The sequence below is a fragment of the Vibrio hibernica genome, assembly GCF_015223435.1.
GTDB classification, from domain to species: domain Bacteria; phylum Pseudomonadota; class Gammaproteobacteria; order Enterobacterales; family Vibrionaceae; genus Vibrio; species Vibrio hibernica.
Genome location: NZ_VHKO01000022.1, coordinates 1 through 43,544 on the forward strand (window position 1 = coordinate 1; position 43,544 = coordinate 43,544).

The following is a 43,544-nucleotide window of genomic DNA, read 5'->3' on the forward strand; positions in this document are numbered from 1 at the left end:
TATAAATAGGTATTAAGTTTTTCTTGATGTTTCTTTGTATAAAAAAAGACTCCCAATAATCGAGATTGTTGGGAGTCTTTTTATTTATAAGCAATTAAAAATTACTGATTTTCTTGCTGGCTTGCTTGGATAGCCGTTAGTGCTACGGTGTAAACGATATCGTCTACTAGTGCACCACGAGATAAATCATTAACAGGCTTACGCATACCTTGCAGCATTGGCCCAATAGAAACCAATTCAGCAGAGCGCTGTACCGCTTTGTATGTTGTGTTACCCGTGTTTAGGTCTGGGAATACAAATACCGTTGCTTTACCGGCAACCGGTGAATTAGGCGCTTTAGACGCTGCAACATTCTCCATGATTGCGGCATCGTATTGTAGAGGTCCATCGATCACTAGATCTGGACGTTTTTCTTGAGCGATGCGAGTGGCTTCGCGCACTTTATCAACGTCAGCGCCTTTACCAGAAGTACCGGTCGAGTAAGAGATCATTGCTACGCGAGGATCAATACCGAATGCTTTCGCTGAATCTGCTGATTGAATTGCGATTTCAGCCAGTTGTTCTGCATTTGGATCTGGGTTGATTGCACAGTCACCGTAAACCAAGACTTGGTCAGGTAATAGCATGAAGAAAACAGAAGATACAATTGATGCACCTGGCGCTGTTTTGATGATCTGGAATGGAGGAACGATAGTGTTCGCTGTAGTGTGAACTGCGCCAGATACAAGACCATCAACTTCACCACTTTCAAGCATCATCGTGCCTAAGAATACTGAATCTTCTAGTTTTTCTCGTGCGACAACTTCAGTCATACCTTTCGCGCCACGAAGCTCGACTAAACGTGCTACGTAGTTTTTACGGACTTTCTCAGGATCGATGATTTCAACACCGGCGCCAAGTTCAACACCTTGCTGAGCTGCTACACGGCGGATTTCTGCTGGGTTACCAAGCAGCACACAAGTCGCAATACCGCGCTCTGCACAAATAGCCGCTGCTTTAACGGTACGTGGCTCATCACCTTCAGGAAGAACAATACGTTTACCGGCACGGCGAGCAAATTCTGTTAACTGGTAACGGAAGGCTGGCGGGCTTAAACGACGAATACCTTCAGTACCTTCAGATAACGAATCAATCCACGGACCATCAATGTGGCTTGCGACATGATCGTTGATGAACTCAATACGTTCTTTATCATCTTGTGGTACTTCAAGGTTAAAGCTTTGTAGGTTTAGCGAAGTCTGCCAAGTATTTCCTTGAGCTTTGAAGATCGGCAAACCAGACTCGAATGCAGGTTTACATAGGTCAACAATTTGAGCAGGAATATCGTATCCACCGGTTAACAAGATGGCACCGATTTCTACACCGTTCATTGATGCAAGAGCCGCGGCTACAATAACATCTGGGCGATCAGCTGAGGTAACTAATAGAGAACCTGGTTTGAAGTGCTCAATCATATTTGGCAGAGATCGTGCACAGAATGTAATGCTCTTAATGCGACGAGTATTAATTTCACCTGCGTTAACGATATCGGCGTTTAAGTGTTTTGCCATATCAATAGCACGAGTGGCGATTAATTCAACATTCCAAGGCACGCAACCTAATACACGGATTGGGCTTGAATTGAAGATTTGCATCACTTCAATATTAGCTTGTGTGATGGTTTCATCAAAGATCTCTGAAAGATCTGGACGAGTACGGCCAGCCTCATCAACAGGCGCATTGAGCTTATTGATAATAACGCCAGTGATATTTTTATTTTTAGTACCACCAAAGTTAGAGCAAGCAACTTCAATACGCTCTTTAAGTTGAGCTGGATTGTTGTTACCTGGAGTGGCAACGAAAACAATCTCTGCACCCAGAGTTTTAGCTATTTCCGAATTGACTTGGTTCGCAAATGGATGGCTACGAGTTGGAACCAAACCTTCAATTAAAATGACTTCCGAGCTATTGCTGACCGTATTGTATCGTTCAACGATCTGCTCAAGAAGCTCGTCCATTCTTTCATTACTGATTAAAGCACCAGCTTCAGACATTGGTGTTGATTCAGCAATCTTCATATCACTGCTAGCAGCGATGATGCTTGATGTTAAATCAGGCACATCTTTATCACCGCGAGGTTGGGCGATTGGCTTAAAGAAAGAAACATTGACACCTTTACGCTCCATAGCGCGTAAAACACCCAGGCTAACGCTAGTAAGACCAACACCAGCACTAACAGGGACAAGCATAATAGTACGAGACATGAAAAGTATTCCTCTAACTATTCCCTTCGCATTTGAAGTGGAAACTCCAAGTTCTTAGGGTATATTAAAAACGGCAATGAATTATTCATTAACCAGAAAGAAAACAGGCTAACCGAAGTTAGCCTGTAAGATTTTATAGGCCAGTTAGGCGAGCGGTATCTTCTGCGATAACCAATTCTTCATTGGTAGAAATAACCATTGCAGGTATACGGCTGTTATCGGATGTAATAACGCCTTCACCACCAAAGCGAGCAGCGAGGTTCTTCTCGTTATCAAGTTCAATACCAAAGATACCAAGACGATTAAGTACTTGCTCACGGATTGGACCTGAATTCTCACCAATGCCACCAGTGAATACGATAGCATCAAGACGACCATCTAATGTTGCAGTATAGCCTGCAATGTATTTTGCAAGACGGTGGCAGAATACATCCATCGCACGTTTTGCTTCAGGCTTTTCTTGGTAGTTATCTTCAACAAAGCGACAATCTGAAGTCACTTGAGTTAAGCCTTGTAGGCCAGACTCTTTCGTTAGGATAGTGTTGATTTGGTCAACAGAGTAACCTAGCGCATCGTGCATGTGGAAGATGATCGCAGGATCAATGTCACCACAACGAGTGCCCATAACCAACCCTTCAAGTGGAGTTAAACCCATTGACGTATCAACAGACTGGCCATTTTTAATGGCACAAATAGATGCACCGTTACCTAGGTGGCAGTTGATGATGTTTACTTCTTCAATAGGTTTATTCATGATACTTGCAACTTCACGAGTAATGAATAAGTGAGAAGTTCCATGCATGCCGTAACGGCGAATACCATTTTCTTTGTATAAGTTATATGGGATAGCGTATAGGTATGCTTCTTCAGGCATTGTTTGGTGGAAAGCCGTATCAAAAACAGCAACGTGATTCAAGTGAGGGAAAGCTGCTTTTGCTGCTTCAATACCTGCAATACCTGCTGGGTTGTGTAATGGGGCTAAAGAAATGCAATCTCTGATTTCGTTCATGACATCATCATTAATTAATACAGATGATGTGAACTTTTCGCCACCATGAACGATACGGTGTCCAACTGCTGCTACACCTTCACCTAATTCAGGTTTAGAGGCAAGAATCGTATCAACGATAAATTTTAACGCCTCAGCATGGGCTGCGCCGTTACCTAATTGAGCTTCATGCTTTCCATCTAGTTTCCATTTAATACGAGCTTCTGGAAGGCCCAAACATTCAGAAAGGCCGTTAAGAAGCTCATCGCCAGACTCCGCATCAACGATTGCAAATTTTAGTGAAGAACTACCGCAGTTTAAAACTAGGACTAGCTTTGACATGAGTGAATACCTGTATTCGTTCAGAAATTAACTGTAATGAAATAAAACAATTCAAGAATAGACGACAATCTGTGATAGTCGTATTATCCTTAAATAACGCGAATACCTTTAATGTTAGGATCGGCGTTAGTGCTAAAAATCTATTTATGCGATTTCCATCACCTTATTTGTTGCTAATTTGTGCAACGGAAGGTTGAAACCGTGTAGAGGATAACGATTATAGCGTAAGATAACAAAAAAAAGTTGAGTCATTATTAATTTTAATCAATTTTTTGCAGTTATTTTTTAAGTTTTATAGTTTTATTTTAGATAAGGAAGGTTGGCATGAGTCGAGTAAGCTTTATACATCGATTTAAAGATGGTCAACATTATATGGAGGAGTGGCCAGTACGCAAAGAATTGGCACCGATGTTTCCTGAACAACGAATTATTAAAGCAACGCGTTTTGGTATTAAAGTAATGCCAGCGGTGGCGGCGATTAGTGTGTTGCTACAGATGTCTTTAAATAATCAAGCCGCAATACCGCAAGCGATCGTTATTGCTCTATTTGCCATCAGCTTACCTTTACAAGGAATATGGTGGCTTGGAACCCGTTCTAAAACTGTCTTACCCCCAAGCTTGGCAAGCTGGTACCGCGAGCTTTATCAAAAAGTTGCTGAATCTGGTATTGCCCAAGAACCTATAAAATCTAAACCTCGGTATAAAGAGTTAGCCAGTATGCTGAAACGAGCTTTTCGTCAGCTAGATGAAACGACATTAGAACGCTGGTTTTAGGTTAAAGGTTGTTATATTGAGTCGCTCAAATTTATCTTAAACTCATCTCATAAAATGCACTGAAAATCAGAAAATATAGCTTCTACAAAGCCCCAATAGCCTCGTTATTGGGGCTTTGTAGCTATTTTGATGTCAAAAGCTTTCTTTTGTGTTTATTAATTGGTAATAATGCTTTTGCTGATAGTGCTATCGGCAACAATAAATAATAACAATATATGCCCAACTTGCAGGGTATGAACATAACTGAAATTGCTGAATCAAGGAGTTAAGATGAAAGCAAAAAATATCATTGCTATGGCGGCATTGTCCGGAGCGGTATTACTGTCATCAACAGGCGTATTTGCAAAAACAGTAAAAGTAGATGTATCACAAATTGTGGAACATCCTGCTCTTGATGCTGCGCGAAATGGATTAATTGATGGATTGAAAAAACATGGGTACGAGCAAGGCAAAAACCTCTATCTTGAGTATCGTACAGCTCAGGGTAACCCTGCGATTGCCTCTCAAATTGCAAGGCAGTTTGTCGGGGAAGAACCCGATGTATTAGTGGGCATTGCAACACCTTCGGCGCAAGCGCTAGCAGCTACAACGAGACATATCCCTATTGTGTTTACTGCAGTAACCGATCCGGTAGAAGCTAAGTTAGTCAAATCTTTAGATAACCCTTCAGGCAATATTACCGGTTTATCGGATATGTCACCTATCGCTCAACACATTGAGTTAGCTCAAGAATTACTTCCAAACTTAAAAACGATCGGGGTGGTTTATAACCCAGGTGAAGCAAACTCAGTTGCCTTAATGACGGCGCTTAAAAAAGAAGCCGCTACACGTAATATTAAAATTATTGAAAGTACGGCATTGAAAAGCGCTGATGTTCAGTCTGCAACTCAAGCTATCGTTGCTAAATCCGATATTATTTATGCAATGATTGATAATACCGTTGCGAGCGCAATTGATGGAATGATCTCGGCCGCTAACCAAGCGAAAAAACCAGTATTAGCCGCTTCGACGACTTATGTGGATCGTGGTGCTTTAATTGGCTTGGGGGCTGATTATTATCAAATTGGCATACAAACTGCTGATTATGTTGCGGCTATTTTAGAAGGTAAAAAACCAAGTGAGCTTCCAGTACATGTTGCTAAAGCGTCTGATTTAATTATTAACACTCAAGCGGCAGAAAAACTGGGTTTCACTATTCCAAGTTCTATCCTTGATCGTGCCGAAGTGTTCAAAAAGTAATATTAGATTAATAGCGATGAGTATGAAAGGAGGGGAATAAGTGCATACCATGTGCTAACCCCCTTTATCTTATTTTGGTACCTTATTTCTATAAGGTGTAGTACCACTCTTTATTCGATAACGGATTGTTTATAGAGTTAATTATAACAACCTAGAAATTTATATACATGGATTGTTATTTAAGCAGAAAAGGAGTAATGATGTCTGCTTTTGCCTTTTATGGATCTCTAGAGCTTGGCCTAGTTTATGGCTTAGTGGCACTTGGTGTTTATATTACATTTAGAGTCCTCGATTTTCCTGATTTAACCGTTGATGGTAGTTTTCCTATGGGCGCTGCTGTTGCGGCGACCGCATTAGTCGCTGGCGTCAACCCTTGGATTGCGACTGGTTTAGCATTTTTTGTTGGCAGTTTGAGCGGGCTTGTGACTGCATTTTTAGCGGTACGTTGCGGGATCCTTCATTTGTTAGCCTCTATTTTGACCATGCTGGCGGCGTTTTCTATCAATATTCGTATTATGGGGCGCCCTAATCTTTCATTACTTGGTGAAGATACTATTTTTACGCCACTTGATGCACTTGGAAGTGATTTATTCATTCGACCTTTAGCAGTGGGTATTTTGGTGGTGCTATCAGCCTTATTAGTGATACGCCTACTTAATAGTGACTTTGGTTTGGCATTAAGGGCTACGGGTGTTAACGCTAGAATGGTTTCGGCTCAAGGGGCAAGTACTGCATTTTATACTTACTTTGGTCTAGCACTATCAAATGGTTTAGTCGGCTTTGCAGGGGCTGTATTAGCTCAAACTAGTGGCTTTGCGGATGTAACATCTGGCGCAGGTACGATTGTTGTAGGTTTGGCTGCGGTTATTTTAGGTCAAACATTGATACCAAGCCGAAAAATTTGGGTTGCTGTTGTGGCCGTCATTGTTGGCTCTATTTTATATCGTATTGCCATCCAGTTTGCGCTGAATACAGGAATGTTTGGTATGCAAGCTTCGGATCTGAATTTAGTGACAGCACTGCTTGTTGCCGCTGCTTTAGTTGCACCAAAAATAAAAAGTAATATGAAAGCGAAAAAAGCAGCCAAACTATCAGCGCAAGAGCTATCAGAATCAGAATTGTCGTTTTCAAATGCATCGACTTCAAAAAAATCGGACTCTAATACAAAGGGAACATTATGATTGAATTAGACAAGATTGAAGTGACCTTTAACCCTGGCACGGTGTTAGAAAATAAAGCATTGCGTAAGGTTTGCTTAAAAGTTCCTCAGCATCAATTTTTAACTGTTATTGGCTCTAATGGTGCAGGTAAATCGACTTTATTAGGTGCGGTAACTGGTGAGACACCAATGATCGGTGGGCGAGTCAGTATTGATAATGTGAATGTTACTAAACAGTCGGTGTATCAACGTGCCAAAATGTGCGCTCGCGTATTTCAAGATCCTTTAGCTGGAACGTGCGGTGATTTAACGATTGAAGAAAATATGGCAATTGCATACTCGCGTGGTAAAAGCCGCGGTTGGAATATGGCGCTGTCGAGTCAAAGGCGCAAACTTTTTCAAGAACGCATTAGTATTTTGGGTTTAGGTTTAGAAGATCGTTTAGGCGATAACATTGGTTTATTGTCAGGTGGGCAGCGTCAAGCGGTGAGTCTCGTTATGGCAACTTTATCTGAAAGTAAATTACTATTGTTAGATGAGCATACCGCAGCCCTCGATCCGCGCATGGCAGCATTTGTTATTGATCTGACAAAAACCGTTGTGAAAGAATTTAACTTGACTGCGATGATGGTCACTCACTCCATGAAAGATGCGCTTGCTTGTGGAGACAGGACTATTATGCTTCATCAAGGTGAGATAGTGCTGGATGTTGATGGCAGTAAACGTAAAGGTATGCAAGTCCCTGATCTTTTAGATATGTTTTCAAAAGTCAGAGGTGAAGAATTGTCGGATGATAGTTTGTTATTAAGTTAATTATTATATAAAACACTAAGTGCATATTTTTTCACTTAGTGTTTTTTCCTTTAATGCTTCGTTTTTATGCACAGTAAATTAAAAGCTTTTTATCAGATCACAATCGTCATATCAGGTTTAGCCCATCAAATGGTTTTATAACCAAGTAACAAGTGCTCTAGATCATTTCAGCCTGTAATAATTTGATGTGATCTATTATTGGTTGAGCTTTGTTATAACGACGAATCTCTCGGAATAGATCATCGGCTTGCTGATACTCTTGACGTAAGTAAGATAGCCATTGCTTGATGCGATTCGGATAATACAGGCCTTTATCGCCTTCTATTTCATACATAGAATAATGCAACATTAATTCGATAACCTTTTCCCATGGCATAACATCATGGTTGTGTTTTATCACATTCCCTAGGTTTGGAACATTGAATGCCCCTCGACATACCATTAAAGCATCAGCTTGAGTTTGGTTTAAACAATTTTGACCGTCTTGGTAATTCCAGATCTCACCATTAGCAATAATAGGCAGTTGGGTTCGTTGCTTTATCTGCTGTATGTATTCCCATTTTATCTCACTGGCTTTATAGCCGCCCATCTTAGTGCGAGCATGTACGGTCAGTTCAGTTGCCCCCGCTTGTTCGACTGCATCCACAATTTCAAAACAATCTTGAGGATCCTCCCAGCCTAAACGTATTTTAGCGGATACTGGAATGTGGTCAGGAATCGCTTGGCGGCAGGATTTTACTATCTGATAAATTAGCTCAGGATGCTGTAACAATGCAGCGCCACCTCGGCTTTTATTCACCATCTTGGCAGGGCATCCAAAGTTGATATCGAGCCCGTGGGAACCTAGCTCAACAGCACGTACCGCATTTTCTGCCATCCAATTAGGATCTTGTCCGAGTAATTGCAGTCGAACAGGAGTACCAGAGCGGGTAGTGGAACCATGCAGTAACTCAGGACACAAGCGAGTGAAAACATGTTCTGGTAATAATTGATCCACGACACGCACGAATTCGGTGACACAAAGGTCATAATCATTGAGGTTGGTAAGCATCTCTCGCATCAAATGATCAAGAACGCCTTCCATTGGACCAAGAATTAAGCGCATTGTGAAACCTTATATGAGTTACTGATTGAAAGAGGCGAGATTGTAGAGGCAAAGGAGATAAATGTCACTGAGTAGCGTTTGTCATTCGCAATATGAATTTCTATAGCTGGGAAGGCATGAACTCGCTACACTTGCCTCAAATTTAAAAATAAGATGCTTATGAATACTTTAATTGATTCCGATTTATTGCTTGATACACCTTTTAATTCAGCTTTTTGGGAGGGCGTAATTTTAGCTGCCAATATAAGCCCAAAACCATTAACGCCTGAAACATGGATTAAACCTTTAGTACCGGATGCTAGGCTATCATTACAGCAAATTTTAGTCTCTCGATTTGAGGAGCAATATACGCAATTAATAAGATCAGAATATGATTTATTCGAATTGTCAGGAGTGCAGTCTTATAGCGATTCACCGAATGAACGACTAATTCAAATTGCTGAAGGATTTATGTCCACATGGCCGTTGGTAGAAGGTGGCTGGAATGAAGCGGGTCATTTATCGGATGGTAGTGTGAGAATGTTGCAAGCATTGCTAACAACTTTTATGTTAATGATCGATGAAGACCAAACGACTCAACAAATGAAAGATGCAGGAATGTTCGAGTTACCAAGTTTGTGTGCAATGCAACCACAGCTAAATTTAATGTTGAATGAAGTAGTACATACTGCGAATGAATTAATGCAAGGGCATCAATCCCAGAGAGTTAATCCTTATAAAAGTATAGGGCGTAATGATCCATGCCCTTGCCAAAGTGGGAATAAATTTAAGCTGTGCTGTGGACGCTCTTAAATCTTATTAAAATTGTCGCTGAGATTGTTCAAATCTATCAGTGTAATGTTTGCCAAAAATTTTTATGCTTAATGAAAGCCATATTAGATCGGTGTTATTAGATGATATGGTTTTTTTTCGTCTGTAATATATTGAATATGCGTATGAAATCTCATAATGTGCAATTTTTATGTAGATGTAGATCACAGTTTAAATATAAAAAAACCTCAAGAATACTAAATATTAAATAAAATATTAAGGGATGATAAATATATTTTAAAGGGTGATAATCATTTTAAATCATGGTGTTAGCCTTATGTTTTTATTATAACCTTAATATTTGAAGTGTTATTTAGTTTTTTTTACTTATCGAAAGTGGAACTTTGACGTAAAACGGAGACACCTTGTTACCAAGGCGAGTGTCTATACTGTTTTGGTAGGTAACAAAGAATTATTGTTTATAGAGAACCAAAGAACAGTGATTATGCTGTGTTAAGAAGTTCTCATAAGCGTATTTGTAGATAAATGTTCTTATACTTTTGATTAGGATTATTACAATGAAAAAGACTTATATTGCTTTAGCTATCGCTGCTCTTGCCACTGCTGCTGGCGCTAACGCCGCGACTGTTTATAAAACAGATGCAACTCAGTTTGATATTGGTGGTCGTGCGGAATTCCGGGGTGATTTCATTGGTACTGATGGCGGCCAAGAAATTGATGGGACTATGCACAATGCTTCACGTTTTCGTATTAACTTTGCAGGCGAAACAAAAATTACAGATAACCTTTCTGGTATCGGTTTTTACGAAGCAGAGCAAGGTGTAAATTCGTCTAGTGATAACTCTAAAGGTGAAAAAGGTACTGATTTTAATCAGCGTTATGTGTTTGCTGGTTTCAAAACTAACGTAGGTAACTTTACCTTTGGTCGCCAAGATACCTCGACCGTTATGATTTCTCAAATGTCTGATATTACAACTTATTCTGGCGCGCAAAAATCGTTCATCGATGCAGGTGATGAGCAAATCAATAACAACATCCAATACGCGGGCAACTTTTTAAACGATGCATTAACCGTTAAAGCCAACGTTATTTTGGGTGACAAAGATAACAGCGATGGTTACGGTGTTGCAGCCAAATACACATTGCCAATCGGTTTAGGTTTAGCGTTGGGTTATGCAGCAAACGATATTGCTGATACTAATTCTGATGGTACGCCTACTCCATATGCTGGTGATAGCGCTGACCAACTTATCGCTGGTGTTAACTACACTATGGGTGGTTTATACGCTGCGGTGACTTACACCACTGGTAACCTTAATGATGACCAAGACTTTGATGGTGTGGAAACTGCAGTTCAATACAAATGGGATACAGGCTTCCGCGTGATCGGTGCATACCAATACCAAGAAGCTGATAGCGAAGCGATTAATAACTGGTTTGAATTGACTGGTGGTTATGACTTTACTGATAACCTTTATGCTTATGTTTCTTACAAGTTAAACAATCTTGATGAAGGTGATGCAACTCTACAGCAATACGGTTCTACTAATAATGCAGTTACTGAAACAGAAGATAGCATGCGTTTAGGTCTTAAATATACTTTTTAATCTGATGGTATAAACGACTTACTTGAGAAACGTCAGCTTAACCGCTGGCGTTTTTTTATACCTTTTTTATGTCTAAGAGAGAGCAGCAAGTTTCGGTGAGAAAAAGGCTCCGTTAATAAGATTAAGCGAAGCCCTAATTGAATGGATTTGATTGCTAGTTTACGACACTAAGCTTTTTGTCTGGCAAATTGGGAAATAATAATAATAGCCACCGCAATTAAGTTACCGGCAAAAATAATCACTAACCATTCTGGCATGGATAAGCTTAAAAATTGCCATACGATTTTAGAACAATCACCAGTTGGCTCAAACATCCAGGGAGCCCATTGGTTTAAGGGTGCCCAGCTAGGAAACTGCGGAAAAATATCACACGTCACAAAAGGAGATGGATTGAATTGATAGCCAACATGTTCTCTTGCCAATTCAAAGCCTCTAAAGGCCGTGTAAGCCCAAGTAGCAAGCCCTGCGTAGCGTAGTAATAGGCTCTTAGGATTAATGAAACCAATCAGGGCAGCTCCAGCGATACCCATCATGGCAACACGTTCATACACACACATGACGCAAGGTGCGAGCATTAAAACATGCTGAAAAAAGAGCGCGCATGCTTCAAAGATAGTGATACAAATAAAAAGCAGTAGCCAAGCGCGGCGTTGCTGCGAAAATTGCTTAACGGGTAATAGGAAAGACATACTCATATCCTTATCTAACTTTCTTAATATATTCTTCTAATTGACAGTAAGGTCAATTATCTTGATGTGGGTGCACTATTGGATAACAAAAAGCTCTGAAAGTTCAGAGCTTTAATTATTTTATATTAGAGCGAGATTATGATGCTTCTTATATAAGGAGTAAATCATTAATGCCTTATAATAGCGCTGCCTTGAGAAGCAATTTCTGTCGTTGTCGTTGTTATCCAGCCGATATGATTAAAGTAGATTGTTAGCGGTTCTAATAAGAACTGAATACCGAAGTAACCTACAACCGCGAGCACTACTGTATATGGAAGAGCCATGATGACCATTTTTCCATAAGATAGACGAACTAATGGTGCTAGTGCTGAGGTTAACAAGAACAAGAATGCAGCCTGACCATTTGGTGTCGCGACTGAAGGTAAGTTTGTCCCGGTATTGATCGCTACGGCGAGTAAATCAAATTGCTGGCGTGAAATATCACCGTCAAGCAGAGCGGTTTTAACTTCATTAATATAAACGGTTCCGACAAATACATTATCGGATACCATCGACAGTAGACCATTCGCAATATAGAACATGGTAATTTGTTGGTTACCTTCCAAGGCGAGTACGGCATGAATAATAGGCTTAAACAATTGTTGATCAATAATTACGGCAACAATGGCGAAGAATACTGCGAGTAATGCAGTGAAAGGGAGTGCTTCTTCAAAAGCTTTACCTAATGCATGCTCCTCTGTGATCCCAGTAAAAGAGGTGGCAAGAATAATAACGGATAAACCAATAAGGCCAACGGCTGCAAGGTGTAATGCAAGACCTGCTATTAACCAAATGGCAATGATCCCTTGAATATATAATTTGGCAACATCTTGTTGAGTCCGTTTTTTCTGCTCTTCATGATCGACTTCGAGTAGGATTTTACGGACATTTTCGGGTAATGCGACACCATAGCCAAAAACTTTAAACTTTTCGACTAAAATGCAAGTGATGAGCCCGCAGATAAAAACAGGAACGGTCACTGGAGCCATACGCAGAATAAATTCACCAAATTCCCAGCTAGCTTGATCCGCGATAATTAAGTTTTGCGGCTCACCGACCATCGTCATTACGCCACCTAATGCTGTACCAACACCGGCATGCATTAATAAGGACCGAAGGAAGGCTCGGTAATCTTCTAAATCATTACGAGTAATTTCTGGGATCATTTCATCAGTAGTATGATCATGATGACTCGCATTCGGGTTGGAGACCACTTTATGATAAATAGCATAAAAACCGATAGCGACACTAATGATAACGGCAATAACCGTCAATGCGTCTAAGAATGCAGAGAGGAAGGCAGAAGTGACACAAAATGCAAGAGATAACAGGATTTTAGAGCGAACACCGAGCAGTATTTTTGTGAACATAAATAACAAAAGCTGCTTCATGAAATAAATACCCGCTACCATAAATATTAGTAGTAATAGTACTTCAATATTGGCAGCAAGTTCGTGTTTCACTTGCTCTGCTGTAGTCATCCCCATAGCAACCGCTTCAATGGCGAGTAAGCCACCTGGTTGTAATGGGTAACATTTCAATGCCATCGCTAAGGTGAAAATGAATTCAGCGACGAGGAGCCAACCTGCTGTAAAAGGATCGATCCAAAAGAATACGATCGGGTTAATAATTAAAAAGGCAACAATGGTTACTTTATACCAATCAGGAGCCTTACCTAGGAAGTTTTTTATAAATGCATTTCCCAATGTTGCGGACATAAATATACTCTTTAAGTTTTGATAATGAAATTCAATTCCCATTATGAGAAAATTTTCACTATAAGCTGTGATGTCGGTCGTATTAACTGGATGTTAATTATTGATTTGAATCATGTTATATGGATATAGATTTTTTACATGAACGATATTAAATCGTTAGTATCTTACTATTTTTACGCAGAATACATAGGTATTAAGATAAGTAAATCATCAGCACTTGATTAAGCGCATTGAATTGTATTTTGTGAAAAATTTCACCTATATAGGTCGAGTTTACTTTACTTCTAAATAAATCCTAAAATATGTGGAATAAGCGGTACAGTGCCAGTTTTGTGTCTTTAACAACTAGTGGTATGATGAGTCCAGTTTTTATTCCTCTAATAGATAAAGTGAATTAATGGTCATTAAGGCAAAAAGCCCTGCTGGGTTTGCAGAAAAATACATCATAGAAAGCATCTGGAATGGTAAGTTTCCACCTGGATCTATTTTACCTGCTGAGAGAGAATTATCAGAACTTATTGGTGTGACCCGAACAACTTTACGTGAAGTATTACAACGTTTAGCTCGTGATGGTTGGTTAACAATTCAGCATGGCAAGCCAACAAAAGTAAACAATTTTATGGAGACCTCAAGTCTGCATATTTTAGATACGTTAATGACATTAGATAGTGATAATGCCACCTCTATTGTTGAAGATTTGTTAGCGGCTCGCACCAGCATTAGCCCTATTTTTATGCGGTATGCCTTTAAATTAAACCCAGAAGCGTCTATCAATACGTTAAATCGAGTGATTAAGTCTTGTGAATTGGTTTTGAAGCATGATGACTGGGAGACGTTTTTAGCTGAATCATCATATGCCGATAAAATTCGAGTCGCGGTTAAAGAAGATAATGAAGAAGATGAAGCGACTCGTAATGTTATTTTGATGGCGAAGACATTTAATTTTTACGATTACATGTTGTTTCAACGTTTAGCGTTTCATTCTGGAAATCAAGTGTTTGGTTTTATTTTTAATGGTATTCGGAAACTTTATGACCGTGTTGGTAGTTTCTATTTTTCAAATCCAGACGCATGTCATCTAGCGCTTCAATTTTATAAACAGCTTTTGGTCGTTTGTGAGAGTGGTCGTCGTGAGGAGTTACCTGCATTAATCCGTCAATATGGTATCGAAAGTGGCCAAATATGGACAATGATGAAAGAAAACCTTCCAACTAACTTTACGGAAGATGATAGCTAATCTTAGTGTTTTAAAGTGATAATATTAAGCCTGCTGAAGATGAGCAGGCTTTTTAATACCTGCTATTTGTAAGTTGTAAGTAAAATCTGTGCGGTGATAGTAGGTTGAGTAGTTATTTGATGAATAATAAATATAAAAAAGCTCCGACTAAGTAAATAGCGGAGCGTTTATCGATGAAACTTATTTATCTATGCAAATTACATAACACGCATGCCAGGTTGAGCGCCGTCATGTGGTTCTAAAATCCACAGATCTTTTCCACCAGGTCCGGCAGCCAAAATCATTCCCTCGGACATACCAAACTTCATTTTACGAGGTTTTAAGTTAGCGACCATCACCGTTAGTTTGCCTTCAAGCTCTTCTGGCGTATAAGCGGATTTAATTCCAGAGAATACTTGGCGAGTCTCGCCGCCGATATCCAATTGGAATTTTAAAAGCTTGTCGGCTTTTGGTACGGCTTCACACGAAATAATTCTGGCAATACGCATATCAATTTTGGCGAAATCATCAAATTCAATTTCATCCGCGACAGGCTCTTTATCTAACTCGGTTTGCGTTGTTTTCTCTGATTGTGCTTTTGCCGCCATTTCAACCGCAGCATCTTCTTTAGATGCTTCAATCATGGCTTCAACGTGCTTAGGATCGATACGATTGAATAAGGCTTTAAATTTAGTGACTTCATGATTAGTCAGTGGAGTTGCTATGCCTTCCCACGTTAGAGTGTCATTTAAGAAGCTTTCAGTCCGCGCTGCTAATTCTGGCATAACAGGTTTTAGGTATGTCATTAGTACTCGGAATAAGTTTATACCGACAGAGCAGATATCTTGCAGCTCTTGGTCTTTACCTTCTTCTTTTGCGATAACCCACGGTGCTTTTTCATCTACATACTGGTTGGCTTTATCGGCTAGTGCCGTAATTTCACGAATTGCTCGACTGAACTCACGAGTTTCAAATGATTGAGCAATACTGCTAGCGGCATCAACAAACTCTTGATAGAGCTCTGGCTCGGTGAAATTTGTCGACAATTTACCGCCAAATCGTTTCGCAATGAAACCAGCATTGCGAGAAGCTAAGTTGACGATTTTGTTAACGACATCTGAATTAACGCGTTGAGTGAAATCTTCAAGGTTTAAATCCAGATCATCAATGCGGCTATTGAGTTTCGCTGTGTAGTAATAACGTAGACATTCAGGGTCGAGATGTTGTAAGTAAGTGCTCGCTTTTACAAAGGTGCCTTTTGATTTTGACATCTTTGCGCCATTAACGGTCACATAACCATGTACGAATACATTGTTTGGCTTACGGAAACCAGCACCATCTAACATAGCTGGCCAAAAGAGGCTATGGAAGTACACAATGTCTTTACCGATAAAGTGGTACAGTTCCGCGGTACTATCTTGTTTCCAATATTCATCAAAATTAAGAGATGTGTCACCGGCAGCAGCACGTTTGTCACACAAATTTTTAAATGACCCCATGTAGCCGATTGGAGCATCTAGCCATACATAGAAAAATTTATTGGTTTCACCAGGAATTTCAAAGCCAAAATATGGCGCATCACGTGAAATATCCCATTGTTGCAAGCCTGATTCAAACCACTCTTGCATTTTGTTCGCGGTTTCTGATTGCAGAGAACCTGAACGAGTCCACTCTTTTAACATGCTTTGAAACTGAGGCAAATCGAAGAAGAAATGCTCGGAATCTTTCATGACTGGTGTTGCACCTGATACCGCCGATTTTGGGTTGATAAGATCGGTTGGGCTATAAGTTTCACCACAGTTATCACAGTTATCACCGTATTGGTCATCCGACTTACATTTTGGGCAAGTGCCTTTTACAAATCGGTCGGGCAGGAACATTTCTTTTTCAGGATCAAAAAGCTGAGAAATAGTACGACTAGTGATAAAGCCATTTTCTTTCAAGCGAAGATAAATCATTGAAGCTAATTCACGGTTTTCATCGCTATGAGTGCTGTGGTAGTTATCAAAGCTAATATTAAAACCTGAAAAATCCGTTTGGTGTTCTTGTTGAACGGCTGCAATCATTTCTTCTGGCTCAATGCCCAATTGTTGAGCTTTCAACATAATAGGTGTGCCGTGTGCATCATCAGCGCAAATAAAGTTTACGGTATTACCGCGTAGGCGTTGATAGCGAACCCAAACATCTGCTTGAATATGTTCTAGCATATGGCCTAAATGAATTGAGCCATTGGCGTAAGGGAGTGCACAGGTTACGAGAATTTTTCTTGGGTCATTCGCCATTATTTTTCACTTCTTAATTCTTGATAGGGAGGCAATTAGTCCGAACATTACGATATACCTTTCTTACTTGAAGCTGCAAATTTGTTGGCTGTGTTAACTCATCCTAATTACTTAGGTAAGTTATGATCATGAGGCCTCGAACGCTGCAACTTCAATTATTTTGGATATAGACTAGCCATAATACTTGCCAAGATTCTACCTTATGCAGCCCACGACTCCAAGAAGCCTAAAGACGGAATTCGTGATCTTTTTATTTATATGGTGGGTAGCGTGTTTTTCTTGAGGGTTTATACTGCTAGGATATTAATCCCATCTTGTGATCTCGAGGTCGTATGTCTTTATTTTCATCACCATTTTCAAAGTCTACCCCCAATCAACCATTATCATCTTCTATTTTAAGTCAGTGGTTAAATCAATTTGAACATCCACAATTAATTCCACAATGGGCCGATACTCCAGGACTAGTGTCATTAAAATTAGATGATAGCGTACTAATTACGTTGCCATTTTATGGCCAGGGTCTACAAAATCAACTGAGGTCATGGGTTGAAGAACAAAAAAAACAGCATCAAGATTTGCCAGCAATTGAAGTTGTAACCAAAGTTAAGACGATGAAAACGGCGCATGCTACACCAGTGAAAGGGGTGAAAAATATTATTGCCATTACCTCTGGCAAAGGTGGAGTCGGTAAGTCAACGACAGCCGTGAATTTTGCTTTAGCGCTGCATAAACTGGGTGCAAAAGTTGGTCTGTTAGATGCGGATATTTATGGTCCATCGGTACCTATTATGCTTGGCACACAAGGTCAAAAACCAAGTGTGGTTGATAATAAATGGATGCAACCGGTTGAAGCGCATGGGTTGTATACTAATTCAGTGGGTTATTTAGTGGCGCAAGATGATGCGGCAGTGTGGCGTGGCCCAATGGCGTCGAAAGCGTTATCTCAGATACTCAATGAAACACTATGGCCAGAGCTTGATTATTTGGTTATTGATATGCCGCCAGGTACGGGAGATATCCAACTAACATTATCGCAGCAAATTCCAGTCACTTCTGCTTTGGTGGTCACCACACCGCAAGATCTTGCATTAGCTGATGCCGTAAAAGGGGTGGCGATGTTTGATAAAGTCGGAGTGCCGGTGCTTGGCATAGTTGAAAATATGAGCTATCACATCTGTTCTAATTGTGGACACCATGAAGCATTGTTTGGTCAAGGTGGTGCTGAAAAAATGGCGCGAGACATGGATTTATCTTTATTGGTACAAGTTCCGCTGCATATTGATCTGCGTAGTGATATTGATAACGGTTGTCCAACGGTTGCTGCGCAACCAAGTAGTGAGCATTCACAAATCTATCTTGAACTTGCCGCCCAAGTTGGGTGTCGTCTATTTTGGCAAGGTGACCCTGTGCCAGATGCGATTTTATTTACGGAAGTAAAATAGGTCATACATTATTAAATAAATAAGCATCGAGAAATCAGATGCTTATTTTTTATGCATTTTGTGTGGATAGGCTTAAGCACCGTAATAATTCGTTAATTTAGTGGGTTATTGCCTTGTGGCTAAACTCCCATTTTGTATCAATTAAGTATATAATTAGGCGGTTTAATTCCCCTTCGGGGTTCCCGTTACTATTGAGCTGGGTGCTTTTACATGTCAGAACAACAAATACCTGAAAAAAATAAATGCGTCATTGTAGGGATTGCCGGCGCATCGGCTTCAGGGAAGAGCTTAATTGCAAGCACCATCTATAAAGAATTACGCGCGAAAGTTGGTGATAGTCAAATTGGTGTAATCACTGAAGACTGTTATTACCGAGATCAAAGCCATCTTAGTATGGAAGAGCGTATCAAAACGAATTATGACCATCCAAATGCATTAGATCATGATTTATTATGTGAACAATTACAGCAGTTAATGGAAGGTAATTCAGTCGAAATTCCAGAGTACAGCTATTCAGAACATACCCGAACTCAAAATACGACATTAATGACACCAAAGAAAGTGATTATTTTAGAAGGTATTTTGTTGCTGACAGAACCACGCTTACGTGACTTAATGCATGCATCTGTATTTATGGATACGCCACTTGATATTTGTTTGCTGCGCCGTGTTAAGCGAGATGTAGAAGAGCGCGGAAGAAGCATGGATTCTGTGCTGAAACAATATCAAAAGACCGTACGACCAATGTTTATGCAATTTATTGAACCATCGAAACAGCATGCCGATATTATTGTCCCGCGTGGTGGTAAGAACCGAATTGCGATTGATGTATTAAAGGCTCATATTGCTCGTTTATTAAAATCATAACTGTATTCAAGGTGTTTGAAGTTATAGATTTTACTACTTTGATGATGGATAACACTTCGTTGTAACTATTTAGATATAAATGGCTTTGAGCGAAATTAGGAGAAATAACTCGTGAGATTGTGTGATAGGGATATAAAAAAATACATGGCGGAAGGTAAGATAACCATGTCGCCAGCCCCATCTGAAGATAGCATTAGTGGCTTAACGGTAGATGTGCGATTAGGTCATCAATTCCGAGTATTTAATGATCACAGTGCACCATACATTGATCTCTCTGGTAAAAAAGAAGAAGTGACAGCGCAACTTGAAAAAGTGATGAGCGATGAAATTGAAATTACCGATGCTGGTGAATTCTTTTTACACCCTGGGCAGTTAGCATTAGCAGTCACTTATGAGTCGGTTGATCTTCCTGCCAATATCGTTGGTTGGTTGGATGGGCGTTCTTCTTTGGCTCGTTTAGGCTTAATGGTCCATGTAACCGCACATCGTATTGATCCTGGTTGGTCAGGACGTATTGTACTTGAGTTTTACAATTCAGGTCGCTTACCTTTAGCGTTGAAGCCTATGATGCCAATTGGTGCGTTAAGTTTTGAAGTTTTATCCGGTGATGCTGAAAAACCGTATAACAAACGAGATAATGCAAAATATAAAAATCAACAAGGTGCAGTGGCAAGTCGTATTAATGAAGATTGATATCGAGATAATAGTAAGCTATTAATCTTTAAAATTGACGGCAAGGTGTGCCGTCATTTTATTTAACATTCTTTGCCTTTATTTATTGCTAAAATAAGTTTTGGCCGTGAACTGTTTTAAATCTTTTTATTTGTACTGTGTGAGGGAACTTCATGAAAAAAGTACTTATTTTTCTTTCTATTGCAATCGTCGCGATTGTTGTTGCCGTATTGGCATTAATTTTCCTTGTGAATCCCAATCAATTTAAACCTCTGATTATTGAGCAAACAAAAACTCAAACGGGTTTTGATCTCGTTATTGATGGTGATATTGAATGGTCTTTCTTTCCTCATATTGGGTTTACTATTGGTAAAACAAAATTATTAAACCCAAACGGTTTTAAACGTGCCGAAATCGTAAAGATTGACTCTGTCGGTTTGGATATTTCAGTTCTCCCTTTGCTAGAAAAAAGATTAGAAATTGGCAACATTAGTTTAAATAGCGCCGATATTTTTCTGCAAACTAAGAAAGATGGAAGTTCAAATATTGATATTGCTGCACAATCTATAAAAGAAAATACAGCCGAAGGGGACATTGCTCAAAAAGAAACTGAGGTGGCAGTAAACGCTGAGGCTAAATCAGTAGAAGTACCTAAGTCAGGATCAGTAGAGAAATCGTCAAGTTCAGCTTCTGAATGGCAATTAACCTTAGAAGGAATCACGGTTAATAACGCGACGTTAGCGATGATTGATGAACAAAAAGGATCAGAAATATCACTATCTAATGTTAATTTTTCACTTTCTAAATTTGCATTTGATGAATGGAGCCAAGTTGAATTCAGTTTAATTGGTCGCAATAATCAACAAGCTTTTTCTGCGGCGGGTAAAACAGAATTTAAAATTTCACAGAATTTAAAAAATTACGAATTACGCAATCTTGATACTCAAGCTTCTTTCAAAGATGGAGCTACGGACATAAAAGCAGTGTCATTACAATTGGCGACATTTAAGTTTGACCAATCAAATGATTTAAAATTAGCGGTTCAAGGACAAGTGTCTGGTATGAATATCGATATGACACACAGCGCCAAGTTAATGGTTAATAAGGCAATGTCTGTGGTTCGATTAAATGATATGAACTTGAAAGCTAAAGTTAATGGGAAAGACTTGCCATTAAATCCAATTAATATTGGTATGTTGTCCTCATTAACGTTTGATTTAAATAAGCAAGATTTAGACTTAACACTTGATAAGTTTACCGTAAATGAGCTGGCGTTTGATGGTTCAAGCCAAGTGTCTTTAGCATCGAGCATCCCTAAAATTGTATTTAATTTACACAGTGCAGAAATAAATGTAGATGCGTTATTAAAGCAAATGGAACAACAACCTACAAAATCGGCTGTTACCTCTACCGCAACGAAGGTTGCAGCTACTACTAATGCTGCAACAACAAACACAGCACCTACTGTGAAAGCATCAACAGCGACGGCTCAGTCTGAACCCGATCTTAGTGCAACGAAAACACTAGATGTTACGGGCAAGATAACTATCGATAAGCTGGTGGCAAATAATGCTAAGTTACAAAATGTAGTCACTCAGTTTAAGGTCAATCGAGGTGTGATTGATTTACAACGTTTTGCTGCTAATTTGTATGATGGTTCAATACTCGCGACAGCACACATTGATGCACGTAAATCAGTTGCAAACTATAAAATCCATAATGAAATAAAAGGTGTGCAAGTTCGCCCATTATTAACAGATATCGCTGATATGGATATCGTCTCGGGAACAGGTAATGTTACGGCTGATCTTACCGGTAAAAGTTTGATACCTGCTACCTTGAAAAAAAATCTAGCGGGTGTGCTTAAGATTAATTTTCAAGATGGTTCACTTTATGGTGTAAATTTACCGTATGAGTTCCGTTCAGCCAAAGCGAAATTGAAAGGTGAAACTATAGCCGCAGATAATGTTAAGAAAACGGATTTTAGTGCTCTGACGGCAACAATGAAGCTTTCTAAAGGTGTTATGACAACCAATAACTTTGCCATGCAGTCACCACTCTTACGTGTTTTAGGGGATGGAAAAGCCGATTATGTGCATGAAACATTAGACTTTTTAGTGAAAACATCGATTGTTGGCACCATGAAAGGGCAAGACGGTAAAGATCTTAATGATTTAAAAAATCTCACTATCCCAGTTCGTGTAAAAGGCTCGTGGGCTACTCCAAGTATTAGCGTTGATATGAAATCTTTGTTTAACTCACAATCTAAGCAAAAAGCACAAAAAGAAATTGATAAAGGTATCGATAAGCTTTTAGGTGGTGATAAAGATTCGGATAAAAACAAAGACGTCAAAAAGGCTGCAGGTGATTTACTTAATAGTTTATTTAAATAACCAGTAATCAAAATCTGAAAGATAAAGCCCGGTTTGATCGCGATGATCAAACCGGGCTTTTGATAACTGTTTAGATTGCTAGCGGTATAGATTATGAGAAGTATTAGACGCTACCAATCAATTCCTTTACGAGCTTTTATACCAGATTCAAAAGCATGTTTTACGTTACGCACTTCAGAAACAGTATCCGCAATTTCGATCAAACGTCGATGTGCTGCTCGGCCAGTAATGATTACCGACTGCGTACTCGGACGGCTTTCGATGGCTTCTATTACATCATCTAATTCGATATAGCCGTAAGTAACCATGTAGGTGATTTCATCAAATAGCACTACGTCTAAGCTGTTATCTTGCAGCATCCGCTTGCACTCTTTCCATATAATCTGCGCCACAAGCGTATCACCGTCTTTATCTTGAGTTTCCCATGTAAAGCCTGTTGCCATCACATGAAATTCCACTCCAAGCTTCTCTAGTAAATTTTTCTCACCATTATCCCAAGTGCCCTTAATAAATTGGGCAACACCACACTTCAAATTATGACCAACTGCACGTGCAATAGTCCCAAATCCAGAGGTGGTTTTACCTTTTCCGTTGCCTGTAATAACGAGAACTAAGCCTTTCTCTTCTTGAGCTGCATCAATACGAGCATCAACTTCTTGTTTGATTTTTTGTTGTCGTTGCTTGTGTTTATCATTATTTGAATGTGGCATAGGTTTGTCCATAGGATTGGGTTCCATCATTGAAGTAGAGAGAGTGAAAATGTTATCAATTAATGTCAGAGGATGATAGCAAAAGAAACCCAGCACGGTGGCTGGGTTTGAGTTTTATCGAGATAATAGAAAGCGTTAATCTGCTAATAAATTATCAATAACTTTGTAGGTAGGATCTTCTTTGACATTAATTTCAACTAGGCTGCCCGCTTTATGCAGCAGCGTTTTACAGTCTTGGCTTAGGTGACGTAAATGTAGCGTTTTACCAAGTTTAGAGTAACGTTCCGCAACGGTTTCAATTGCTTCAATGGCGGAGTGATCAACCACACGTGATTGAGAAAAGTCGACAATAATATCTTGAGGATCATTCTGAGCATTGAATAATTCAGCAAAATTTGCCGCTGAACCAAAGAAGATTGGGCCATTGATTTTATAAACTTTTGATCCGTCCTCATCAATGCTCGTGACGGCATTAATATGTTTTGCGTGTTGCCAAGCAAACATTAATGCAGAAGCCACAACACCAACTCCGACAGCAACCGCAAGATCTGTCATAACAGTCACAATGGTTACTAAGATTATAATGAAAAAATCTTGCTTTGGAACTCGGCGAGCAAGTTTGAACGTTGCCCACTCAAAGGTGCCAATGACCACCATGAACATGACACCGACTAATGCTGCAAGTGGAATCATCTCGATCCAAGTTGCGGTGAATAAAATAAAGCAAAGTAGGGCAATAGCCGCGGTGATACCCGATAAGCGACCACGGCCACCTGAGTTAATATTGATCATTGATTGACCAATCATGGCACAGCCGCCCATAGCACCAAAGACAGAGCAAGTTAAGTTGCCTAGACCCTGACCAATACATTCACGGTTGCCTTTACCCCGTGTATTGGTCATTTCATCTACCACGGTAAGTGTTAATAGTGATTCAATTAAACCAATACAGGCGATGATAAGTGCATATGGGAATACTATCTTGAGTGTTTCAAAAGTAAATGGAACGGCAGGAAGTGCGAAAGTCGGTAAATCACCAGCCAGGGTTGAGCTAGAGTCACCTGACATCGTACGCAAAAAATCAACCACAGTTCGAGTATCAAGATTAAATATCTGAGTAATAGCCGTGACGGAAACAATGGCCACTAAAGAAGAGGGAATGGCCTTGGTTAATTTGGGTAAAAAGAAAATAATACCCATTGTAACGGCCACTAAACCAAGCATTATCATCATTTGATCTTGAGGTAGCCACGTCATAATGCCATTCAAGTCAGGTGCTTTAAATTGACCTAATTGAGCGGTGAAAATAACAATTGCAAGACCATTAACAAAACCTATCATCACAGGGTGGGGAACAATTCGAATAAACTTGCCTAGTTTTAATATCCCCGCGGTGATTTGTAAAACACCAACAAGTAGCACTGCCGCGAATAAGTATTGTATGCCATGCATGGCGACTAAACTGACCATGACGACGGCTGTTGCGCCTGTTGCGCCGGAAATCATACCAGGACGACCACCAAAAATAGCGGTCATTAAGCCCATTATGAAGGCTGCATATAGACCTACCATCGGATCAACGCCTGCAACAAAAGCAAACGCTACGGCTTCAGGAACTAAGGCTAGAGCAACGGTTAGCCCTGATAAAACATCATTTTTAACAGAGTGCGTGGAAATTTGTGGAAATTCGAACATGTATTCTCAGTTTTAAGTAAATGAAATAGCCATGTTTTGAGCTGTAGAAACGGAGTGTCGAAAGGTTACAGTCAAATAAGATGGGCGGGTGATTTTGAAAGCGAATGTTACAGAATGGTTGAAATAACTGCAACATTTCTATGGTGGTTATTTTACTATCAGTAAACTTTTACAGTTAGCATTTTATAATGGAATAAATGAAAAAGGCCACTTCAAAGTGGCCTTTTAGGGTTTGCTCGCAATGTAATATTAGTTAAAGCTTAATTAACTGTTTTTGACATTGCAGATGATGCTTGCTTTGCTGCTGCATCACTACCGGCAACTTTACCTGAATAAGTAGTTTCGCGGAAAGACGCTGCAACAATAGTAATATCTTTCAACTCACCAGAGCCCGATGCCTTTGCCATTGGAGCAGTAGCATGAGATTTTATTTTGGCGTTTGTTGCAGTGATTACTTTTGCGACTACAACTTTTTCTGGTGCAGCAATCAAAGTTTCTTCTACAGCATCAGTTTTTGTTTGTGGCTCGATAGTCTCTGTCGGTGCTATAACAGCTGGCCCAGACGTCTCAGCTACAGCATTATCTACTACAGGTGCGATTTCTAACGTAGGCGTTTCTTCTACAAGAGCAGACTCTACTACGTCATCAGCATTACTGTCTGATTCTGATGCCAATGCTTTTGGGCGATAGATGACGACTTTGCCCATAGACATTTCAGGACAAGCAACACCACCAAATGTCGGCGCAAGATTGTTATCAACTGTCAGGCTTTCTACCGATTTTTCAGTTTCTACTGCAAGAGTTTGAATCTGTTCTGCATATTTAGGCCAGACTTTACCCATCGCCATCTCAGGAGATGCAACACCACCGATACGCAAACGATATGGGTTAGGACGACGATCACGAGTGCGACGACGACGTTGACCACTGGCACGAAGATGACGAGGAGAACGACGATTACGACGTTGCTGACCATCTTCTTTTTGCTCTACATTTTCAATGCTATTGTCTTGAGTGGTTTCCATCTCTTGAATAACAGGGGCATTTTCTTGTGCCGCTTGAGGAGTATCGTTCGCTATCACGACATCATCTTCTTTCGGCTGTGAATTAACACGGACTTTTTTCTTCATCTGACGACGTTGACGTCGTTGTTTAATTTGTGTTGTCTTCTCTTCGTGAGATGGCGTTACCGCTGCTTCTTGAGCCTCAGCCGCAATTTTTTGGCCTTGTTCTACCAATTTGTTGGTTTCTTTAGGCGCTGCTGGCTTTTTATCTTGTTTAGGCTTGCGCTTTCTTTTCTGACGAACATCTTGATCTGCTTTTTTATCTAGCTGATCTTCATCGCGCGGCTTACGTCGCTTACGTTGATCATTATTACGATCATTACGGTCACGATTGTTATAGCTACGATTATTTGATTGTTCGTTACGCTTATTATGGCTTGAAGCTGTCGCAGGTTTAGGTGCTTCTTTTGTTTGTGCTTCTTTTTCGCTTTCATTTGAACCGAATAAGAAATTTGTGATGGTCTTAAAGAAACCAGTAGATTTTTCTTTTGGTTGTACTTTTTTCGGTTCAGCTATTACTGGTTTAGCCGTCGCAGCAGGTGCTGGAGCGGACGCAGCAAAACCTTTCAGTACTGGTTCTTCAATACGACGGGGTTTTATATCAGCGATTGGCTCACGGCTTTCAGACTCTTTGATTGATTCAATACGCTGAGGCATCAAATAAGATAGAATCTGGTGCTCTTCACCATCACGTAAACGCATAACCTCAAAGTGAGGCGTTTCCATATCAGCATTAGGAACTACAATGATGTTTACATTTTGATATTTCTCAATGTGTTGAATAGATTTACGTTTTTCATTTAATAAGTAAGACGCGATAGGAACAGGAACCACGGCAAGAACTTGTGAACTGTTATCTTTTAGTGCTTCTTCTTCAATCAGTCGTAAAACAGAAAGAGCTAATGATTCATTATCACGAACCACACCTGTACCTGTACAGCGAGGGCAAATATGGTGGCTAGCTTCAGAAAGAGAAGGGCTCAAGCGTTGACGAGACATTTCTAGTAGGCCGAATCGTGAAATACGACCGATTTGAACACGAGCACGGTCCATACGAACAGCATCGCGCATACGTGTTTCAACTTCACGTTGATGGCGTACAGGTGTCATATCAATGAAGTCGATAACAACAAGGCCACCTAGATCGCGTAGACGTAATTGACGTGCAATTTCATCGGCTGCTTCTAAGTTGGTGTTGAGCGCTGTTTCTTCAATATCACTGCCTTTAGTCGCACGAGCTGAGTTGATATCAATAGACGTTAATGCTTCGGTTGGGTCGATAACAATTGAGCCACCAGAAGGCAAGCGAACTTCGCGTTGGAAAGCAGATTCAATTTGGCTTTCAATCTGATAATGAGTGAATAGCGGAATATCACCATCATATTTTTTTACGCGTGAAACGAAATCAGGGCGAACAAGTTGAATATGATCGCGTGCACGTTCATAAATTGTATTGCTATCAATTAAAATCTCACCAATATCACGACGCAAATAGTCACGAATAGCACGGACGATGACATTGCTTTCTTGGTGGATTAAGAATGGGGCTGATTCAGTATCAGAAGCATCTTTAATTGCAGACCAATGCTTAAGTAGGATGTTTAAATCCCACTCAAGTTCTTCAGCGCTTTTACCAACACCCGCTGTGCGGACAATTAAGCCCATACCTTGTGGTAATTCTAAAGTGCTTAGCGCTGATTTAAGCTCAGTACGTTCATCACCTTCGATACGACGTGAAATACCGCCAGCACGAGGGTTATTAGGCATTAGAACTAAGTAGCTACCCGCTAAAGAAATGAATGTCGTCAAGGCTGCACCTTTTTGACCTCGCTCTTCTTTTTCTACTTGTACAATAACTTCTTGACCTTCTTTTAGCACTTCTTTAATGCTAGGGCGGCCTTGGTATGTATAACCAGTAGGGAAGTATTCTTTTGCAATTTCTTTAAGGGGAAGGAAACCGTGACGATCAGCACCATAGTCTACAAATGCAGCCTCTAAACTTGGTTCTACGCGTGTAATACGTCCTTTATAAATATTTGCTTTCTTAGATTCATGGCCAGGACTTTCGATATCTAAATCAAACAGTTTTTGACCATCAACTAATGCGACGCGCAACTCTTCTTTTTGAGTCGCGTTGATCAACATTCTTTTCATTTTGTTATTTCTCGTTGTTTTTCTTCGTGATAATTGCTTATCGCTTTAGTCGTCCAAAGGTGCCAGATCCCATGGCTTTGGCTTCAGCCTCACGGCTGTATAGGGGATGCTCTGGGGCACAATAGTCACCAGACCACTATCTTTAATCAATAATAGGCCTGGTCCGATTCGAGTCGGTATTACTTCTTCATTGGTTACGTGAGTAGGCGATAAGTTGGCCTTCTTCGTGTTGTGTCTTACGCCTAATGCAGCACACACTTAAGAAGCTTTCTACTCAAATTTGTATAGAGGTGGTATCAAATTGTATAGAAAATGTTCGAACTACCTTTTACAGGCATGAACTATAACAGTGAGAAGAAATATCAGCAATCAGCTTTCTAATAAAGCGGGTAAATAAATAGGAAAACCTGTGGTTAACTTTCGAACGTCTATGGTTATCGTGTTATTTTGTTAAGGTTAATTATTTTTATTTATCATGGTATTAGTGTCTATTTAATACGTTTTTTTCATTGTCACAGTGTAATTGAATTCTAGTGGTATAAAATAGGAGTAATTTATTGTTTATACTTGTGACACATGTAGGAATTTGAATGATAGAATATGCGCTATGAACGAAATTAAAACTGAAATAAAATTTATTGAGATTGATGCCGATATGGCAGGGCAAAGAATTGATAATTTTTTGCGTAATCAACTTAAACAAATCCCTAAAAGTATGATTTACCGTATCTTGAGAAAGGGAGAAGTGCGTGTAAATAAAAAGCGCATAAAAGCTGAATATAAATTACAAGCGGGTGACTCGGTTCGTATTCCTCCAGTGAAGATTACGTTGGAAGAGGATGCGCCACAAATAAGCACTAAATTAGAGAAAGTCTCTGAACTGGAAAATTGTATTATTTTTGAGGATGATAGCTTACTTATTTTGAACAAACCTTCTGGAACTGCGGTTCATGGTGGGAGTGGACTGAAGTTCGGTGCGATTGAGGCTTTAAGAGCGCTGCGTCCTGACGCCCGATTTTTAGAGCTTGTCCACCGTATTGATCGTGATACTTCCGGTATATTATTGGTAGCTAAAAAACGTTCAGCACTGCGTCACCTACAAGCTCAATTTCGAGAGAAAACCGTTCAAAAATATTATTTTGCTTTAGTCATGGGGCAATGGAAGCCAAGTTGCAAAGCTGTGAAAGCACCATTACTGAAAAATGAAGTGAATAGTATTGTTCGTGTTAATCCTAATGGCAAAGCATCAGAAACGCGCTTCAAAGTGTTAGAGGCATTTGAACAAGCTACATTGGTTCAAGCCAGCCCGATCACGGGGCGTACCCATCAGATCCGTGTTCATTGTCAATATGTTGGCCATTCAATTGCTTGGGATGACCGCTATGGTGATCGCCGCTTTGATGCGTACACAGCGAAAGTAGGATTAAATCGGTTATTCTTACATGCCGCGAATATTAAGTTTATTCACCCGGCAACGGATGAAAAGATGGATATTTCAGCACCGATGGAAACTAAATTAGAAACTGCGCTTGCTCAATTACGTGTGAAACCATAACGGTTGTGTCATATGTTGTATTTATAGGTTTGTTGTGATTGTTTATAAAATAGCGATACCTTGTTTTTCGAGCATATTGATCAATGTGATGAGTGGAAGACCAATTAAACTATTAGGGTCATTTCCTTCGAGGCGTTCAAATAATGCAATGCCAAGACCTTCGCTTTTGAAACTACCCGCACAATAGAAAGGCTGCTCTTTATCGACATAATTTTCAATCTGTGAAGGGCTGAGCTTGCGAAAACGAACGATAAAAGTATCCAATTCAACATCGCATTGATTTGTGGTTGAGTTGTAAACGGCAATACCGGTATAAAAGGTAATGGAACGACCATTAGAGCGTGAAAGTTGAGTAATGGCATTTGCACGATTAAGTGGCTTACCTATTATTTCATCGTCTATGATACAGACTTGATCAGAACCAATTACGATATTGGTTTTAGTTAAGTCTAACTGACAAGATTGTGCTTTTATTCGTGCTAGACGTGTGACTAATTGTTGTGCACTTTCATTTGGAAGTGGTGTTTCATCGCACTGTGGATCTAACGCTGTGAAAGGTATGGCTAATTTGTTTAGTAGTGCTTTTCTGTAAATGGAAGTAGATGCTAAAATCAAATTTGTATGTTGCATATAATGATTCTTTGTATTGTTATGAACGTATAATGGTTACGATAAAGCAATTGGATGCTCTCGTCATAGAGATTTGATGTGAGCTAAGATTAAAATAGAAATAAGCAAGAGGGATAGGTAAGTTTTTTCCCTTTTTCTTTGACTAAATTTGTTTTGAAGGATAATATTCGCGCCCTATGCAAAAGGTAAAAATACCGCGTACAGTGGACCCAGCAAAATCTGCCCAAAAACGTTTAGATTATCAAGGTATAATCCAAAGCAGTTTATTAAAGCGAGTTGCCGAGTTAACTGAAGGCGTCAAACGCGACGCAGAAGTTGCATTGAATTTTGAGTTGGATGAACAACGACTCACCGTTATCTCTGGTAAAGCTAACGTTGAAGTTGAATTAGAATGTCAACGCTGTAATCAAAACTTCGCCCATTTGTGTGAAGTAGAGTTCACTTGTACTCCTTATTATAATGAGAAAAGTGAACAAGACGCACCCGAAGAGTATGATTTGGTAGATCTAAACGAGTACGGTGAGTTGGATTTGATTAAACTAGTGGAAGACGAGTTCATTCTAGAATTACCTCAAATCCCAATGCATGACGAATCTGAATGTAGCGTTAAATCAAACAATTTGGTATTTGGCAAACTTCCAGAAGATCTTCTTGAAGATAAGCCGAATCCTTTCGATGTTTTAAAAAATTTAAAGCGCTAATACTGTGTAAACCGTGTCAGTGTTTAAAACAAAGGAGTAGGGTCATGGCCGTACAAAAGAGCAAAAAATCACGTTCAATGCGTGGCATGCGTCGTTCACATGATGCGCTAACAACTAGTGCGTTATCTGTAGATGCAACTTCAGGTGAAACTCACCTACGTCACAACGTGACTGCTGACGGTTTCTACCGTGGCAAAAAGGTTATCAACAAGTAAGGTTGACCTTTGCAAACTATAACCGTTGCACTTGATGCAATGGGCGGGGATTTCGGTCCTCGCGTAACAGTGCCTGCCGCCGTGCAGGCATTGTCACATTTCCCAGAGCTGAAAGTTATTCTTGTTGGTGACCGTGAGCTTATCACGCAGCAACTGACATCTATCGGGTACTATCCGAGTCATCGTCTCGTCATTAAACACAGTGATAAATGCATATCTAACTGTGAAAAGCCATCTTTAGCGTTAAGAAATAGCGCGGGAAGTTCAATGCGTATTGCGCTTGATTTGGTCGCTGATACAGAAGCAGATGCTTGTGTTAGTGGTGGCAATACTGGCGCGTTAATGGCGTTATCAAAATTTCGTCTAAAATTATTACCAGGCTTAGAGCGACCAGCTTTAGTCAGTGCATTACCGACGATTACAGGAAAGCGCACATGGATGCTTGATCTCGGGGCCAATATATCTGTTGATGCCGATACCTTATTTCAGTTTGCCGTAATGGGAAGTGCGCTAGCCGAGGTGCATACTAATTATAAACCTCGTGTTGCTATCTTAAATGTGGGAGAGGAAGAAATTAAAGGCAATGACTTAGTTAAGCGTTGTTCTGAACTTCTCTTACAGACGAAAGAAATTAATTATTGTGGCTATATTGAAGGAAATCAGCTTTTTTATGATGTTGCAGATGTGATAGTTTGTGATGGGTTTGTCGGTAACGTGTGCTTAAAGTCTTGTGAAGGCGTAGCGCATCTATTCTTAGATAAAGTGAAAAATCATTTTGTCTCATCGACAATAAAAGGTTGGATTGCAAAAAAATTATTTTCTGGCTTATTTAATGAACTAAAAACATTGAACCCCGACCAGTATAATGGCGCAAGTTTGTTAGGATTACGCGGAATTGTTATCAAAAGCCATGGGCAAGCGGATACGTCTGCCATTATCAATGCGATTGGTGAGGCTGTATATGAAGTCAAGCAGCAGGTCCCAAGCCGTATAAGTGATCGTTTAGAAGCGGTATTACTCGAGAGGCATTATTAGTCTTCATGAATAGCAAAATTTTAGGCACTGGCAGCTATTTGCCAGAACATGTGCGTACCAACGCCGATTTAGAAAAAATGGTGGATACTACTGACGAGTGGATTGTTACTCGCACTGGTATTCGTGAACGTCGTATTTCTGCACCAGATGAGTCTGTAGCGGATATGGCCTATCATGCCTCAGTTAATGCTATTGAGATGTCAGGCATCGATAAAAACGACATAGACTTGATCATTCTCGCGACAAGCACGGCAAGTCATAAGTTTCCATCGTCTGCATGCCAAGTTCAAGCAAGGCTTGGCATTACAGGGTGTCCTGCATTTGATCTATCTGCAGCATGTACGGGTTTTGTGTATGCACTTTCTGTTGCTGATCAGCATATCAAATCGGGCATTGCGAAGAATGTCCTCGTGATTGGTGCTGATGCGTTGTCAAAAACGTGTGATCCAACGGATCGCTCGACAATCATTCTGTTTGGTGATGCGGCGGGAGCGGTAGTATTAGGTGCAACGGAAGAGAAAGGCATTATCTCAACCCATCTACATGCCGATGGTCGTTTTGGCGAATTATTAAGCCTTGAAGAAACCAAACGTGGCGAGAGTATTGATGCTTGGCTACATATGGCTGGTAATGAAGTTTTTAAGGTTGCAGTGACTCAGTTGTCTAAACTAGTGAAAGATACGTTGGCTGCGAATGATATGGCAAAACATGAGCTTGACTGGCTTGTACCACATCAAGCTAATTTACGTATTATTTCTGCAACGGCTAAGAAGTTAGCGATGTCTTTAGATCAAGTCGTAGTGACGCTAGATCGTCATGGTAATACGTCAGCGGCAACGGTCCCTACCGCATTAGATGAAGCGGTGCGTGATGGACGAATTCAGCGTGGTCATATGTTGTTGCTTGAGGCATTTGGCGGTGGATTCACATGGGGCTCAGCCCTCGTTAAATTCTAATTTTTATGTGTAGATTTTTTACTAGTTCTATACATCCCACTTAGTTAAAAGGAAATTTGCGATGAGTAAGTTTGCTGTTGTTTTTCCAGGACAAGGCTCACAAACGGTTGGTATGTTATCTGATCTTGGTGAGCAATATGATGTCGTTAAGTCTACTTTTTCAGAAGCATCAGAAGCCTTAGGTTATGATCTTTGGGCATTAGTACAAAATGGACCTGTTGAAGATTTAAACGAAACTTTTCGTACTCAACCTGCATTGTTAGCGGCATCTGTTGCTATTTGGCGCGTATGGAATGAAGTGGGTGGCGCACAGCCTCAAATCATTGCTGGTCACAGTTTAGGGGAATATACCGCTCTAGTGTGTGCAGGTGTGATTGATTTTAAACAAGCGATAAAATTGGTCGCCCTTCGTGGTGAGTTAATGCAGCAAGCGGTACCTGCAGGTGTTGGCGCAATGTATGCAATTATTGGTTTAGATGATGCTGCTATTGCTCAAGCGTGTGAAGATGCAGCGCAAGATGAAGTGGTCTCCCCAGTAAACTTTAACTCACCAGGTCAAGTTGTGATTGCGGGAAATAAAGCGGCTGTTGAACGTGCTGGCGCATTATGCAAAGAAGCGGGCGCTAAGCGTGCTTTACCTCTTCCGGTCTCTGTTCCGTCACACTGTGCATTAATGAAGCCAGCTGCGGATAAATTAGCAGAAGCATTACTTGATATTGAATTTAGTACGCCGGTCATCCCTGTGATTAACAACGTTGATGTTATCGCTCAAACAGATCCTGAGAAAATTAAAGATGCACTTGTTCGCCAGCTATATAATCCAGTTCGTTGGACTGAAGGTGTGGTTAGCATCAGTGAGCAAGGTATTGAGAACCTTTTAGAATTTGGCCCAGGTAAAGTGCTCACTGGCCTGACTAAACGCATCGTGAAAACTCTTTCAGCGCAAGCCGTCAATGACGTAGCTTCACTTGATGCAGCACGCGTATAATATTTAAGTTACTGTTATTTAATAGATAGCAGTTATTTTAGTGAAAATTAAGGACATAGAATGAACCTTGAAGGTAAAATTGCATTAGTAACTGGCGCCAGTCGTGGTATTGGCCGAGCTATTGCTGAGTTATTAGTTGAGCGTGGTGCGACCGTTATTGGCACTGCAACAAGTGAGTCTGGTGCACAAGCCATCAGTGATTACCTTGGTGATCATGGCAAAGGTTTAGCACTAAACGTCACGAATGCTGATTCTGTGGCTGATACCATTAAAGCGATTAATGACGAGTTTGGCAGTATTGATATTTTAGTCAATAATGCAGGTATTACTCGTGATAACTTGCTAATGCGTATGAAAGATGACGAATGGCAAGATATTATGGACACCAACTTAACATCGATCTTCCGTTTGTCTAAAGCAGTGCTTCGCGGCATGATGAAAAAACGTCATGGCCGTGTTATAAACGTAGGTTCTGTTGTCGGAACCATGGGGAATGCAGGTCAAGCTAACTACGCAGCTGCAAAAGCGGGTGTGATTGGTTTTACTAAATCGATGGCTCGTGAAGTTGCTTCTCGTGGTATCACAGTCAATACTGTTGCCCCGGGTTTTATCGAAACAGATATGACAAAAGCGCTGAATGATGACCAACGTGCTGCTACACTTGCACAAGTGCCTGCTGGCCGATTAGGTGATCCGCGCGAAATTGCATCAGTTGTTGCATTTTTAGCTTCTGATGATGCGGCTTACATGACTGGCGAAACACTGCATGTAAATGGTGGTATGTACATGGTTTAAGTCGTTTTTGGTGGTGTTTTTATAACCAAAGGCATGATTTAGGTCAAAAATGTATTAAATTTCAGTCAAAAAGCGAAAAATTGTGGTTTGACCAGCAAGGTCACCCTTGCAACTTTTCAAAGTTTGAATAAACTACTGACAACATCGCATTTAAGCGAACTCTCTGTAATAGGAAAAGAAAAATGAGCAACATCGAAGAACGCGTAAGAAAAATCATTATTGAACAACTAGGTGTAGATGAAGCAGAAGTGAAAAATGAAGCTTCTTTCGTTGATGATCTAGGTGCTGATTCTTTGGATACAGTAGAGCTAGTAATGGCTTTAGAAGAGGAATTCGATACCGAGATTCCTGATGAAGAAGCAGAAAAAATTACTACTGTTCAAGCTGCGATCGATTACGTAAACAGCGCACAGTAATAATAACACCCCCAGGCGGTCTCCTAGACCGCCTGAGTTTTTTTATATCTCTTCTATTTTATCTCTCTCATTCTCTCTATAAATCTCCGGAGAAAAAATCGTGTCCAAACGTCGTGTAGTAGTTACAGGCATGGGGATGTTGTCACCGGTAGGCAACACTGTTGATTCCTCTTGGAAGGCCCTATTAGCTGGTCAAAGTGGTATTGTTAATATCGAACACTTTGATGCAACCAATTTTAGTACTCGTTTTGCAGGTCTAGTAAAAGACTTTAATTGTGAAGAGTACATGTCAAAAAAAGATGCGCGTAAGATGGATTTATTTATCCAGTACGGCGTTGCAGCTGGTATTCAAGCGTTTCAAGACTCAGGTATCGTTGTGACTGAAGAAAACAATGCCCGTATCGGTGTTGCGATTGGTTCCGGTATCGGCGGTATCGGGATCATTGAAGATGCCGCCATTGCATTAAAAGAAAAAGGCCCACGTAAGATTAGCCCATTTTTTGTGCCATCAACCATTGTAAATATGATTGCAGGCCACTTATCGATTATTAATGGTCTACGCGGTCCAAATATTGCGATTTCAACTGCTTGTACGACAGGGCTGCATAATATCGGCCATGCTGCGCGTATGATCGCTTATGGTGATGCTGATGCCATGCTAGCTGGCGGTGCTGAAAAAGCATCAACGCCGCTTGCTATGGGCGGTTTTGCAGCTGCGAAAGCCTTATCAAGTCGAAATGACGCACCACATCTTGCTTCTCGTCCTTGGGATAAAGATCGTGATGGTTTTGTCCTTGGTGATGGTGCTGGCATGATGATGGTTGAAGAATACGAACATGCAAAAGCTCGCGGCGCTAAAATTTACTGTGAAATTGTAGGCTTTGGTATGAGTGGTGATGCTTATCACATGACCTCACCAAGTGCTGATGGCTCTGGTGGTGCGCTTGCTATGGAAGCTGCTCTTCGCGATGCAGGGATCACTGGTGATCAAATTGGCTATGTGAACGCTCATGGTACTTCAACTCCAGCAGGCGATGTAGCAGAAACACTAGGCATTAAACGCGCTCTTGGTGAAGAAGCTTGTAAGAAAGTACTAGTGTCATCAACAAAATCAATGACAGGTCATTTACTTGGCGCTGCAGGGTCAGTGGAATCGATTATTACCGCAATGACACTGGTTGATCAAATCGTACCCCCGACGATTAATTTAGATAATCCAGATGAAGGCTGTGATCTTGATTACGTTCCTCATACGGCGCGTAAAGTTGAGAACATGGAATATGCTTTATGTAACTCATTTGGTTTTGGTGGCACGAATGGCTCACTTATCTTTAAGAGAATGTAATGTAGTTAAACGGCATTATCTTCTGATAAGATGAGAAAACGGTTTGATGCGCGAGCATTAAGCCGTTTTTTATTTAAATAGTAATGAAAACGAAAGGGACGCTTATATTTGATGTTTTATGTTAATGGTGAAGAGCAAGCCCATATAGCTTTAAGTGATCGTTCATTCCAATATGGTGATGGTTGCTTTACCACGATGCTGATCGTCGATGGACATATTCAACATTGGTCTCTACACCAACAGCGTTTAGATAAAGCCTTGTTCGTTTTAAATATAGCAAAACCTGATTGGGTCGTTGTTCAAGGATGGTTAAAGAAAGTTTTGCTCTCAGCATCTCCATTAAAGTTGCAATACAGTGGCATTAAAATTCACATTAGTCGTGGATGTGGTGGGCGAGGTTATAATGCAATTGGAGCAAATTCGCCTCAAATAACCATTCATGCGTTTGATTATCCTACGTATTATAAACATTGGCAAAATGATGGGGTGAACTTAGGTATTAGTGTCATTAATTTAGGTCTCAATCCGTTACTCGCAGGAATAAAACATAATAATCGATTAGAACAGGTATTGATTAAGTCCAATATAGAGCACTTATCGTATGATGATGTTGTGGTGTGTGACTTAAATCATAAAGTCATAGAAACCAGTGCTTCCAACTTGTTTTGGATAAAGAATGATTACCTATACACGTCGGATTTGAGTTCTTGCGGTGTGGCAGGTACGATGCGACACCAAGTTTTGCAATTGGCTCAATCGCTTTCACTTTTACCTAAAGTCGGTAGTTATTTACTACAAGACTTATTGGATGCAGATGAAATTTTCATATCAAATGCTTTGCACGGAATTGTTCCCGTTATAAGTATTGATAGCATGTTACATAGTGAAGCACAGAGTTACTTCATTGGAACTAAAACACGTGATTTTCAGGAGAAGCTAAACCCGTGATAAAGAAACTACTTATATTGCTTTCCATACTTATTATTGTTGCGATTGGTACTCTATTTTATGTAAAAAACCAAGTGCAGCACTATATAGAACAGCCGCTAATGGTTCAGTCTCCACAATTGCTAACGGTTTCTAACGGGATGACGTTAAGCAGTGCTCTGCATAAAATGGAGAAGGAGAAGTGGCTAAAACCGATAGCGTTTTCCCGTTTATTACCTCGCTTGTACCCAGAACTAGTGCGAATAAAAGCAGGGACGTTTCAGATAACACCCAATCAGTCTCTACAATCTTTATTGGCTATGATGGTTGCTGGTAAAGAACACCAGTTTTCGATCACTTTTATTGAGGGTAGTCGTTTTAGTGAATGGATATTACAATTAAAAAATGCTCAAGGACTTGTTCATAAAACCTCTGGTATGACGGAGGCAAAAATTGCCGATGATTTAGGTGAAGATAACTCTAAGCTAGAAGGTCTACTTTTAGCAGAGACCTATCATTACACTAGTGGTATGAGTGATTTAGATATACTAAAGCGGGCTCATCGAGCATTAAACAAAGAGCTAGATCGGTCATGGGAAGGCCGCAGTAAAGGCTTGCCCTTAAAAGCGCCTTATGATGCATTAATTTTGGCGTCGATTATCGAAAAAGAAACGGCGATTGAATCTGAGCGTAGGAGAGTAGCTTCTGTTTTTGTGAATCGACTCAATAGACATATGAGGTTGCAGACTGATCCAACCGTCATTTATGGTATTGGTGATAAATATGATGGGAATATCACGCGTAAAGATTTAAATACACCGACGGCTTATAACACTTATGTGATTGATGGATTACCACCAACGCCTATTGCGATGCCTGGTGTTGAATCGATTCGAGCAGCATTAAATCCTGAGAAAAGTAGCTATTTATACTTTGTGGCTAGCGGTAATGGTGGGCATGTATTTAGCAAGTCGCTTGTTGAACATAATCGTGCTGTACGTAATTACCTTAAAACTTTAAAAGCGAATAAAAATAAATGATGGCTAATGCAAAATTTGTAGTAATTGAAGGCTTAGAAGGTGCAGGTAAAAGTACGGCTATTAGCACTGTTTTAGATGTTTTTAAGCAGCACGATATTACAGATGTTGTGCAGACGCGGGAACCAGGCGGAACGGTTCTCGCTGAAAAAATGCGTAGCTTAGTCAAAGAAGACCATGATGGTGAAGTATTACACGATATTACCGAATTATTATTAGTGTATGCTGCACGAGTGCAATTAGTCGAAAATGTGATTAAGCCAGCCTTAACACTCGGTCATTGGGTGTTGGGCGATCGGCATGATTTGTCATCACAAGCTTATCAAGGTGGTGGTCGTCAAATCGCTCCTGAAGTTATGATGAATTTGAAAAAAACCACATTAGGTAACTTTAAGCCTGATTTAACTTTGTACCTGGATATTGATCCGGAGATTGGTTTAAAACGAGCTCGTGGACGTGGAGAGCTTGATCGTATAGAGAAAATGGATCTTGGTTTTTTTGAGCGTGCACGGGCGCGTTACTTAGAAGCCGCAGAGCTAGATGCTTCAATCATTACCATAAATGCTAATCAAGATTTAGAATCGGTAACGGCGGATATCCGCCAAGCTTTAACTGTTTGGTTGAGCTAATTCTTGATTCTTCGAAGTAGGAGCACTATCCATGTCTGAATACCCTTGGTTAGCCACGACCTGGCAACATTGGCAAGATCTTTTACGACAACAATCTTTGCCGAATGCGATTTTATGCCAAGCCAAATCTGGCACAGGCATTGAATCTATTGTTGAAAAACTGGCCATGGCGGTTGTGTGTAAAAATGCGACTGAAGAGGCGTGCGGATTTTGTCATAGCTGCGATCTTAGCAAAAGTGGAAACCACCCTGATATTCACTGGGTTAGACCCGAAAAAGAAGGTAAAAATATTGTTGTTGACCAAGTTCGTGAAGCCAATCGGTTAGCTTTAGAATCATCTCAACTTGGTGGTAAGCGTATTGTTATTATTTCACCGGCTGAGGCCATGAATGAATCAGCAGCAAACGCTTTATTAAAAACGTTGGAGACGCCACCACAGCAATGTAACTTTGTGTTGCTGAGTACGGATAAATCACGCTTACTTCCGACTATTATTAGCCGTTGTCAAATATGGCAAGTTAAGCCTTTGGGTAAATTGGCATTTTTGGATTGGTTAAGTGAGAAAATTTCGGCCAGTGATGCTCCTATGGTTGATTGGCAATGTATAAAGATGTATGCAGATTCCCCTTTATTAGCGTTATCATTTATTGAGCAAGATAAAGCACCAGAATTTAATGCACTACAGAAATTAATGCTCAACCTAATTCAGACTAAGCAATTAAGAATCTCTGAAGTACAGGTGATGTTTAAAACTGAACCGTTAGAGAAAATTCGCTGGCTACTCTATATATTAGCGGATATTCAAAAATCACATTTTTGTATGTCGCAGGATATTAAAAACCCACATTTCATTCAATTATCTCAACTATTATCATATCAACAGGCTTATGAGCAATATCATGAGTTACTGAAGTTACAACAGTTATTGATCACATCAAGCGGGCTTAATAGTGAGTTGCTGATTGTTGATTGGTTGCTAAAGTTTACCCAATCATAAACTATCTGCTTTAATTACTTTTTCTTTTCAACATTTAAATATGGAACGATCACGCATGTTCATAGATTCACATTGTCATTTAGATAAACTTAACTACAACGATTTACACCTTGATGTGGCTGATGTTATTGCAAAAGCGAAACAAGTAGGTGTCGAACAAATGTTAAGTGTAGGTGTGACATTAGAGGCCTTTCCTAACATGCTCAATATGATAGAGCCTTTTGATAACGTGCATGCCTCTTGTGGGGTACATCCACTCGATTGCGAAAGTGATTTTGATTATGAACAATTCAAGATATTTGCTCAAAATCCTAAAGTGGTGGCAATAGGGGAGACTGGCTTTGATTTTTTCTATCAGCCTGAAACCGCAGCACGTCAAACTGAATTGTTTGAGCAACATGTTGAATTAGCCGTTGAGTTAAACAAACCCTTGATTATTCATACCCGTAATGCTCGAAAGGAAACCTTAGACTTATTAAAGAATGGACATGCTGAAAAATGTGGAGGCGTGATTCATTGCTTTACAGAAGATCTCGCTTTTGCAGAATCTGCAATGGAGCTTGGATTTTACATCTCTTTATCTGGGATCATTACATTTAATCAAGCTACAGAGTTGCAGGAAGTAGTGAAAAAATTGCCTTTGGAAAGATTGCTGATTGAGACCGACTCTCCTTTCCTCGCGCCAGTACCTCATAGAGGAAAAGAGAATCAACCGGCCTATGTTGTTGATGTGGCTAAAAAGCTGGCTATTTTGCAACAGTGTGAGCTTGAGAAAGTACAACAAATTACAACATTAAACTTTCAAAAATTATTTATTAACCGTTAATAATAATGGTATGAAGCTGTGTCTTTAGTTTAAATTTTTGTCACTAAAGAAGGGCGATAATTTCATGATATCGATCATTATATAGGCTTTTTTAAGTATTTTTTCATGCTTTAAATTAAATGAGATCAAAAAAATATCAGTCTTTCATCTACTAGGCTCTTAATGGTTTGACAACATATAAAGAGGCGAATAAGGTACGCAAGCTAAGTGTTCTTGTAATATTTAGTAAACATAATTATAAATTAAGGAGTAAGGGGTTATGAAGGCCTTTTTTAGTAAATTATCGCAAGCGTTAATGCTTCCGATAGCACTGCTACCAGCAGCAGGTATTATGCTGGGAATCGGGGGAAGCTTTACTAACCAGAGTATGGTTGAAGCATACAACATTTCAATTTTACAAGAAGGTACAGTTCTTAATAATTTCCTACAAATTATGACAGCAACTGGTGATATCGTATTTGGTAACCTTCCATTATTATTTGCTTTAGCTATTGCGATTGGTTTTGCTCGTGCAGAGAAAGGTTCCGCTGCTCTAGCTGCGGCTATTTCTTTCCTTGTAATGAACGTTGCGATTGCTAAAACACTTGCTGTTTCTGGCATGGTTGACGGCAATACTGTTGTTCTTATGGGCACACATTACGCCGGTATTTTAGGTAATACTCTTGGCATTTCAAATACGTTGAACATGGGAGTGTTCGGTGGTTTGATTGCCGGTGGTTTAACGGTATTGCTGCATAATAAATATCATGATGTGGTTTTACCTGATTATCTAGGCTTCTTTGCTGGAGCACGATTTGTTCCGATTATCTCTGCATTCTCTGCATTGTTTTACGGTATCGCGCTAGTATTTGTATGGCCATATATCGGTGCATTATTTGGCTCTATTGGGGCAGGTCTTGGCGAAATGACAGCATCGGGTAATGGTTATATTGCCTCGTTTATCTTCGGCTTTATTGAACGTTCACTTATCCCTGTTGGTCTTCATCACGTATTCTACTTACCGCTATGGCAAAGTGAGATTGGTGGAACCGCTGAGATTGCAGGTCACCTTGTAAAAGGTACGCAAAACATCTTCTTCGCATCACTTGCAAATGGTGATTACTCTCAATTCTCTGCAACTAACTTTATGACGGGTAAATTCCCATTCATGATGTTTGGCCTCCCAGCCGCAGCGTATGCGATGTACACACTAGCGGATGACGCGAACAAAAAAGTTGCCGGTGGTTTATTATTCTCTATCGCATTAACGGCATTCCTGACCGGTATTACTGAACCTATCGAGTTCACATTCCTATTCTTGTCTGCGCCGCTTTATTACTTCATTCATGTGCCTCTAGCGGGTATCTCGTTCATGTTAATGGACTTGCTGAATGTAAAAGTAGGTATGACGTTTAGTGGTGGTTTCATTGATTTCAGCTTGTTTGGTATATTGCCAGGCTTAACTGGTACTCAAAACAACTGGTACTACATTCCAATCGTAGGGGCTTTCTATGCGCCAATCTACTTCTTCTTATTCCGTTGGTATATCGTTAAATTTGACGTGAAAACTCCGGGTCGTAAAGGTAGTGCGGTTGCCGTTGTATCGAAGAAAGATTTCCATGCAGCAAAGGCGGCAGGTAAAGATGGCAGCGATCCTTTAATTGACCAGATGATTGAAGCATTAGGTGGCCAAGACAATATCGTTGATGTTGATGCTTGTATCACTCGTTTACGTATCTCAGTAAAAGATAGTGAATTAGTGAAAGACAACGCCTATTGGACCCAAGAGCTTGGTGCTAAAGGTTTAGTTAAAGTTGGTGCTACGGCAGTTCAAGCTATCTATGGCGCTCAAGCTGCTGGATATAAAGTGGCAATTAACGCTAAGCTTGGTCGTTAATTAATGAGCTTTAAGCAAAAATATAAGCGACTCGGATCATTTGTTATTGATATTGCTATTGTGCAGATGTTTGCCATGATAGCGAAAGATATCTATCTTGGGGTGCTATCTTATGCTTCTCAAGGGACAGGAATGACCGTTTCGTTTCATGATGCAATAGCACTACCAGTGTTGCTACTTATTATTATCGGCGTAATGCTTATTACGATTGGTGTGTATATGGGTTATCACTGGTTATGTTATCGATTGTTAGGTAATTCGTTTTCACGTTATTTTTTGCGTCTTTCAGTTGAATCCATAACTGATGATCCTATGACGCAATCACGTTATTTGAAGCGTGAATTTCAGAAAATCTACCTGAGTGTTGCGAGTTTGGGTCTCTATGTTTTATACAGTGGAGCACAATATTTATCGCACTCAAATCAGCCGTGGCATGATAAGAAGTTTGCTACTAAAGTCGTTGAGTATTAACGACTGATATTTTTGCTATAAATGAAATGACTAGCCAGTAGGATAACTCTACTGGCTTTTTTTTAACTAAAACTTGACGTGAATAAAGCGAAGTAACACCTGTTTCGTGGTAAAAACATGCGCATTGAAAATGAAATGAAGGGAATAATCATGAAATCATATG

Annotated in this window: 37 protein-coding genes; 27 read left to right on the plus strand and 10 right to left on the minus strand. The window is 40.1% G+C overall.

Features of this window, described 5'->3' with window-relative positions; all coding sequences use genetic code 11:
* Nucleotides 1–101: 101 nt before the first annotated feature.
* Both pta and FH976_RS09570 read right to left on the minus strand, forming a co-directional pair.
* Nucleotides 102–2,243, minus strand: a complete 2,142-nt coding sequence (gene pta, locus FH976_RS09565; RefSeq protein WP_194090636.1) for a phosphate acetyltransferase — start codon at nucleotides 2,241–2,243, stop codon at nucleotides 102–104.
* Nucleotides 2,244–2,376: 133 nt separating this feature from the next.
* Nucleotides 2,377–3,573: an acetate kinase gene (locus FH976_RS09570; RefSeq protein ID WP_194090637.1), complete on the minus strand. Its 1,197-nt coding sequence runs from the start codon at nucleotides 3,571–3,573 to the stop codon at nucleotides 2,377–2,379.
* 324 nt (nucleotides 3,574–3,897) lie between these two features.
* Here FH976_RS09570 and yfbV point away from each other — a divergent pair, with 324 nt between their 5' ends.
* The 4 genes from yfbV to FH976_RS09590 all read left to right on the plus strand — a co-directional run bounded on the left by yfbV (nucleotide 3,898) and on the right by FH976_RS09590 (nucleotide 7,558).
* A complete protein-coding gene (gene yfbV, locus FH976_RS09575; protein ID WP_194090638.1) occupies nucleotides 3,898–4,347 on the plus strand; it encodes a terminus macrodomain insulation protein YfbV in 450 nt (149 codons plus the stop codon).
* A gap of 270 nt (nucleotides 4,348–4,617) precedes the next feature.
* Nucleotides 4,618–5,586, plus strand: a complete 969-nt coding sequence (locus FH976_RS09580; protein ID WP_194090639.1) for an ABC transporter substrate-binding protein — start codon at nucleotides 4,618–4,620, stop codon at nucleotides 5,584–5,586.
* Nucleotides 5,587–5,786: 200 nt separating this feature from the next.
* Entirely contained in the window at nucleotides 5,787–6,767 is a 981-nt protein-coding gene (locus FH976_RS09585; protein WP_194090667.1) for an ABC transporter permease, read from the plus strand.
* Nucleotides 6,764–7,558 (plus strand): ABC transporter ATP-binding protein, encoded by a 795-nt coding sequence (locus FH976_RS09590; RefSeq protein WP_194090640.1) that lies wholly within the window; start codon nucleotides 6,764–6,766, stop codon nucleotides 7,556–7,558. The genes FH976_RS09585 and FH976_RS09590 overlap by 4 nt, the downstream gene beginning before the upstream one ends.
* Before the next feature lie 157 nt (nucleotides 7,559–7,715).
* Here the strand turns inward: FH976_RS09590 and dusC are convergent, their stop codons facing one another.
* Nucleotides 7,716–8,663 carry a tRNA dihydrouridine(16) synthase DusC gene (gene dusC / locus FH976_RS09595; protein ID WP_194090641.1) on the minus strand — a complete coding sequence of 316 codons (948 nt, stop codon included), beginning with the start codon at nucleotides 8,661–8,663 and terminating at the stop codon, nucleotides 7,716–7,718.
* 159 nt (nucleotides 8,664–8,822) lie between these two features.
* Between dusC and FH976_RS09600 the strand changes: the two genes are divergently transcribed.
* Together FH976_RS09600 and FH976_RS09605 are read left to right on the plus strand one after the other, a co-directional pair.
* On the plus strand, nucleotides 8,823–9,455 hold the full coding sequence (locus FH976_RS09600) for a YecA family protein (RefSeq protein ID WP_194090642.1): 633 nt from the start codon (nucleotides 8,823–8,825) through the stop codon (nucleotides 9,453–9,455).
* A gap of 536 nt (nucleotides 9,456–9,991) precedes the next feature.
* On the plus strand, nucleotides 9,992–11,041 hold the full coding sequence (locus tag FH976_RS09605; protein WP_194090643.1) for a porin: 1,050 nt from the start codon (nucleotides 9,992–9,994) through the stop codon (nucleotides 11,039–11,041).
* 167 nt (nucleotides 11,042–11,208) lie between these two features.
* Here FH976_RS09605 and dsbB read toward each other — a convergent pair whose 3' ends face one another.
* Nucleotides 11,209–11,730, minus strand: coding sequence for a disulfide bond formation protein DsbB (gene dsbB, locus FH976_RS09610; protein ID WP_194090644.1), 522 nt, complete (start codon nucleotides 11,728–11,730; stop codon nucleotides 11,209–11,211).
* A gap of 167 nt (nucleotides 11,731–11,897) precedes the next feature.
* Nucleotides 11,898–13,487 carry a Na(+)/H(+) antiporter NhaB gene (gene nhaB / locus FH976_RS09615; protein ID WP_194090645.1) on the minus strand — a complete coding sequence of 530 codons (1,590 nt, stop codon included), beginning with the start codon at nucleotides 13,485–13,487 and terminating at the stop codon, nucleotides 11,898–11,900.
* Nucleotides 13,488–13,884: 397 nt separating this feature from the next.
* Here nhaB and fadR point away from each other — a divergent pair, with 397 nt between their 5' ends.
* Nucleotides 13,885–14,724 carry a fatty acid metabolism transcriptional regulator FadR gene (gene fadR / locus FH976_RS09620; protein WP_194090646.1) on the plus strand — a complete coding sequence of 280 codons (840 nt, stop codon included), beginning with the start codon at nucleotides 13,885–13,887 and terminating at the stop codon, nucleotides 14,722–14,724.
* Between the two features lie 197 nt (nucleotides 14,725–14,921).
* Here fadR and metG read toward each other — a convergent pair whose 3' ends face one another.
* The gene (metG, locus tag FH976_RS09625) at nucleotides 14,922–16,985 is read right to left on the minus strand and encodes a methionine--tRNA ligase (RefSeq protein ID WP_194090647.1); all 2,064 of its coding nucleotides are present in this window, start codon (nucleotides 16,983–16,985) and stop codon (nucleotides 14,922–14,924) included.
* A 332-nt stretch (nucleotides 16,986–17,317) separates the two neighbouring features.
* Between metG and apbC the strand changes: the two genes are divergently transcribed.
* The 4 genes from apbC (at nucleotide 17,318) to FH976_RS09645 (ending at nucleotide 22,359) form a co-directional block, all read left to right on the plus strand.
* A complete protein-coding gene (gene apbC, locus FH976_RS09630) occupies nucleotides 17,318–18,427 on the plus strand; it encodes an iron-sulfur cluster carrier protein ApbC (RefSeq protein ID WP_194090648.1) in 1,110 nt (369 codons plus the stop codon).
* A gap of 225 nt (nucleotides 18,428–18,652) precedes the next feature.
* Nucleotides 18,653–19,294, plus strand: coding sequence for a uridine kinase (udk, locus tag FH976_RS09635; RefSeq protein ID WP_194090668.1), 642 nt, complete (start codon nucleotides 18,653–18,655; stop codon nucleotides 19,292–19,294).
* A gap of 111 nt (nucleotides 19,295–19,405) precedes the next feature.
* Nucleotides 19,406–19,987 carry a dCTP deaminase gene (gene dcd, locus FH976_RS09640; protein WP_194090649.1) on the plus strand — a complete coding sequence of 194 codons (582 nt, stop codon included), beginning with the start codon at nucleotides 19,406–19,408 and terminating at the stop codon, nucleotides 19,985–19,987.
* 152 nt (nucleotides 19,988–20,139) lie between these two features.
* Complete coding sequence (locus FH976_RS09645; RefSeq protein WP_194090650.1) at nucleotides 20,140–22,359, plus strand: AsmA family protein; 2,220 nt, start codon at nucleotides 20,140–20,142, stop codon at nucleotides 22,357–22,359.
* 110 nt (nucleotides 22,360–22,469) lie between these two features.
* On the opposite strand, the gene cobO is transcribed toward FH976_RS09645, so the two are convergent.
* The 3 genes from cobO to rne form a co-directional block, all read right to left on the minus strand.
* Nucleotides 22,470–23,081, minus strand: a complete 612-nt coding sequence (gene cobO, locus FH976_RS09650) for a cob(I)yrinic acid a,c-diamide adenosyltransferase (RefSeq protein WP_228767396.1) — start codon at nucleotides 23,079–23,081, stop codon at nucleotides 22,470–22,472.
* Between the two features lie 123 nt (nucleotides 23,082–23,204).
* Nucleotides 23,205–24,764, minus strand: a complete 1,560-nt coding sequence (locus FH976_RS09655) for a SulP family inorganic anion transporter (protein ID WP_194090651.1) — start codon at nucleotides 24,762–24,764, stop codon at nucleotides 23,205–23,207.
* A gap of 260 nt (nucleotides 24,765–25,024) precedes the next feature.
* Nucleotides 25,025–27,982, minus strand: coding sequence for a ribonuclease E (gene rne, locus FH976_RS09660; protein WP_194090652.1), 2,958 nt, complete (start codon nucleotides 27,980–27,982; stop codon nucleotides 25,025–25,027).
* 607 nt (nucleotides 27,983–28,589) lie between these two features.
* Here rne and rluC point away from each other — a divergent pair.
* Entirely contained in the window at nucleotides 28,590–29,537 is a 948-nt protein-coding gene (gene rluC, locus FH976_RS09665; protein WP_194090653.1) for a 23S rRNA pseudouridine(955/2504/2580) synthase RluC, read from the plus strand.
* Between the two features lie 42 nt (nucleotides 29,538–29,579).
* On the opposite strand, the gene FH976_RS09670 is transcribed toward rluC, so the two are convergent.
* The gene (locus FH976_RS09670) at nucleotides 29,580–30,167 is read right to left on the minus strand and encodes a Maf family protein (RefSeq protein WP_194090654.1); all 588 of its coding nucleotides are present in this window, start codon (nucleotides 30,165–30,167) and stop codon (nucleotides 29,580–29,582) included.
* 176 nt (nucleotides 30,168–30,343) lie between these two features.
* Between FH976_RS09670 and yceD the strand changes: the two genes are divergently transcribed.
* The 15 genes from yceD (at nucleotide 30,344) to FH976_RS09745 (ending at nucleotide 43,381) form a co-directional block, all read left to right on the plus strand.
* On the plus strand, nucleotides 30,344–30,868 hold the full coding sequence (gene yceD, locus FH976_RS09675) for a 23S rRNA accumulation protein YceD (protein ID WP_194090655.1): 525 nt from the start codon (nucleotides 30,344–30,346) through the stop codon (nucleotides 30,866–30,868).
* Between the two features lie 44 nt (nucleotides 30,869–30,912).
* On the plus strand, nucleotides 30,913–31,083 hold the full coding sequence (gene rpmF / locus FH976_RS09680) for a 50S ribosomal protein L32 (protein ID WP_190329796.1): 171 nt from the start codon (nucleotides 30,913–30,915) through the stop codon (nucleotides 31,081–31,083).
* A gap of 9 nt (nucleotides 31,084–31,092) precedes the next feature.
* Complete coding sequence (gene plsX / locus FH976_RS09685; protein ID WP_194090656.1) at nucleotides 31,093–32,118, plus strand: phosphate acyltransferase PlsX; 1,026 nt, start codon at nucleotides 31,093–31,095, stop codon at nucleotides 32,116–32,118.
* 5 nt (nucleotides 32,119–32,123) lie between these two features.
* Entirely contained in the window at nucleotides 32,124–33,074 is a 951-nt protein-coding gene (locus tag FH976_RS09690) for a beta-ketoacyl-ACP synthase III (protein ID WP_194090657.1), read from the plus strand.
* A gap of 61 nt (nucleotides 33,075–33,135) precedes the next feature.
* The gene (gene fabD / locus FH976_RS09695; protein WP_194090658.1) at nucleotides 33,136–34,062 is read left to right on the plus strand and encodes an ACP S-malonyltransferase; all 927 of its coding nucleotides are present in this window, start codon (nucleotides 33,136–33,138) and stop codon (nucleotides 34,060–34,062) included.
* 60 nt (nucleotides 34,063–34,122) lie between these two features.
* The gene (gene fabG / locus FH976_RS09700; RefSeq protein WP_194090659.1) at nucleotides 34,123–34,857 is read left to right on the plus strand and encodes a 3-oxoacyl-ACP reductase FabG; all 735 of its coding nucleotides are present in this window, start codon (nucleotides 34,123–34,125) and stop codon (nucleotides 34,855–34,857) included.
* A gap of 182 nt (nucleotides 34,858–35,039) precedes the next feature.
* Nucleotides 35,040–35,273 (plus strand): acyl carrier protein, encoded by a 234-nt coding sequence (acpP, locus tag FH976_RS09705; RefSeq protein ID WP_153447360.1) that lies wholly within the window; start codon nucleotides 35,040–35,042, stop codon nucleotides 35,271–35,273.
* Between the two features lie 100 nt (nucleotides 35,274–35,373).
* Nucleotides 35,374–36,618: a beta-ketoacyl-ACP synthase II gene (fabF, locus tag FH976_RS09710; protein ID WP_194090660.1), complete on the plus strand. Its 1,245-nt coding sequence runs from the start codon at nucleotides 35,374–35,376 to the stop codon at nucleotides 36,616–36,618.
* 111 nt (nucleotides 36,619–36,729) lie between these two features.
* Nucleotides 36,730–37,566, plus strand: a complete 837-nt coding sequence (pabC, locus tag FH976_RS09715; RefSeq protein WP_194090661.1) for an aminodeoxychorismate lyase — start codon at nucleotides 36,730–36,732, stop codon at nucleotides 37,564–37,566.
* On the plus strand, nucleotides 37,563–38,585 hold the full coding sequence (gene mltG, locus FH976_RS09720; protein WP_194090662.1) for an endolytic transglycosylase MltG: 1,023 nt from the start codon (nucleotides 37,563–37,565) through the stop codon (nucleotides 38,583–38,585). The genes pabC and mltG overlap by 4 nt, the downstream gene beginning before the upstream one ends.
* Entirely contained in the window at nucleotides 38,585–39,211 is a 627-nt protein-coding gene (tmk, locus tag FH976_RS09725) for a dTMP kinase (RefSeq protein WP_194090670.1), read from the plus strand. The genes mltG and tmk overlap by 1 nt, the downstream gene beginning before the upstream one ends.
* Before the next feature lie 31 nt (nucleotides 39,212–39,242).
* A complete protein-coding gene (gene holB / locus FH976_RS09730; protein WP_194090663.1) occupies nucleotides 39,243–40,208 on the plus strand; it encodes a DNA polymerase III subunit delta' in 966 nt (321 codons plus the stop codon).
* A 55-nt stretch (nucleotides 40,209–40,263) separates the two neighbouring features.
* Nucleotides 40,264–41,034 (plus strand): TatD family hydrolase, encoded by a 771-nt coding sequence (locus FH976_RS09735; RefSeq protein ID WP_194090664.1) that lies wholly within the window; start codon nucleotides 40,264–40,266, stop codon nucleotides 41,032–41,034.
* A 259-nt stretch (nucleotides 41,035–41,293) separates the two neighbouring features.
* Nucleotides 41,294–42,910, plus strand: coding sequence for a PTS transporter subunit EIIC (locus FH976_RS09740; RefSeq protein WP_194090665.1), 1,617 nt, complete (start codon nucleotides 41,294–41,296; stop codon nucleotides 42,908–42,910).
* A 3-nt stretch (nucleotides 42,911–42,913) separates the two neighbouring features.
* The gene (locus FH976_RS09745) at nucleotides 42,914–43,381 is read left to right on the plus strand and encodes an RDD family protein (protein WP_194090666.1); all 468 of its coding nucleotides are present in this window, start codon (nucleotides 42,914–42,916) and stop codon (nucleotides 43,379–43,381) included.
* Nucleotides 43,382–43,544: the final 163 nt, after the last annotated feature.

Excerpts from the sequence above, each read along its gene's own strand:
- pta (WP_194090636.1), bottom strand. The coding sequence starts at position 2,243 with ATGTCTCGTACTATTATGCTTGTCCCTGTTAGTGCTGGTGTTGGTCTT.
- FH976_RS09570 (WP_194090637.1), bottom strand. The coding sequence starts at position 3,573 with ATGTCAAAGCTAGTCCTAGTTTTAAACTGCGGTAGTTCTTCACTAAAA.
- yfbV (WP_194090638.1), top strand. The coding sequence starts at position 3,898 with ATGAGTCGAGTAAGCTTTATACATCGATTTAAAGATGGTCAACATTAT.
- FH976_RS09580 (WP_194090639.1), top strand. The coding sequence starts at position 4,618 with ATGAAAGCAAAAAATATCATTGCTATGGCGGCATTGTCCGGAGCGGTA.
- FH976_RS09585 (WP_194090667.1), top strand. The coding sequence starts at position 5,787 with ATGTCTGCTTTTGCCTTTTATGGATCTCTAGAGCTTGGCCTAGTTTAT.
- FH976_RS09590 (WP_194090640.1), top strand. The coding sequence starts at position 6,764 with ATGATTGAATTAGACAAGATTGAAGTGACCTTTAACCCTGGCACGGTG.
- dusC (WP_194090641.1), bottom strand. The coding sequence starts at position 8,663 with ATGCGCTTAATTCTTGGTCCAATGGAAGGCGTTCTTGATCATTTGATG.
- FH976_RS09600 (WP_194090642.1), top strand. The coding sequence starts at position 8,823 with ATGAATACTTTAATTGATTCCGATTTATTGCTTGATACACCTTTTAAT.
- FH976_RS09605 (WP_194090643.1), top strand. The coding sequence starts at position 9,992 with ATGAAAAAGACTTATATTGCTTTAGCTATCGCTGCTCTTGCCACTGCT.
- dsbB (WP_194090644.1), bottom strand. The coding sequence starts at position 11,730 with ATGTCTTTCCTATTACCCGTTAAGCAATTTTCGCAGCAACGCCGCGCT.
- nhaB (WP_194090645.1), bottom strand. The coding sequence starts at position 13,487 with ATGTCCGCAACATTGGGAAATGCATTTATAAAAAACTTCCTAGGTAAG.
- fadR (WP_194090646.1), top strand. The coding sequence starts at position 13,885 with ATGGTCATTAAGGCAAAAAGCCCTGCTGGGTTTGCAGAAAAATACATC.
- metG (WP_194090647.1), bottom strand. The coding sequence starts at position 16,985 with ATGGCGAATGACCCAAGAAAAATTCTCGTAACCTGTGCACTCCCTTAC.
- apbC (WP_194090648.1), top strand. The coding sequence starts at position 17,318 with ATGTCTTTATTTTCATCACCATTTTCAAAGTCTACCCCCAATCAACCA.
- FH976_RS09645 (WP_194090650.1), top strand. The coding sequence starts at position 20,140 with ATGAAAAAAGTACTTATTTTTCTTTCTATTGCAATCGTCGCGATTGTT.
- cobO (WP_228767396.1), bottom strand. The coding sequence starts at position 23,081 with ATGGACAAACCTATGCCACATTCAAATAATGATAAACACAAGCAACGA.
- FH976_RS09655 (WP_194090651.1), bottom strand. The coding sequence starts at position 24,764 with ATGTTCGAATTTCCACAAATTTCCACGCACTCTGTTAAAAATGATGTT.
- rne (WP_194090652.1), bottom strand. The coding sequence starts at position 27,982 with ATGAAAAGAATGTTGATCAACGCGACTCAAAAAGAAGAGTTGCGCGTC.
- rluC (WP_194090653.1), top strand. The coding sequence starts at position 28,590 with ATGAACGAAATTAAAACTGAAATAAAATTTATTGAGATTGATGCCGAT.
- FH976_RS09670 (WP_194090654.1), bottom strand. The coding sequence starts at position 30,167 with ATGCAACATACAAATTTGATTTTAGCATCTACTTCCATTTACAGAAAA.
- yceD (WP_194090655.1), top strand. The coding sequence starts at position 30,344 with ATGCAAAAGGTAAAAATACCGCGTACAGTGGACCCAGCAAAATCTGCC.
- rpmF (WP_190329796.1), top strand. The coding sequence starts at position 30,913 with ATGGCCGTACAAAAGAGCAAAAAATCACGTTCAATGCGTGGCATGCGT.
- FH976_RS09690 (WP_194090657.1), top strand. The coding sequence starts at position 32,124 with ATGAATAGCAAAATTTTAGGCACTGGCAGCTATTTGCCAGAACATGTG.
- fabD (WP_194090658.1), top strand. The coding sequence starts at position 33,136 with ATGAGTAAGTTTGCTGTTGTTTTTCCAGGACAAGGCTCACAAACGGTT.
- fabG (WP_194090659.1), top strand. The coding sequence starts at position 34,123 with ATGAACCTTGAAGGTAAAATTGCATTAGTAACTGGCGCCAGTCGTGGT.
- acpP (WP_153447360.1), top strand. The coding sequence starts at position 35,040 with ATGAGCAACATCGAAGAACGCGTAAGAAAAATCATTATTGAACAACTA.
- pabC (WP_194090661.1), top strand. The coding sequence starts at position 36,730 with ATGTTTTATGTTAATGGTGAAGAGCAAGCCCATATAGCTTTAAGTGAT.
- tmk (WP_194090670.1), top strand. The coding sequence starts at position 38,585 with ATGGCTAATGCAAAATTTGTAGTAATTGAAGGCTTAGAAGGTGCAGGT.
- holB (WP_194090663.1), top strand. The coding sequence starts at position 39,243 with ATGTCTGAATACCCTTGGTTAGCCACGACCTGGCAACATTGGCAAGAT.
- FH976_RS09735 (WP_194090664.1), top strand. The coding sequence starts at position 40,264 with ATGTTCATAGATTCACATTGTCATTTAGATAAACTTAACTACAACGAT.
- FH976_RS09740 (WP_194090665.1), top strand. The coding sequence starts at position 41,294 with ATGAAGGCCTTTTTTAGTAAATTATCGCAAGCGTTAATGCTTCCGATA.
- FH976_RS09745 (WP_194090666.1), top strand. The coding sequence starts at position 42,914 with ATGAGCTTTAAGCAAAAATATAAGCGACTCGGATCATTTGTTATTGAT.